Origin of the sequence: Acinetobacter sp. HA (assembly GCF_000264725.1) — a bacterium.
In the GTDB taxonomy this organism is placed as follows: Bacteria; Pseudomonadota; Gammaproteobacteria; order Pseudomonadales; family Moraxellaceae; genus Acinetobacter; species Acinetobacter schindleri.
In genome coordinates this window covers 1-57,671 of the sequence record NZ_AJXD01000097.1, presented here as the reverse complement: position 1 = coordinate 57,671, position 57,671 = coordinate 1, and the positions used below count along the sequence as shown (strand labels likewise).

Annotated in this window: 46 protein-coding genes, 4 pseudogenes and 1 riboswitch (1 of these 51 running past the window's edge); of the genes and pseudogenes, 28 read left to right on the top strand and 22 right to left on the bottom strand. The window is 43.2% G+C overall.

Annotated elements, in window-relative coordinates:
• The 11 genes and pseudogenes from pcaF to HADU_RS13830 form a co-directional block, all read right to left on the bottom strand.
• Nucleotides 1-149: the 5' end (the start) of a 3-oxoadipyl-CoA thiolase gene (pcaF, locus tag HADU_RS13875; RefSeq protein ID WP_008307350.1), read on the bottom strand. It extends 1,057 nt beyond the left edge of the window; only the first 149 of its 1,206 coding nucleotides appear in the window; the start codon lies at nucleotides 147-149; its stop codon lies beyond the left edge, outside the window.
• Between the two features lie 136 nt (nucleotides 150-285).
• Nucleotides 286-942 carry a 3-oxoacid CoA-transferase subunit B gene (locus HADU_RS13870; protein ID WP_008307348.1) on the bottom strand — a complete coding sequence of 219 codons (657 nt, stop codon included), beginning with the start codon at nucleotides 940-942 and terminating at the stop codon, nucleotides 286-288.
• 19 nt (nucleotides 943-961) lie between these two features.
• Entirely contained in the window at nucleotides 962-1,633 is a 672-nt protein-coding gene (locus tag HADU_RS13865) for a 3-oxoacid CoA-transferase subunit A (RefSeq protein ID WP_004894960.1), read from the bottom strand.
• Between the two features lie 37 nt (nucleotides 1,634-1,670).
• A complete protein-coding gene (gene benE, locus HADU_RS13860) occupies nucleotides 1,671-2,891 on the bottom strand; it encodes a benzoate/H(+) symporter BenE (protein WP_008307346.1) in 1,221 nt (406 codons plus the stop codon).
• A 52-nt stretch (nucleotides 2,892-2,943) separates the two neighbouring features.
• Nucleotides 2,944-3,729, bottom strand: coding sequence for a benzoate diol dehydrogenase BenD (gene benD / locus HADU_RS13855; RefSeq protein WP_008307344.1), 786 nt, complete (start codon nucleotides 3,727-3,729; stop codon nucleotides 2,944-2,946).
• Between the two features lie 17 nt (nucleotides 3,730-3,746).
• Complete coding sequence (gene benC / locus HADU_RS13850; protein WP_008307342.1) at nucleotides 3,747-4,763, bottom strand: benzoate 1,2-dioxygenase electron transfer component BenC; 1,017 nt, start codon at nucleotides 4,761-4,763, stop codon at nucleotides 3,747-3,749.
• Nucleotides 4,764-4,856: 93 nt separating this feature from the next.
• Complete coding sequence (benB, locus tag HADU_RS15695; RefSeq protein WP_004809446.1) at nucleotides 4,857-5,348, bottom strand: benzoate 1,2-dioxygenase small subunit; 492 nt, start codon at nucleotides 5,346-5,348, stop codon at nucleotides 4,857-4,859.
• A 12-nt stretch (nucleotides 5,349-5,360) separates the two neighbouring features.
• Nucleotides 5,361-6,734: pseudogene (gene benA, locus HADU_RS13845) on the bottom strand (benzoate 1,2-dioxygenase large subunit); the annotation flags it as partial.
• Nucleotides 6,735-6,809: 75 nt separating this feature from the next.
• A complete protein-coding gene (gene catA, locus HADU_RS13840; protein ID WP_004894948.1) occupies nucleotides 6,810-7,730 on the bottom strand; it encodes a catechol 1,2-dioxygenase in 921 nt (306 codons plus the stop codon).
• Between the two features lie 162 nt (nucleotides 7,731-7,892).
• Nucleotides 7,893-8,183 (bottom strand): muconolactone Delta-isomerase, encoded by a 291-nt coding sequence (gene catC / locus HADU_RS13835; protein ID WP_004809440.1) that lies wholly within the window; start codon nucleotides 8,181-8,183, stop codon nucleotides 7,893-7,895.
• A 23-nt stretch (nucleotides 8,184-8,206) separates the two neighbouring features.
• The gene (locus HADU_RS13830) at nucleotides 8,207-9,316 is read right to left on the bottom strand and encodes a muconate/chloromuconate family cycloisomerase (RefSeq protein WP_005222227.1); all 1,110 of its coding nucleotides are present in this window, start codon (nucleotides 9,314-9,316) and stop codon (nucleotides 8,207-8,209) included.
• A gap of 114 nt (nucleotides 9,317-9,430) precedes the next feature.
• On the opposite strand from HADU_RS13830, the gene HADU_RS13825 reads away from it, so the two are divergent.
• The 3 genes from HADU_RS13825 (at nucleotide 9,431) to HADU_RS13815 (ending at nucleotide 13,577) form a co-directional block, all read left to right on the top strand.
• Nucleotides 9,431-10,345 carry a LysR family transcriptional regulator gene (locus HADU_RS13825; RefSeq protein WP_005222226.1) on the top strand — a complete coding sequence of 305 codons (915 nt, stop codon included), beginning with the start codon at nucleotides 9,431-9,433 and terminating at the stop codon, nucleotides 10,343-10,345.
• A 415-nt stretch (nucleotides 10,346-10,760) separates the two neighbouring features.
• A complete protein-coding gene (locus HADU_RS13820; RefSeq protein ID WP_005222225.1) occupies nucleotides 10,761-12,131 on the top strand; it encodes an MFS transporter in 1,371 nt (456 codons plus the stop codon).
• Nucleotides 12,132-12,242: 111 nt separating this feature from the next.
• Nucleotides 12,243-13,577 (top strand): DcaP family trimeric outer membrane transporter, encoded by a 1,335-nt coding sequence (locus HADU_RS13815; protein WP_171056680.1) that lies wholly within the window; start codon nucleotides 12,243-12,245, stop codon nucleotides 13,575-13,577.
• Nucleotides 13,578-13,615: 38 nt separating this feature from the next.
• On the opposite strand, the gene HADU_RS13810 is transcribed toward HADU_RS13815, so the two are convergent.
• Nucleotides 13,616-15,028, bottom strand: coding sequence for a PLP-dependent aminotransferase family protein (locus tag HADU_RS13810; RefSeq protein WP_008307331.1), 1,413 nt, complete (start codon nucleotides 15,026-15,028; stop codon nucleotides 13,616-13,618).
• A gap of 185 nt (nucleotides 15,029-15,213) precedes the next feature.
• Here HADU_RS13810 and HADU_RS15690 point away from each other — a divergent pair, with 185 nt between their 5' ends.
• Complete coding sequence (locus HADU_RS15690; RefSeq protein ID WP_004809426.1) at nucleotides 15,214-15,381, top strand: hypothetical protein; 168 nt, start codon at nucleotides 15,214-15,216, stop codon at nucleotides 15,379-15,381.
• 258 nt (nucleotides 15,382-15,639) lie between these two features.
• Nucleotides 15,640-17,295, top strand: a complete 1,656-nt coding sequence (locus HADU_RS13805; RefSeq protein WP_004809425.1) for a long-chain-fatty-acid--CoA ligase — start codon at nucleotides 15,640-15,642, stop codon at nucleotides 17,293-17,295.
• Nucleotides 17,296-17,342: 47 nt separating this feature from the next.
• Here the strand turns inward: HADU_RS13805 and HADU_RS15580 are convergent, their stop codons facing one another.
• Complete coding sequence (locus HADU_RS15580; RefSeq protein ID WP_004809424.1) at nucleotides 17,343-17,507, bottom strand: hypothetical protein; 165 nt, start codon at nucleotides 17,505-17,507, stop codon at nucleotides 17,343-17,345.
• 105 nt (nucleotides 17,508-17,612) lie between these two features.
• Here HADU_RS15580 and HADU_RS13800 point away from each other — a divergent pair, with 105 nt between their 5' ends.
• From HADU_RS13800 to HADU_RS13790, 3 genes are all read left to right on the top strand, one after another.
• A complete protein-coding gene (locus HADU_RS13800) occupies nucleotides 17,613-18,635 on the top strand; it encodes a flavin reductase family protein (protein WP_008307328.1) in 1,023 nt (340 codons plus the stop codon).
• A gap of 27 nt (nucleotides 18,636-18,662) precedes the next feature.
• A complete protein-coding gene (locus tag HADU_RS13795) occupies nucleotides 18,663-19,826 on the top strand; it encodes a fatty acid desaturase family protein (protein WP_004809422.1) in 1,164 nt (387 codons plus the stop codon).
• Between the two features lie 390 nt (nucleotides 19,827-20,216).
• The gene (locus tag HADU_RS13790; RefSeq protein WP_034434013.1) at nucleotides 20,217-20,567 is read left to right on the top strand and encodes a hypothetical protein; all 351 of its coding nucleotides are present in this window, start codon (nucleotides 20,217-20,219) and stop codon (nucleotides 20,565-20,567) included.
• Between the two features lie 81 nt (nucleotides 20,568-20,648).
• Here the strand turns inward: HADU_RS13790 and HADU_RS13785 are convergent, their stop codons facing one another.
• The gene (locus HADU_RS13785; RefSeq protein ID WP_004809418.1) at nucleotides 20,649-21,359 is read right to left on the bottom strand and encodes an HAD family hydrolase; all 711 of its coding nucleotides are present in this window, start codon (nucleotides 21,357-21,359) and stop codon (nucleotides 20,649-20,651) included.
• A 281-nt stretch (nucleotides 21,360-21,640) separates the two neighbouring features.
• On the opposite strand from HADU_RS13785, the gene HADU_RS13780 reads away from it, so the two are divergent.
• The 4 genes and pseudogenes from HADU_RS13780 (at nucleotide 21,641) to uca (ending at nucleotide 27,905) form a co-directional block, all read left to right on the top strand.
• Complete coding sequence (locus tag HADU_RS13780) at nucleotides 21,641-22,534, top strand: LysR family transcriptional regulator (protein WP_004809417.1); 894 nt, start codon at nucleotides 21,641-21,643, stop codon at nucleotides 22,532-22,534.
• Nucleotides 22,535-22,737: 203 nt separating this feature from the next.
• Nucleotides 22,738-22,849, top strand: a riboswitch (guanidine-I (ykkC/yxkD leader).
• Nucleotides 22,850-22,877: 28 nt separating this feature from the next.
• Complete coding sequence (locus HADU_RS13775) at nucleotides 22,878-23,615, top strand: urea amidolyase associated protein UAAP1 (RefSeq protein ID WP_005222210.1); 738 nt, start codon at nucleotides 22,878-22,880, stop codon at nucleotides 23,613-23,615.
• A 15-nt stretch (nucleotides 23,616-23,630) separates the two neighbouring features.
• Nucleotides 23,631-24,280 (top strand): annotated as a pseudogene (locus HADU_RS13770) (urea amidolyase associated protein UAAP2).
• A 4-nt stretch (nucleotides 24,281-24,284) separates the two neighbouring features.
• Nucleotides 24,285-27,905 (top strand): urea carboxylase, encoded by a 3,621-nt coding sequence (gene uca, locus HADU_RS13765; RefSeq protein WP_008307322.1) that lies wholly within the window; start codon nucleotides 24,285-24,287, stop codon nucleotides 27,903-27,905.
• Nucleotides 27,906-28,245: 340 nt separating this feature from the next.
• On the opposite strand, the gene HADU_RS13760 is transcribed toward uca, so the two are convergent.
• Complete coding sequence (locus HADU_RS13760) at nucleotides 28,246-29,958, bottom strand: electron transfer flavoprotein-ubiquinone oxidoreductase (RefSeq protein WP_008307320.1); 1,713 nt, start codon at nucleotides 29,956-29,958, stop codon at nucleotides 28,246-28,248.
• A gap of 226 nt (nucleotides 29,959-30,184) precedes the next feature.
• Nucleotides 30,185-31,021 (bottom strand): IclR family transcriptional regulator, encoded by an 837-nt coding sequence (locus HADU_RS13755; RefSeq protein ID WP_005222202.1) that lies wholly within the window; start codon nucleotides 31,019-31,021, stop codon nucleotides 30,185-30,187.
• A 585-nt stretch (nucleotides 31,022-31,606) separates the two neighbouring features.
• On the opposite strand from HADU_RS13755, the gene HADU_RS13750 reads away from it, so the two are divergent.
• From HADU_RS13750 to HADU_RS13730, 5 genes are all read left to right on the top strand, one after another.
• On the top strand, nucleotides 31,607-32,761 hold the full coding sequence (locus HADU_RS13750; protein ID WP_005222194.1) for an acyl-CoA dehydrogenase family protein: 1,155 nt from the start codon (nucleotides 31,607-31,609) through the stop codon (nucleotides 32,759-32,761).
• Between the two features lie 32 nt (nucleotides 32,762-32,793).
• Entirely contained in the window at nucleotides 32,794-33,993 is a 1,200-nt protein-coding gene (locus HADU_RS13745) for an acyl-CoA dehydrogenase (protein WP_005222192.1), read from the top strand.
• A gap of 216 nt (nucleotides 33,994-34,209) precedes the next feature.
• Nucleotides 34,210-35,490 carry an MFS transporter gene (locus HADU_RS13740; RefSeq protein WP_008307316.1) on the top strand — a complete coding sequence of 427 codons (1,281 nt, stop codon included), beginning with the start codon at nucleotides 34,210-34,212 and terminating at the stop codon, nucleotides 35,488-35,490.
• Nucleotides 35,491-35,541: 51 nt separating this feature from the next.
• The gene (locus tag HADU_RS13735) at nucleotides 35,542-36,210 is read left to right on the top strand and encodes a 3-oxoacid CoA-transferase subunit A (protein WP_005222181.1); all 669 of its coding nucleotides are present in this window, start codon (nucleotides 35,542-35,544) and stop codon (nucleotides 36,208-36,210) included.
• Nucleotides 36,210-36,884, top strand: a complete 675-nt coding sequence (locus HADU_RS13730) for a 3-oxoacid CoA-transferase subunit B (RefSeq protein WP_005222180.1) — start codon at nucleotides 36,210-36,212, stop codon at nucleotides 36,882-36,884. Before HADU_RS13735 ends, HADU_RS13730 begins: the two co-directional genes overlap by 1 nt.
• Nucleotides 36,885-37,429: 545 nt before the next feature.
• Here the strand turns inward: HADU_RS13730 and HADU_RS13725 are convergent.
• The 3 genes from HADU_RS13725 to HADU_RS13715 all read right to left on the bottom strand — a co-directional run bounded on the left by HADU_RS13725 (nucleotide 37,430) and on the right by HADU_RS13715 (nucleotide 41,427).
• Complete coding sequence (locus HADU_RS13725) at nucleotides 37,430-38,623, bottom strand: MFS transporter (protein ID WP_008307312.1); 1,194 nt, start codon at nucleotides 38,621-38,623, stop codon at nucleotides 37,430-37,432.
• Nucleotides 38,624-38,640: 17 nt separating this feature from the next.
• Nucleotides 38,641-39,906 carry a DcaP family trimeric outer membrane transporter gene (locus HADU_RS13720; RefSeq protein WP_005222175.1) on the bottom strand — a complete coding sequence of 422 codons (1,266 nt, stop codon included), beginning with the start codon at nucleotides 39,904-39,906 and terminating at the stop codon, nucleotides 38,641-38,643.
• A 222-nt stretch (nucleotides 39,907-40,128) separates the two neighbouring features.
• Nucleotides 40,129-41,427 (bottom strand): MFS transporter, encoded by a 1,299-nt coding sequence (locus HADU_RS13715; protein WP_005222173.1) that lies wholly within the window; start codon nucleotides 41,425-41,427, stop codon nucleotides 40,129-40,131.
• Nucleotides 41,428-41,879: 452 nt separating this feature from the next.
• On the opposite strand from HADU_RS13715, the gene HADU_RS13710 reads away from it, so the two are divergent.
• The 3 genes from HADU_RS13710 to HADU_RS13700 are packed head-to-tail and all read left to right on the top strand — an operon-like array spanning nucleotide 41,880 to nucleotide 45,413.
• Nucleotides 41,880-42,653, top strand: a complete 774-nt coding sequence (locus tag HADU_RS13710; protein WP_005222169.1) for an enoyl-CoA hydratase — start codon at nucleotides 41,880-41,882, stop codon at nucleotides 42,651-42,653.
• A 2-nt stretch (nucleotides 42,654-42,655) separates the two neighbouring features.
• A complete protein-coding gene (locus tag HADU_RS13705; RefSeq protein WP_005222167.1) occupies nucleotides 42,656-44,176 on the top strand; it encodes a 3-hydroxyacyl-CoA dehydrogenase in 1,521 nt (506 codons plus the stop codon).
• A gap of 25 nt (nucleotides 44,177-44,201) precedes the next feature.
• Complete coding sequence (locus HADU_RS13700; protein ID WP_008307308.1) at nucleotides 44,202-45,413, top strand: 3-oxoadipyl-CoA thiolase; 1,212 nt, start codon at nucleotides 44,202-44,204, stop codon at nucleotides 45,411-45,413.
• 119 nt (nucleotides 45,414-45,532) lie between these two features.
• Here HADU_RS13700 and HADU_RS13695 read toward each other — a convergent pair whose 3' ends face one another.
• Nucleotides 45,533-45,970, bottom strand: a complete 438-nt coding sequence (locus tag HADU_RS13695; RefSeq protein WP_005222163.1) for a PaaI family thioesterase — start codon at nucleotides 45,968-45,970, stop codon at nucleotides 45,533-45,535.
• A 110-nt stretch (nucleotides 45,971-46,080) separates the two neighbouring features.
• On the opposite strand from HADU_RS13695, the gene HADU_RS13690 reads away from it, so the two are divergent.
• From HADU_RS13690 to HADU_RS13655, 8 genes and pseudogenes are all read left to right on the top strand, one after another.
• Nucleotides 46,081-46,836, top strand: a complete 756-nt coding sequence (locus tag HADU_RS13690) for a class II aldolase/adducin family protein (RefSeq protein WP_005222162.1) — start codon at nucleotides 46,081-46,083, stop codon at nucleotides 46,834-46,836.
• The gene (locus tag HADU_RS13685) at nucleotides 46,833-47,756 is read left to right on the top strand and encodes a 2-hydroxyacid dehydrogenase (protein ID WP_005222161.1); all 924 of its coding nucleotides are present in this window, start codon (nucleotides 46,833-46,835) and stop codon (nucleotides 47,754-47,756) included. Before HADU_RS13690 ends, HADU_RS13685 begins: the two co-directional genes overlap by 4 nt.
• Nucleotides 47,757-47,792: 36 nt before the next feature.
• Nucleotides 47,793-48,581: pseudogene (locus tag HADU_RS13680) on the top strand (enoyl-CoA hydratase-related protein).
• A gap of 11 nt (nucleotides 48,582-48,592) precedes the next feature.
• A complete protein-coding gene (locus HADU_RS13675; protein ID WP_005222159.1) occupies nucleotides 48,593-49,573 on the top strand; it encodes an NAD(P)H-dependent flavin oxidoreductase in 981 nt (326 codons plus the stop codon).
• Between the two features lie 207 nt (nucleotides 49,574-49,780).
• Nucleotides 49,781-51,583: an acyl-CoA dehydrogenase C-terminal domain-containing protein gene (locus HADU_RS13670; RefSeq protein WP_005222158.1), complete on the top strand. Its 1,803-nt coding sequence runs from the start codon at nucleotides 49,781-49,783 to the stop codon at nucleotides 51,581-51,583.
• A gap of 129 nt (nucleotides 51,584-51,712) precedes the next feature.
• Complete coding sequence (locus tag HADU_RS13665) at nucleotides 51,713-52,552, top strand: alpha/beta fold hydrolase (protein WP_008307304.1); 840 nt, start codon at nucleotides 51,713-51,715, stop codon at nucleotides 52,550-52,552.
• A 12-nt stretch (nucleotides 52,553-52,564) separates the two neighbouring features.
• Nucleotides 52,565-54,061 (top strand): flavin-containing monooxygenase, encoded by a 1,497-nt coding sequence (locus tag HADU_RS13660; protein ID WP_008307302.1) that lies wholly within the window; start codon nucleotides 52,565-52,567, stop codon nucleotides 54,059-54,061.
• Nucleotides 54,062-54,137: 76 nt separating this feature from the next.
• Nucleotides 54,138-55,820: an AMP-binding protein gene (locus tag HADU_RS13655; protein WP_005222155.1), complete on the top strand. Its 1,683-nt coding sequence runs from the start codon at nucleotides 54,138-54,140 to the stop codon at nucleotides 55,818-55,820.
• A 70-nt stretch (nucleotides 55,821-55,890) separates the two neighbouring features.
• On the opposite strand, the pseudogene HADU_RS13650 reads toward HADU_RS13655, so the two are convergent.
• A pseudogene (locus HADU_RS13650) lies at nucleotides 55,891-56,999 on the bottom strand (CaiB/BaiF CoA transferase family protein); the annotation flags it as partial.
• Nucleotides 57,000-57,230: 231 nt separating this feature from the next.
• Nucleotides 57,231-57,671: IS5/IS1182 family transposase (locus tag HADU_RS13645; RefSeq protein WP_008307300.1), on the bottom strand; the 441-nt coding region annotated here is incomplete at its 5' end.

Here is a 57,671-nt window from a genome sequence, read left to right as displayed (position 1 = left end):
TCGACCTGTTCCCAGTTTACCGATGGATTGCGTTCCATCAAGGCTTTGATTGGTACAGCACCTAAATCATCTGCACGGACAGGCGCGAGGCCACCGGCATAACGGCCGAATGGAGTACGGATGGCATCGATAATATATGCGTTTTTCATTGTGTATTTGCTCACATATTTAAAAGAAGAAAACTCCTCCCTTTTTAAAGGGAGGTTGGGAGGGATTTAATGAAGTAATTTTATTCTTCAAAAAATCCTCCCTAAATCCCTCCTTTAATAAAGGAGGGACTTCCCCTTAAGTTGATTGAGTCGCATCAATCAGTTTGGCACCGGTCATAGACTGCAATTCTTCAAATGAAAGACCTTCAACCTTCTCAATCACTTTCATGCCTTCAGACGTGACATCAATCACACAAAGGTCGGTATAGATACGATCGACACATTTCAGGCCTGTAGCTGGATAGGAAAGCTCAGCCACAATTTTTGGCTCGCCTTTTTTGGTCACGTGATCTGTGGTGATAAAGACTTTTTTCGCACCCACAGCCAGATCCATTGCACCGCCGACTGCAGGAATTGCATCAGGAGCACCAGTATGCCAATTCGCCAGATCACCATTTTCAGCGACCTGGAAAGCACCTAGTACGGCGATGTCTAAGTGACCGCCACGCATCATTGCGAAAGAATCGCCGTGATGGAAGAAAGAACCGCCTTCAAGTAAAGTTACGAATTCTTTGCCGGCATTGATCAGCTCAGGATCGCGGTCTTCTTCAGCAGGAGGAGGACCGAAAGCCAGCAGGCCATTTTCAGAATGCAGAAAGACATCTTTATCGCTTGGCAGGTAGCTGGAAATTTTGGTTGGCAGGCCGATACCCAGGTTCACATAAGCACCATCAGGAATATCTTGTGCCACACGTTCAGCGATCTGGTCACGGGTCAGTTTGCTATAGCTCATTATTTATCTCCGATGCCAATTATTGTGCAGGTTTAACTTGAACAACGTGTTGAACAAAAATTCCCGGAGTGATGATGTGCTCTGGATCCAGTGCACCCAGTTCAACCACTTCAGAAACTTGAGCAATGGTCACATCTGCTGCCATTGCCATGATTGGGCCGAAGTTACGTGCAGATTTACGGTACACTAGATTGCCCCAACGGTCGCCCTGATGGGCCTTAATTAAAGCAAAGTCAGCTTTAATTGGATTTTCTAAAACGTAGTCTTTACCTTCATAGTTCATGGTCGGTTTGCCTTCAGCCAGCAAAGTACCAAAACCGGTAGGGGTATAGATTGGACCTAAGCCCATACCAGCCGCCTGAATACGGCAAGCCAGATTACCTTGCGGCACCAGTTCCAGTTCGATCTTGCCTGCACGATAGAGTTCGTCAAATACCCAGGAATCAGACTGACGCGGGAAAGAACAGATAATTTTACGCACAGCGCCCGCTTTAAGCAGTTTCGCCAGACCGTAATCGCCATTACCGGCATTATTGTTGACAATAATCAGGTTTTTAATACCCAATTCGATCAGACCATCAATCAGTTCAGCAGGCTGACCCGCTGTACCGAAACCACCGATCATAATGGTAGAACCGTCCTTGATCTGGGAGAGTGCTTCTTTCAATGATAATGAACTTTTATCTATCATAATCTGGTCCTTACATATCCTAAACTGATGGATGTCTTTAAACTCGTTTTGAATCTGATGCTGTAACCGGAACTGCGTTACGGTTTTTCTGTGACAGCAGAAAATGCGCTACCAGGCCAATGCAAATTCCCCAAAAGACTGAACTCAGTCCCAAGAAATGCATGCCGGAAGCAGTCGCTAAAAAGGTGATCAGCGCTGCATCACGTTGCGACTCTTTGCCCATGGCCACGGAAATGTTGGTGGCAATCGCACCCAGTAATGCCAGTCCTGCCAAAGCGGCAATTAATTCCTTAGGCATCAGGCTAAATAGCATGACAATGCTGCCGGCGAATAAACCGCCTAAAATGTAGAACAGACCATTGGCAATCCCGGCGATATAGCGCTTTTCTTTCAGTTCATGTGCGTCTTTGCCCATGCACAGCGCAGCGGTAATCGAGGCCAGTACAATGGTGATCCCGCCAACGCATGCTACCGCCAGCGAAGCGATACTGGTGGTGGTAATAATGGGTTTAGCTGGCGTGTCGTAGCCACTGAGCTTTAAAATGGCCATCCCCGGTAGAAACTGACCAGACAGGCTGACTAAAATCAGCGGTAAGGCCAGGTTAAGGGTCGAGTTCCAGGTCCATTCCGGCGCAATAAATTGCGGAATCGCCAGACTGAAATCTGCCGTGACCGGGTTAATCTTGCCCAGGAGCATGCTTAAAACCACACCAGCAACCAGCACCCAGACCATGGCATAGCGTGGACTGAAACGCTTGGCCAGTAAAAATACCGCCAGCATGCCAAAGACGATATAGGGCATGGTATCGGTCGCGGTAAACAACCCTAAACCAAACTGCAGTAAAATCCCCGCCATCATCCCGGCAGCCACTTCCTGAGGAATCCAGGACAGCAATTTGTCGAAATAACCGGTGATCCCAATGAAAAAAATCACCACAGCAGAGGTGATATAGGCAGCAACCGCTTCATTGAGCGAAATATCGGGAAACAGCGTGACTAATAAAGCCGTTCCGGGTGCCGACCAGGCGGTGACCACCGGAACTTTGAATTTAATTGAAAGGAAGATACCGGCAACGGCTGCGCCAATAGAAATGCCCCAAATCCATGAAATCATCATGGCATTGGACACTTGAGCCTGTTGGGCTGCCTGGAAGAAGATGATTAAAGGACCGGCATAGGAAATCAGTACAGCTAAAAATCCTGCAACTGTGGCTGATAGGGACCAGTCTTTTCTTAAGGTATCTAACAGGTGACTCATTATTTGCCTCCGTGCAAGTCTGGCAATGCTCCTGTAAAAAAAGATGATCAGGCTAACCCTGATCACCACCGCCGACAGGAACAACTGTACCTGTCACATATGACGCATCGTCAGATGCCAGGAATAAAATGGCATTGACTTGTTCTTGAATGGTGCCGTAACGGCCGAGGAAGGTACGATCAATGGTTTGATCAACCACTTCCTGCATCCATACCTGTTCTTGTTCAGACAATGGGGCCGTGTTACGTGGCACTTTACGTGGTGGCGCTTCAGTTCCACCGGTTGCCACGGCATTAACACGAATACCATCTTTCGCATGTGCAAAAGCCAGCGATTTGGTCAGGGCATTGATGCCGCCTTTAGAGGCTGAGTAAGGAATACGGTTAATACCACAGGTGGCAATAGATGAAACGTTTACAATGGTGCCTTTCTGGTTTTTCAGCATTTCCGGCAATACTGCGCGGCAGCACCACATGGTCGGGAACAATGAACGGTTCACTTCCTTGATAATTTCCTCTTCAGAAAATTCTTCGAAAGGTTTCATCCAGATCGCGCCACCGACGTTGTTGATCAGGACATCGACACGGCCATAGGTTTCTAGCGCTTTTTCAACGACTGATTGAGCACCGGCAAACGTTTCCAGATTGGCTTTGACCGTAATCGCATCACCGCCAGTCGCTTCAATTTCAGCCAGAACTTCTTCTACATAAGGGGAAAGGTCAGCCATGACGACTTGGGCGTCTTCGCTCGCCACTTGCAGCGCGACACCGCGACCGATGCCTTGCGCGGCACCGGTCACGATTACAACTTTATTTTCAAATCTTTGACGGTTAGACATTGAACAAATTCCCTCTATTAGTTGGCAGAGAATTTTTCAAACAGGAAGCTTGCAGGTTTAACGCCTTCAGCATCTAACCAGCCGCGAACCGCTTCTACCATTGGTACTGGACCACATAGGTAGATGTCTACGTCGCCGCTATTCAGCCATTCGTTTTCGATATGACCGGTCACATAGCCTTTACGCTCATGTGCCGATTCCGGGTTAGCAACCACTGTACGGTATTCGAACCATAAGAATTTTTCTTGTAGTTCATTCAGTTTTTCAATCGCTACCAAGTCGAAATCATTGGTCACACCAAATACTAAACGCACTGGATGTTCTGAACCTTTTTCTTCCAGCACTTGCAGCATCGACATGAATGGTGCAATACCTGTACCACCCGCCAGCATCAATACTGGACGGGTCACAGGGCGCAGGTAGAAGCTACCAAATGGACCAGTAAAGGTCATCTTGTCGCCAGCTTGGGCATTGGCACTCAAGAACTCACTCATTTTACCGTTCGGTACGTTACGTACCACAAAGCCGGTTAAACGGTTGCCTGGTTTAGAGCTGAATGAATAAGAACGGGTTTCAGTTGTACCTGGAATACCCACGTTCACATATTGACCAGCAAGGAAGTGAATGTCTGGTTGACCTTCATCTAACTGAATATCAAAGGTAATGGTCGAGTCAGACAGGTTTTCGACACGCGCCAAAGTACCCTGGAATGCGTGAATTTCAGTTTTACATACTTCCGAAGAAGCTTGGATCTGAAATACGGCGTCTGAGGTCGGTTTACATTGGCAAGCAAGAATGTAGCCTTCAGCTGCTTCTTCTGGGGTTAATGCATCTTCAATATAAGTTTCTTCAGGCATGTCAAATGAACCTGATTCACAAAACGCACGACACGTTCCACAAGCACCATCACGGCAGTCCAAAGGAATATTGATCTTTTGACGGTAAGCTGCATCAGACAGGGTCTCGCCTTGGGCAACAGAAATAAAACGTGTAACGCCATCTTCAAATTGAAGTGCAACATTGTGGTTTGACATGGCTGAATATCCTATATAAATCTTTGTAACTGGACCTTTCAGCCAATTTTCCATCTGGCTGAAAGGTTTTACCTGGCTGTAATAAAAACAGTCTTAAAGGTGATAGATGTCGATAACCTGATTGATGTAATCATTTTTCAGTACCACGTATTTGCTTAAAATTTGTGGTTTATCGCCTGAAAAATCGATTTCATAACGTGACATACCGAAGTAGCTGTAGCTGTTTTTGTAACGGAAACTCAAGGTATTCCAGTTAAAACGTACAGTGACCTTGTCGCCATCACGTTCAACAAGTTCAATATTGCTGATGTTATGGCTGGTACGGGTATCCGGCATGGTTGCAGATGAACGTTCAGTCTTGATACGGAACACACGGTCTTCTAAACCTTGACGGTCTGGATAGTAAATCAACGAGATTTCAGACTGTGGATCTGTAGTCAGTTTGTCGTCGTCATCCCAGGCTGGCATCCAGAAAGACGCAGTAGGGGCATAACACGTCAACCAGTCATCCCATTGTTCATCATCTAAAAAGCGGGCTTCCTGATACAGGAACTGCGCAATATTTTCTAAAGTGATGTCGCTCATGCGTTTTTCTCCTTCAGTAGATGCTGCAATTTCTTTTTCAGTCGCGATGCCTTTTTTGATCAGTTCTAGCCAGTACTGGTGCTGAGCCAGGTATAGGCCTTCATCTTCAGTTTTAATACCAGACAGTTTTGGTTTTAAACCAATTTCGTTGGCTGCATCGTCCGGGCCTTGGATCCAGTGCTTAGAACCACGGCACATGTCATTCCATTTCAGCGCGATACCTGCGTAACCTGCCTGACAAGCTCGGAATTCTTCAAGATCGTCTGGTGTCGCCATACCTGAAGCATTAAAGAAATCTTCATACTGACGGATACGACGAGTACGTGCTTCAGGCTCTTCGCCTACAGGCGCGATACAGTAAATCGTCACTTCAGTCTTATCGACAGAAATCGGGCGTAAGACACGGATTTGTGAACCGAACTGATCCATGAAGTAAACGTTTGGATAGATACACAAGTTACGTGAACGTTCGATCATCCACTTCGCCATAGCTTCGCCATATTGCGCAGTGTATTCATCTTTCTTGGCAAAGTTAGGACGGTCTTCCGGGTTAGCCCATTGCGTCCAAAGCAGCATATGACCGTGTTCAAAGCCGTAAGAACCACCGCCTTGCTTGCCCCATGAACCTGCGCTCATAGCACGGATGTTATCGCCAGCTTCTTTTTCTTTACGTTGCTGAGTCGTTGCAGCATAGTTCCAGTGTACTGCAGACACGTGATAACCATCGGCACCGTTTTCAGCAGTCAACTTCCAGTTACCTTCATAGGTATAAGTCGAAGAACCACGTAAAACTTCCAGGCCTTGCTCAGACTGACCCACGATCATGTCAATGATTTTGGTCGCTTCGCCCAGGTATTCTTCCAGAGAAGGAACATCCGGATTCAAGCTGCCGAACAGGAAACCTTTATAGTTTTCAAAACGGGCAACCTTTTTCAGGTCATGTGAACCGTCTTTGTTAAAGCAGTCTGAATAACCCGCTTCAGCCGGATCTTTGACTTTTAATAACTTACCTGAGTTATTAAATGTCCAGCCATGGAATGGGCAAGTATAAGTTGCTTTATTGCCTTTCTTGTTACGGCACAATTGTGCACCGCGATGCGAACAGGCATTGATCATGGCATTCAGTTCACCTTGACGGTTACGTGCAATGATGATCGGCTGACGACCAATATAGGTAGTATAGAAGTCGTTATTGTTTGGAATCTGGCTTTCATGTGCAAGATAAACCCAGTTGCCTTCAAAGATGTATTTCATCTCCAGGTCAAACAGAGCTTGGTCTGTGAATACAGACCGGTGAAGTTTAAATTCACCAGATTCAAAATCGTCAACTAGAAGCTCATCAATACGATCAAGATGACTGGTGTTAATTACAGGAATACGAGGCATGTCCGTTCTCCGACTTTCCAAGGAGGGGAAGTCATCGGGATGAATCTAATGATTACACCCCGAATCCATTTTGCATTAAGCGCTTGCGCGGCGACGATCAACTTCAGTAGAAGGTGCGTCTGCTTTTTCTTTCACAAGTTCAATATCAAATTGAATATGTTTGAAAGGACCTTTCAAACCACGTTTTGCAATTTCAGCTTCATCAGTTACATCAACCGCAGTTGCAACCAGGCCTTCACGAGTAGCGAATGCAAAGTCATCCCACAGGTACTGGTCGCCTTCGATGTTGAACTGAGTTGTCAGCTTGCGGTAACCCGGTGCAGAAACGAAGTAATGCACGTGTGATGGACGGTTACCGTGACGGCCTAATTTGTCCAGTACGAATTGAGTCGTGCCTTCTGGAGGACAGCCATAACCTACTGGCATAGTGGTTAAAGCCACATATTTACCATCCTGGTCGCTGAAAATAGAACGGCGTAGGTTAAAGTCAGACTGTGACTTGTCAAAGAATGAGTAGTTACCCAGACTGTTGGCATGCCAAACTTCAACTTTGGCACCTTCAATGATATTGCCGTCAGTATCTTTAACTGTACCTTCAATGATCAGTGTCGGAATTTTGCCTTCTTCAGAGCCATCATCCATACGGGCAAAGCCGACAGATTCAGGAGCACCCGCCACATATAACGGACCTTCAATCGTACGTGGCGTACCGCCAGTAATACCTGCTTTGGCATCTGCTTCATCAGCACGTAAGTCTAAGTAGTGTTCCAGACCCAAGCCTGCAGCCAGTAGGCCCAATTCATTAGCTTGACCGGCATCGGTAAAGTATTCCAGACCTTTCCACAGTTCTGACTGAGAAATATCAAGATCTTCGATCGCCTGGAAAAGGTCACCTAGCAGGCGCACAACGATTTGCTGGACACGCTCGTCTACAGGACCTGTGGCTGTATCCACGTTCATTTGTTTAACTAATGCATCAATTTGTTGACGGTTCATACTATTGCTCCTTAAGTATGTCTGTTTATTGGTGGCTGTTGTTTCAATCCTTATGGCTGAAACTTGGCTGCCACAGTCCTTTGTTAATTACCCTCTGAATACCCTCATCGGATGTGTTCAGATTTGACCGACCTGGCATGTTCCAGGTCTCGGTCATTGTGATCAGGTGTCATCTTCCCGGATTGAAGAAGGGTGGCGGTTTAGTGCCATGATTTCGATATCCATATATGGATACAGTGGTAAGCCCTGCAAAATGTTGTGCAGCTCTTCGTTACTTTCCACATCAAAAATACTGATGTTTGAATACTGGCCTGTGATGCGCCAGATATGGCGCCATTTACCTTGGCGCTGTAAATCCTGTGAATAGGCTTTTTCAACAGCCTTGATTTCGTTGGCTTTCTCGGCAGGCATATCCAGCGGGATATTTACATCCATACGTACATGAAACAGCATGTCTCACTCCTCAATCTAATTGCTTATTTACGGCGTAAATTGTCGATCTTGTCTTCATCCAGCTGAATGCCCAGACCGGCACCTTGCGGTAGATGCAGCTCAAAATTCTGATATTGCAGTGGTGTTTTCAGAATTTCTTCTGTCAGCAGTAGCGGGCCGAATAGTTCAGTACCATAGGCCAGATTCTCAAAGGTCGAGAACAGGTGAGCGGATGCAATTGTTCCTACTGAACCTTCCAGCATGGTGCCACCATACAGGTCAATCCCTGCAAGGTTAGCTACTGTTGCGACATCACGGCCTTCCAGCAAACCACCTGATTGCGCCACTTTAACTGCAAATACAGAAGCTGCATTAGTACGAGCCAGCTTATAGGCAGTGCTTGGCCCCATCAGTGATTCATCGGCCATAATGGCAATATCAAAGCGACGGGTCAGACGTTGCATGGCATCAATATTGTCAATAGCACAAGGCTGTTCAATCAGGTCAACGCCACCTTCCTGTAGTAGAGTAATGCCCTTAATCGCATCTAGCTCTGACCAGGCACGGTTCACATCGACACGAATAGAAACGTCATTGCCTAAGGCTTTTTTAATTGCCAGAACATGTTCAACATCTGCTTCTACTGGACGTGAACCGATTTTTAGCTTGAAGAAGTTATGGCGTTTTGCAGCCAGCATCTTTTGTGCTTCAGCAATGTCTTTTTCAGTATCCCCAGAAGCCAGTACCCAGAGGACCGGTACGCCATCACGTAAACGACCGCCTAGAAGTTCAGAAAGTGGTAAACCTAAACGCTGCGCCTGAATATCCAGCAGGGCAGTTTGAATGGCACATTTCGCAAAACGGTTGCCATTAATATTTTTTTTGATTGCTTGTAATGTCTGTGCAACATTTAAGCCTGATAATGTTTTTAAAAGCGGTACAAAATAAGTATCAATATTTACTTTGACACTTTCAGGGCTTTCATCACCATAACCTAAGCCACCGATAGTTGTTGCTTCACCCCAACCGATGTAACCATCTTCAGTGGTGATTTTGACCAATACCAGGGTCTGGGTTTGCATCGTCGCCACTGCCATCTTGTGAGGACGAATGGTTGGAATTTCTACCAGCAAGGTTTCAACTGACTTATACATAATACGGGTTCACATTCTTGCTTTAATGCTTTGACTTGATATACCTTAAAAGAATCATAAATGGCTGTCGAAGACCATTTTTGCATTTTATTATATTTAAAAGGTATGCACGTTATGGAGCTCAGACATTTAAGGTATTTTGTAGCAGTAGTTGAAGAGCAAAGTTTTACTAAAGCTGCAGAGAAACTTTTTATTGCCCAGCCCCCATTAAGCCGTCAGATTCAAAATCTTGAGGCAGAACTTGGTATTGCGTTATTTGAGCGTGGCAGTCGACCACTTAAAACCACTCAGGCTGGTTATTTTTTCTACCAGCATGCGGTAAAAATTCTGGCCAATGCTGAAGAAGTGAAGTCCATGACCAGGCGTATTGGTATGGTGGAACGCACGGTTACCATGGGTTTTGTTGGATCTCTGCTTTATGGATTGCTGTCGCGCATTGTCTACTTATATAGGCAGCAACAGCCACACCTGAAAATTGAACTGGTGGAAATGACCACCATGGAACAGGTTAAGGCACTGAAAGAAGGGCGTATAGATGTTGGCTTTGGGCGTTTACGTATTTCTGATCCGGCATTAAAGCGGGTACTGTTGCGTGAAGAACGTCTGGTACTCGGTGTACATTCCAGCCATCCTTTATCTTCCCATAATAAAGGGATATATCTTGCTGATATTGTTGATGAAAAATTATTTCTCTATCCTAACCATACCTCTCCAAGTTTCGCCACCCAGGTACAGGGATTATTTTCAGAATATAATCTGGAACCACAACATGTCCGAATTGTAAGGGAAATCCAGCTGGCGCTGGGACTGGTCGCAGCGGGTGAGGGTGTATGTATTGTACCGGAAAGTGCTCATTCGATTCAGTTAGCTCACCTTAACTATATCCCGATTCTGGACGAGAGCGCAGTCAGCCCGGTTTTTCTGACTATGCGCAATATGGACGAGAGTGAAGATATCATGTCCTTATTTGATTGTATTTACCAAGTGTATGATTTGGAAGCAATTAAATATGATAGAAACAGTTTTTAGACATGAATTTATCCCTGAATATACCGCGCCTTAGACTTAAGTTTAAGGCTTGGGCGGAATTTTCTCCTTACCCTCTAAAAAAAGTATGCAGTGATCTACGACTTTAGTGCAATCGGGAAATTTTGATATAGAAGAAAATTTTAAATCCTCCTTTTATACCTATTTTGTTTGATTGCTGATCAAAGTGCTCTGACATTCAACCTTTTAGGTTCTTTCATACCCTAAACCTATATAAAAACCAGGTATTTCAGCCAGCAAACCCGATTTATGATGAAAACATCGGTCCTGGAAGGTCGATTCTGCCTGTAAACAACTTTGAAGGTATAGATATAGATATATTCGGTTTTGGACATTTATCCAGCCATGCTGCATTGTTGCTCCATTAATTGGAACGTTGCATTTGCAGGAGGCAAAGATGGAAGCAACCAAAGTCAATATCAATACATTAATTGATGAAGCGAAATTTACACCATTTCACTGGGGTGTTCTGATCTGGTGTTTGATCATTATTATTTTTGATGGCTATGACCTGGTGATTTATGGAGTAGCCTTACCATTATTAATGCAGGAATGGTCTTTAACAGCGGTACAAGCAGGGATGTTAGCTAGTACTGCCTTGTTCGGCATGATGTTTGGTGCCATGAGTTTCGGCACGCTGTCCGACAAAATCGGGCGTAAGAAAACGATTATGCTCTGTGTGGCAATTTTTAGCGGATTTACCTTCCTGGGGCCATTCGCCAGCTCACCGGTAGAGTTTGGAATTTTACGTTTTCTGGCTGGTCTTGGCATTGGCGGAGTTATGCCAAACGTTGTAGCGCTAATGACCGAATATGCGCCAAAACGTATCCGTAGCACTTTGGTTGCCCTGATGTTTAGTGGTTATGCGATTGGCGGTATGACGTCTGCACTTTTAGGTGCATGGCTGGTACCACAGTTTGGCTGGCAGATCATGTTCTATATTGCCGGTGTTCCTTTATTGGCTTTACCGTTAATCTGGAAATTCCTGCCTGAATCGTTGATGTATCTAACCGTCAAAAATCAGACTGTAGAAGCACGAAACATCATTAAAAAGATTTCACCTGCTCAAGATATTACAGAAAATTCTCAATTTGTCCTGAATGAAGTGAAAAAGGGTGATGAAGCACCATTAAAAGCATTATTTCAGAAAGGTCGTACATTCAGTACCTTCATGTTCTGGATTGCTTTCTTTATGTGTCTATTGATGGTGTATGCATTGGGAAGCTGGTTACCAAAGCTGATGATTCAGGCGGGTTACTCATTGGGTGCTAGTATGATCTTCCTGTTCGCCTTGAATATTGGCGGCATGATTGGCGCAATTGGCGGGGGTTATCTGGCTGATAAATTCCATATCAAAAAAGTGCTGACCATTATGTTCCTGTGTGGCGCATCTGCCTTAATTCTGCTTGGTTTTAACAGCCCGCAGTTTGTACTTTATACCCTGATTGCAATCGCTGGTGCTGCAACGATCGGTTCACAGATCTTGTTATATACCTTTGTTGCACAATATTACCCATCTACTGTGCGTTCTACCGGAATGGGTTGGGCATCGGGAATTGGTCGTATTGGTGCCATCGTTGGGCCCGTTTTGACAGGTGCATTGCTGACAATGGAACTACCACACCAAATGAACTTCTTTGCCATCGCGATTCCGGGCGTGATTGCAGCGCTGGCCATTTTTCTGGTGAACCTGAAAGCTTCTGTAGATGGTGAAGTCCTTGAAACCTCTGAATCGGGCGAAGCCATACTTGCCAAAGAAGCGAATTAATAAAGAAAATATCAGTTAATAAGTTAAATATTTCAATGGAATAGGTCACCATCATAAATGGTGGTGACCGGTTACTGGAATTAAATTGCATAATAAAAAAGCGAGTTTAGGATGAACATGTCGCAATTCACTAATCAACAATCAATCAACAATTCAACCTTCAAACATAAAGTTTTGATGAGCATGATGGCAATAAGTATAGGCGGTATCAGCCTGTCAGCTATAGCGCAAAGCACAGCTCAATCCAGTCAGGATGAAATCGAGCAGTTACGTCAGGAAGTCAAAGCCTTGCGTGCCATGCTTGAACAGCAACAGTCTCGACAAGTTACATATACAGCACAGGCAACAACACCGGCAGCTATAGCACCAGCAGCCAAACCTGTGATGAAACTTGCTAGTGGTGCTGAATTCAATCTTTACGGGAATGTCCGTGCCGATGCCTCTTATCAGGCTGAAGGCGGTGCAGCTACACGTATGTACAACCAGATTAATGCTGTTCCACTTGAGGGTGTAGGCGAGCGCAGTGATGAGTTCAAATCAACACTTTCTGCAACCCGTCTAGGGATGGACTTTAAAGCCCCTGTAGGTGCTGGGGACAAAGCCCTGAGTGCTAAAGTTGAAGTAGATTTCCTGGGTGGCGCAAGTCTGGATAATTTACGTATCCGTCATGCTTATATGAGTTATGCCAACTGGCTGATTGGTCAGACCTGGTCAAACTTTGCTATACCGGATTATATGCCAGAAACTGTAGATGCTTTAGCTTATGCAGGTGGTGCAGTAAAGCGTACGCCTCAGGTTCGTCATACCAGTACCTTTAGTCCTGCTACCAATCTGGTCCTTGCAGTAGAAGATCCAAAAGATGGAACCATTATTGGTATTAAACAGCGTTTACCGGCTTTGACAGTACGTCTAAATCATAAGTTTGCTGATAATCTTTCCGTCAGTGCCCGTGCCATGGGGAATGAAAAGCGTGTCAATGGAGATGAAAAAATGGCATGGGGTGTAGGACTTGGTGCAAAATATGAAGTCGTACCCAGTATTACTTTAAAAGCCGACTATTATCATGTCAAAGGGGATAGCAGCTTTGTGTCTTATGCTAATCCTGGTGTAGTCAGAGCGACGAACGGGGATCTTTTACAGAGTGAGTTCGACTCGATTACTGTCGGTTTAACCCAGCAGTTTAATGACAAGTTACGTGGTACCTTGGGCTATGGTTATATGAATTTCGAGCAAGATAATGGATATGTTACTGCTACCGCGAATCCAACAGCAATTAACAAGGACCTTTGGCAGGCATGGGCCAATGTATTTTATAACCCTTCCAAGCCACTCAGCTTTGGTTTTGAATATGTATATGGTGAACGTGAAGCATTAGGTGCAGCCACGAATGGTAGCACTAAGGGTGAAGATAACCGGATTAACGCCGTTGCGATCTATAGCTTTTAATACTTCTCAGATTATATTTTGAAAAGCGTGAACCCAGTTTACGCTTTTTTATTGTGTTCAATTTGATCGATGATCTGTTCTACAGCTTGAGCAAGTTCATCTGTCCATTCAAAAGAACAATTTAATCGAATAAAGTTCTGTGCTGCATGTTTAGGCCTGAACAGCAGACTCGGTGCAATGGAAATCTTCTGTTCAAGCAAATCTGTATAGAGCTGCTGCGAATCCATATCTTCAGGCAGCTCTACCCACAAAAAATAGCCCGTTGGATAATAGTGAATCTTACAGTCTTCAGGTAATCTGGCTTTGAGTTCCTGATAAAAACGTTTTTTGTTCTGATTTAAATGACGGCGCAAACTACGCAAATGCTTTTCATAATGATGATGCGCAACAAAATCTACCAATGTATTCTGTAAAAGCGGACTCACACTCAGGGTACTCATCAACTGTAGATGTTGAATGGCATTGGAATATGGGCCTGTAAAGACCCAGCCGACCCGAGCACCCATGCCTAGTGTTTTAGAAAATGAACCACAGTGCAGCACCATATTTTCCTGGTCAAAATATTTCACTGGCACTGGTTTTTCCTTGCCAAAGTTCAGTTCCTGATAAACGTCATCTTCAATCAGATGCACCTGATACTGAGCTAAGCACTGTGCAATATTTTCTTTGATTCCTGCAGAAACTGTATAACCAATCGGGTTCTGTGCGTTCAACATCAGCCAGCAGACTTTGATCGGATATTGTTTCAGGACTTTTTCAAAAGCTTTCAGATCAAAACCACGTTCAAGATCATCAGGAAGAGTAATGACATTTAGTCCCAGTCTTTCAGCAGCCTGCCAGGCCCCATAAAATACGGTTTCCTGCAAAAGAATATAATCACCCGGTTGGGTGAGTGCCTGTAAAGACAAATTTAGAGCATCCAGCGCACCAGATGTAATGACAATGTCATCTGAATGGCATGATATACCTTGTAGTTGATAACGTCCGGCAATGATCTGGCGCAGCTCCAGATTACCCGGTGGCATATTTGGATGATTCAGATAGCTGTTTTTACGTTTGGAATGCTGGGATAATAACTGCATAAATTTGCTATTAAATAGGAGTTCCGGATTGGGGAATGCCGATCCCAACGGGATCATATCTGCTGCTTGGGTATCTTTGAGATAGTTAAATACCACCGAATTGATCTGTATTTTCTCGTGAGCTGCTAATGTTTCTTTAATGGAAGTTATTGCAAGACCAGCACGTTCTGCAATGTAATACCCGGATTTATCTTTGGCATACAGCCAGCCTTGTGCCTCGAGTTCCTGATAGGCATTTAACACTGTCATCAGGCTATAACCGGAAAGTTCGGACTGCTCACGCAATGAAGGGAGTTTGTTATGGGCTTTCCAGATGCCATCTTCAATCATATGGCGAATACTGAGTGCGAGTTTTTCAAATTTATACATACATTAAGAAAAATAAAAAATGGAATTTTATCTGCATATATAGCATATTTAGTCAGGTTAAATATAACAGTTAGGGCAGTTATGATTTATCTGTTATATTTTTTTAGGCAGTATTTGTATCTACTCATTTTTTGCAATCGGGCTGAAAATAAGCATAGTCCCTAAATCCAGCGACAGGTGAGCATATGACTCCAGACGAACAGAAAAAAGCACCGAAATATGCAGACAGCAGTATTTCTGATGAAGCTTTCAAAAAGATGATTATTTGGTTCGCTATTTATGCAGGGTTGTTTTGTCTGGGGGTGGCTTTAGTGGTCAACGCTGATAACCTGTTCTTCTCAGGACTCAAATAATAAAAAATCCCGGTTTAATGGCCGGGATTTTTATTCATATGATTATTCCATTATAAAAAATGATAGTTTTTGATATTTTCATAGACGCCGTAGTTTTTGTCACATTTTGCTACTTGCTTTCATATTTTTCCTTGCTAGATTCAAGCAAGTGATGCGTTTATTTTGCAGTGTCTGCTAATCTGCGCATCATGCTTAAATAAAAATATTTAAAAATCTCGACAATAATATGGACGTATAACAAGGATAAAGGAGCACAACATGCTTGGAAATATGATGTTTCAGCCCTTACTGATCAGCAGCATGATTGAACATGCAGGACGCTATCATGCCGATACTGCGGTAATTTCAAAAAATACTGATCTCAGCATGACTCATACGACCTGGGGCGAAATTCGTAGCAATGCCAAACGTTTCGCCAATGTGCTGAATCAGCTGGGACTGCAACATGGCGACCGTGTCGCGACCATTGCATGGAATAACCATCGTCATCTGGAATCCTGGTATGCCATTTCTGGAAGTGGATTTGTTTGCCACACGATTAATCCACGTTTATTCCCGGAACAGTTGGTATTTATTATTAATGATGCATCAGACCGTGTAATCCTGTTTGATAAAACCTTTGTACCCTTAATTAAAGCCGTCAAACCGATGCTAAGCAAGGTAGAGCACTTTATCTGTCTGGATGCAAAAGATGAGGCTATCCTTGAAGTTCTTCCAGATGTGAAATTCTATGATGAGCTGATTGCCGATCAATCTAATGATTTTGATTGGCCTGTACTTAATGAAAATGCAGCAAGCTCACTGTGTTATACCTCTGGAACTACAGGTCATCCAAAAGGGGTTTTATATAGTCACCGTTCAACGACATTACATAGTTTTGCGATCAGTTTGCCGGATTCACTGAATGTATCCGCACGAGATATCATGCTGCCTGTAGTACCGATGTTCCATGTCAATGCCTGGGGGACACCGTATGCAGCAGCGATGGTCGGCTGTACTTTGATATTGCCAGGCCCAGGGCTGGATGGCGCTAGTCTGGTCAATTTAATTGACAGCTATAAAGTATCAGTTGCTCTAGGTGTACCAACGATCTGGCAAGGCTTGATTGCAGCAGCACAACAGTCGGGTTCCAGGTTAGAAAGCTTAAAACGCAATGTCGTCGGCGGTTCGGCATGTCCGCCTTCAATGCTAAAAGTATTTAAAGAACAGTTTGATTGTGAAACCATCCATGCCTGGGGTATGACGGAAACCAGTCCACTTGGTGCAGCCAATCAGATTAAAGCCAAGCATCTGGATTTGAGTGAAGAAGAGCGTTTACAAATTCGCCTTTCTCAAGGTCGTCCACCATTTGGCGTCGACTTGCGTTTGACTGATGAAGAAAATGGATCGAATGAAATTACTCGCGATGGTGAAACCACAGGCAATCTACAGATTCGTGGTCACTGGATCATCAATAACTATTTTGGCAAGGAAGAATCTTCTTTAACTGCTGATGGTTGGTTTGATACGGGGGATATTGCCACCTTGAATGAAGATGGCTTCATGAAAATCAGCGACCGTGCCAAGGATCTGATCAAATCGGGCGGAGAATGGATCTCCTCGGTGGAACTGGAAAATCTGGCCATGGGTCATCCACAAATAGCCATGGCAGCTGTCATTGCTGCACAGCATCCGAAATGGGATGAGCGTCCAATCCTGATTGCGATTAAAAAACCTGACAGTCAGCTCACCGAGCCAGAACTGCTGGACTATTTTGCTGACAAAGTAGCAAAATGGCAGGTGCCAGACAAAGTAATTTTTGTCGATGCAATTCCACTGAGTGGTACTGGCAAGATGCTGAAAAAAGACTTGCGTGAAAAGTTCGGAACAGTATTGCTGGATCAGCAGACAGAGCTCAGCCCAGCTGTAGAATAATACCTATAAACTCTGCCAAAATAACAAGGCTGACTACAGAAATGTGGTCAGCCTTTTGCATATTTATAGCCATAAAGTTCATAGAAAAATAGTCGATCCAGATAGGCAAACTGGCATGAAATGCCTTTCGGATTTACATGCCGAAAACCAACCTTAATCAAAAGCACATCATTTTGTCCGACAAAAAACAGGAATTCTACTGACAGAAACATGATTTGACCCGAATTGACATGGAACGAATCATAAAAGCCTATATTCTGAATGCATAATAAATAGACAGATGTACATTAATTCTGTTTCTGTATGAGGTAATAAAAATGACAAGTATGCAAAGCTACAAGCCTCACTGGATCCGAGAAGACTTTATTGATTTCATTGCTGAAAAAGTTCATCCAACTTTGGCATTGAAAAAAGTGAAGGCAGAAGTGATCAGCATCCAGCTTATTGGCAATGATTTTTATAAGATCCAGCTACGTCCAAATTTCAACTTTCAGGCTAAAAAATTTCAGCCAGGACAGAATGTAGCTGTGACTTTAAGACTGGATGGTATTTTGCATCAGCGTCATTATTCTGCCGTTACAATGCTAAAAAATGGTGATGTAATTATCGCTGTTAAACAGCAGGGTAAAGTATCCCGTGCCTTGAGCTCCTCACAGCTGGGTGCTGTGGTAGAGCTTTCACAGCCACAGGGCGAATTCACACTGCTGAATTCCCCTAAACCCATTTTAATGCTGGCCTCAGGCAGCGGCATCACTGCAATTTACTCCTTACTGCAAAAAGCCGTAGTGCAGTTTCAGCATCCGATTGATCTGATCTACTTCACCCGTGATGATGCGTTTCATGCTGAAATCAAAACCTTGGCACTGATGCATCCACATCTGAAATATCATCATTTTAATACTGTGGAGCATAAGCAGCATCTCAGCCTACAGTTACTCAACAAGCTGGTGCCTGATTTTGAACAACGTGAAATTTATGCCTGTGGTTCAGCGGCCATGATGAAAACAGCACACCGTATTACTGAAAAGCTTTCCGTGAAATCCAGTTTCCATTCTGAATACTTCCAGATCGTGGTGGATGAAAAAGTTAAAGCACAACCTGTGCAATTCCAGCGATCGCATCAGGAGTTTCAGGCCAGTTCTACCATTCTGGAAAGTGCTGAACAAGCAGGTTTGCGTCCTGCACATGGTTGCCGAATGGGAATTTGTAATACCTGTTCCTGCACCAAAGTCAGTGGCTCAGTAAAAAATATTTTGACTGGTAAAATCGATCACGAGAGCAATACCCCGATCAAATTGTGTATCTCCCAAGCCGTTAGTCCTGTGGTGATTAATCTTTAATCCCTAGAAAAATAAGAAGGTACTCCCATGAATATGCAAATTGATTTTAAGCGGCACAATAAGAGCCAATTTTTAAGCCCTGAACAGATTCAGGAATTTGGTGCCAAGGTGGATGCGATCCGCCGTGAGGTGATGGATGATTTAGGTGAAAAAGATGCTGAATACATCTATAAAATCCGTAATTTTGTCCGCTATAGCGAAATTGCTTCCCGGGGCATGCTGATGGTGGCCGGTTGGTTGCCACCAGTCTGGCTACTCGGTACAGGCTTATTGGGTATTTCCAAAATCGTAGAAAATATGGAACTTGGTCATAACGTGATGCATGGCCAGTTTGACTGGATGAATGATCCAAGTCTGAATGGTTCGACTTATGACTGGGATACCATTGCCACCGGTGATGACTGGAAATATACCCATAACTATATTCATCATACTTATACCAATATTGTCGGCATGGACCACGATGTGGGTTATGGCCTGATTCGTGTGAGTGAATCGCAAAAATGGGAACCCCGTTTTCTATTTAATATTCCACTAACAATTCAGTTGATGGTGTTCTTCGAATGGTACGTGGGTCTACAGCGCCTGCATCTAGAAGATGTAATTGCCTATAAAACCAAAACCTGGAAACAGGTTTGGGATGAAGCAGCGCCACTACGTAAAAAGATGCGCCGTCAGGTACTGAAAGATTATGTATTCTTCCCGATTATTGCCGGTCCAAATGCCATTCCAGTATTTACTGGCAATGCAGTGGCCAATGTGATTCGTAGTCTGTGGGCTTCCGCTGTGATCTTTAACGGTCATTTCACGGAAGATGCTGAAACTTTTGAAATGGACAATACGGAAAATGAATCCCGTGCGGAATGGTATCTGCGTCAGATCCGTGGCTCGAGTAATTTCAGTGGTACCGAATGGCTGCATATTCTAAGTGGTAACTTGAGCCATCAGATTGAGCACCATTTATTCCCGGACATGCCAGCGAACCGTTATTCAGAAGTGGCACCAAAAATCAAAGCATTATGTGCTGAATATGGTATCCACTATAACGAAGCCAGTTTTATGAAGCAGTTTTCGACCGTTTGGGTTCGCGTTGCAAAATGCTCTGTACCAAACGAATGGCATGCACAAATTGCAGAAAAAGTGCAAAGCGCAAAATTTATATTGAATGCTGTAAAAGCCAAGTTCTTTTAATCACTTTTCTTTAACAGCATCATATTGATGTTTCTTAACCAGTTTGGTACTCCTCAATAACTTTGGATGGGTTATTGAGGATTTTTTTTATCTGAGCTTCTTATACATATCAACTTGGTTGTAGATTGTCTTGGATCTAGTAATATTAGTTCCAATAAGCTTAAAAAATACTAATACCTTATCAAATTGAAGTATTTTAAAATATTTAATTAATTAGAATAATTAAGTAATACATCATATTTTATGGATAAAATGTGAAGAATTCTTTTCAAAAAAACACTCATGCAAAACAGACTTGGTACGGCTGAAACGCTTTGCCTACAACAACTTGCTAAACTTTAGGAAAGTTATTTTTATAATGGCGGCGTCGTAACATTCAAGGTTTTAGTTTTGAAATATCTTAAATATTTTTCAGGAATCTCCTTATTATTGCTGTTAACTGCTTGTAACACCACTGAAGCGCCAGCTCCAGATTATCAAGGCAACTGGAAGAACACTCTAGAAAATCCAAAACTTGAAAATATCCTGGTAATTGCTAAAAATGGTGAAAATTATCTGATTACCAATACCATCAAAGATAAGGAAACCGGTAAAACAGAGAAAAAGAATCCAATGCCCGCGGCTGTGAATGAAAATGGCATGCTTCAGTTGAATGCAGGGGCAGGAATGGTCGATTTTGTAATTGATGAAAAAACTGGCAACCTTGTAGGGTCAGGTTCAGTCTACAAAAAAGCCAAATAATGCTCTAATCTAATCCATTTAGAAATAATAACATAAATGTCATGAAACGGAATTATTCATGACATTTATTTATATAGATATTTAAGCAATATGCCTTAATAATTCGGTAAAATCCTGCACAAAATAATTTGCTCTGGCTTTAATCAGCTCGATTTCATGAGCAGAATACTGATCATAAATTGCCACTACCTCTATTCCTGCATTATTCGCAGCTTCTACACCAATTAAAGAATCTTCAATAATCAGGCAATCTTTGGCTTCAATTTTAAAATGCTCAAGAACATTCAGATAAATTTCTGGATGTGGCTTGATGTTCTGGACATTTTCGCGGGTGAGGATTAAGGCAAAATCATCATCAAAGCTGATTTTAGCGTTAATATTTTGATTATTGTCCTGATAACGCTGCACATTGAATAAACTGGTGGTTGTGGTTAAGGCCAGTGGAATCTCTTGTTTTTTCAGGGCCTGGATTATAAGTTCCGCCTGAGGTTTTAATTCGACCACATGATCCAGAAAATGTCGTGAAATACTGTAACGGCGGTTTTTGACGTCTTCTTTGTTTAGTTCAAAACCGTATAGTTCTTTTAAATAACCACAATATTCCAGATAAGGATCAGGCAAATGTCGAAAGGCTGTCAACTGTAGATCCCGCTGCTGCTGGATCAATTTTAAATTGGCTTTTATACCGGAAAGTTCATGAATCAGGGCAGCATCGACCTGATTCCAAATGCCTACAGAATCAATCAACGTACCATCCAGATCAAAACAGACTAGTTTTTTGTTCTGAAACATGACACTTTTCCCTTAATTTCCACAGTCTATTCTGTGCGGCTGAGTATATAACATGCGACTTAAGTGTTTCAGCTGAAATAAAAGATAAGGGTTATCCATTTTACATGAAGTGGTATTTGACAGAGTTACAGATCGGGTAAACAGTATTTTTATTGCAAAACACATCCTGAATGATCATACAGATAGTCACAAAGTGTTATATTTGGACATTGGCACTAGATCAAATTGCGCGGATGATAGATCCGCCAAAATGATTAAAAAATTGAAGGAAATGTGTTTCTGTGTTTGAACTTGACTGTAAATTGCTCAGCATCTTTTATTATGTCTACAAATTTAAGAACGTCTCCCATGCAGCCGATTATCTGGATATGAGCCAACCGACGGTGAGTAATCTGCTCAATAAAATCCGTCAGCATTATAATGATCCTTTATTTTTGCGTATTGGCAATGAAATGCTGCCGACGGATCTGTCAAAGCAGCTATTTCCTTTGGTCAGTGAGGCGCTAAGTAAAGTCGAAACCATCAATAATTTTACTATTGATTTCGATCAGGCCACGTCCCAGCAACGCTTTACCTTGGCAATGACCGATGTATCGCATCTGGTCCTGTTGCCAAAAATTTCACAATATCTAAAACAGCACGCTTCGCATATTCGTCTGAATGTGCGTCCAATTACTTCAGAAACCAGCTATCAAATGGCCAATGGAGAAATTGATCTGGCTTTAGGTTTTTTGCCGAATCTGGAAAATGGTTTCTATCAGCAGAAATTGTTTGAACAGTATTATGTGGTGATTGCAGCCAAAGACCATCCACGGCTGGTTGGCGACAGCCTGACTATTGAAGAGTATTTGCGTGAAACGCATATTGATATTGATGCCGGGATGGGACATTACCATATTGAAAATGAACTGCTAAATCTGGAACTCAAGCGAGACATTCTGATGCGCTTGCCAAGCTATTTAGGCGTAGGACTGGTGGTGCAGGAAACCGATGCAATTGCGACTGTGCCTTATTATTTGAGTGAAGTATTACTATCGCGTGGCAATCTCAAGATTTTTAATGCGCCGATTGCATTCCCGACCTATTCTGTGAAGCAGTATTGGCACATGTCCTGTCATCATAAAACCAGTCATCAATGGTTACGCAATATATTGCATGAGATTTTAAGTAAATAATCCTGCAGCTATAGACCCGGACTTAGTCCTCATCTATAGATTTTAAAATCTCGGCCTATGCTGGGATTTTTGTGTTTTGGTGCATCTTGATGCCTATAACAGATTCTTGCACCTGAATTGATCAGTTAAAACCCCAAAAAGTATTACTAAATGGAAAAACAGTATTACTAAATTGGCACAGCCTTTGCATCTATCAAACTCATCATAAAGTGATCTAGGGTTCCGATACATGAACATTCATGTATGTCTGAGACCGAGAGTTCACGGCGAAAGGAAACACTGATCGCTACACGGAGGGATAAAAGCCCGGGAGGTAAACCGTCAAAGATTAGGGTAGATGCATATGAGCACAATAACTTATCACGAAGATCAAGTCCTTTGGACTGAACGTTTACCGGGTGGACACCACTGGTCTGCACGCATTCAGCGCGGCGCAGTCTTACAACTTAAATCCTTAGGCAACAATGCCAATGTCGCACTGTACTGCGTGAATAGCGGAGATAAACTTGAACGCTATAACATGCCAGACAGCTTAAAAGGGCAACACACGGCATTTTTAAGTACTGGGCATATTTTAACTTCTGATTTGGGTCGTGCCATGGTCTCGATTGTCAAAGATGATCACGGTTGGAATGATGTTTTTTGTGCACCAAGTACTGCACAGCAAATTGAAAATCAATTTGGTCAAAAGACCTTTCAAGATGCCCGTAACGAGATGTACCGCAACGGCAAAGACAGCTTATTACTTGAGATGACCAAATTTGGATTATCGGCAACCGACCTCAGCAGCACTTTAAATCTGTTTTCTAAAGTTCAACCTGATGATAATGGCAATCTCAGCTATGTGGCATCAGACAATACCGATCAAGTGATTGAACTACGTTTTGAAATGGATTGTTTGGTGTTTTTATCATCCGCACCACATGCATTAGACAATAGCACCGTGTATGCACCTGCTGATATCGAATTAAATCTGTTTAAAGCACTTCCTTTAGGCGACAGCGATGTATGTCGTGATTCATGTCCGCAAAATCAGCGTGCATTCCAAAATAACAATCGTTACTACGCATTAAGCGCTTAATTGGGGGAATACAACATGACTACACTTGTGAATTTAGAAAAATCAGTGTTAAGCGAAGTCTGTCCTGCTGGTGAAGCATGGATGTGCGAAGTCAAAAAGGACAGTATTTCCGTATTGTTGACTTAGAGGGAAACCAAGCGGTCGATACGCTTTTTATCTCGGCTTCAAACCCTGAAGAGCGTTATAGCGCAACCGATACTTTAGCCATTAATCAGCAAATTTATTTAGAAAAAGGCACAACTTTATACACAAACTTTGGTAATAAAATCGCCACTATTCATGATGACAACTGCGGTCGCCACGACACGTTGGGCGGTGCATGTTCATGTGAAAGCAACACAGTGCGTTATAGCTTAGATAAATATCCAATGCACAGTTGCCGTAACAATTTCATGATTGCGCTGTCACAACATCCGATTGCCAAAAAGCATGGTTTAAACGTGCGCCATATCGGTCCAAATATTAATTTTTTTATGAATGTACCTGTAACTTCAGATGGTCACCTGAAATTTGATGATGGGATTTCTGCACCGGGCAAATATGTGGAAATTAAAGCTGAGATGGATTTGATTGTGTTGATCTCAAACTGCCCACAACTGAATAACCCATGTAATGCCTATAACCCAACAAAAATTCAACTGATTGTCCGTGAAGGCGAGGTATAAGACTATGACTTTAAAATATGGGTTTAATAAAGTTCTCATCGCCAACCGTGGTGCAATTGCTTGTCGTGTCATCCGTACCCTTAAAAAATTAGGCATCCAATCGGTTGCGGTGTATTCGGAAGCAGATCGTGATTCCTTGCATGTGACTTTAGCTGATGAAGCGGTCTTTATTGGTGATGCACCTGCAAGCCAAAGCTATCTGAATGTCGATAAAATCTTAGAAGTGGCCAAACATACCGGTGCGCAAGCGATTCATCCGGGCTATGGATTCCTGTCTGAAAATGCCGAATTCTGTAATCTCTGTGAAGCACAAGGCATTGTGTTCTTGGGTCCAAATGCCGAGCAAATGAAAGCATTTGGTCTGAAACACACTGCACGTGAATTGGCGATTCAAGCCAATGTACCGTTATTGCCAGGTAGCCAATTATTGGCTGATGAAGCTGAAGCCCTGCTTGAGGCTGAGCGTATTGGCTATCCTGTGATGCTGAAAAGTACCGCAGGTGGTGGTGGTATTGGCATGCGTTTGGTGTGGAATGCGGAGGAGCTGAAAGAAGCTTATGCAACCGTGTCTTATTTAGCGCAAGCCAACTTTAAAGATGCAGGCCTTTACTTAGAAAAATTCGTACAAAATGCTCGTCATATCGAAGTGCAAATCTTTGGTGATGGCAACGGTTTAGTTCTAGCACTGGGCGCGCGTGATTGTTCGGTGCAACGTCGTAACCAAAAAGTCATTGAGGAAACGCCTGCACCACATTTAAACGATACGCAACGTGCCTATATTCAAAATGTCGCGATTCAATTGATGCAATCGGTGAATTACCGCTCGGCAGGTACCGTTGAATTTGTCATGGATACCGACACGCAAGAATTCTATTTCCTGGAGGTGAATACCCGTCTGCAAGTAGAACACGGCGTGACTGAGCAAGTCTTTGGTGTGGACTTGGTTGAATGGATGGTGACTTTAGGCAGTGGCGATTGGGTGGCACCTACATTAAAACTTGAGTCTCAAGGTCATTCGATTCAAGTGCGTCTCTATGCAGAAGATCCAATCAAAAACTTCCAGCCAAGTGCAGGGCTTTTAACGCATGTAGAATTCGATGCCAATGCACGTAATGAAACATGGGTAGAAACAGGTTCAAATGTCTCATCCTTCTATGATCCGATGATTGCCAAAATTATTGTGACTGCGGATGATCGTGAGTCTGCGATTCAAGCCATGACCGATACACTGGCTAAAACCCAAGTGGCTGGTATTGAAACCAACCTTGAATATCTGCAAAACATTATCGACTGTGATGTGTTTAAAGCCGGTACGCAAACCACACGCTTCTTAAATACTTTTGAATGGAAAACCCAAAAAATTGAAGTCCTGCAAGCCGGTATACAAACCGCCGTGCAAGATGTGACAGGACGTTTGGGTTATTGGGATGTCGGTGTACCACCATCAGGTGCGATTGATCCGCTGTCTTTAAATGTCGCGAACCAACTATTAGGCAATGTACCGAATACCGCAGGTTTGGAATGTACGCTACAAGGCCCAAGCTTAAAATTCCATTGCGATAGCCAAATTGTATTGGCAGGTGGCGATATGCCATCGACTTTGGATGGCGTTCAAGTTCCGATGTGGCAAACCGTGAATGTACGTAAAGGTCAGGTGCTGAAATGTGGCAAGATCGCCACAGGTTGCCGTACTTATATCGGGATTAAAGGCGGTCTGAATGTGCCTGAATATTTAGGCTCACAAGCGACCTTTACTCTAGGTCAGTTTGGTGGTCATGCAGGGCGTAATTTGCTGATTGGCGATATGCTTCCAATCACGGCATTTACATCTGATGAAGTGAAAGCATTAAGCAAAGATCAAATCCCTGCCTTCTCAAATACTTGGGAAATTGCGGTGATGTATGGTCCACATGGTGCACCGGATTTCTTTACTAAAAATGATATTGATACCTTCTTTGCCAACGAGTTTGAAATTCACTTCAACTCCAGCCGTACCGGAATTCGTTTGATTGGTCCAAAACCAGAATGGGCTCGTCAGGACGGTGGCGAAGCGGGTCTGCATCCATCGAATATTCATGACAATGCCTATGCCATTGGGGCGATCGATTTCACTGGTGATATGCCAATTATTCTTGGGCCTGATGGTCCCAGCCTAGGTGGTTTCGTGTGCCCTGCGGTGGTGATCAATTCTGAGCTTTGGAAACTCGGTCAGCTCAAAGCCGGCGATAAAGTCAAATTTGTACCTCTCAGCTATCATCAAGCGAAATTGCTGAATGAAAAATATCATGCACAATTAACTGCTGAAGATACGCAAGCGGTGACTTTTGATGAAGCATTTTATCCTGAAATCAGCACACTGAAATCTGCCATTTTAGATACCCTAAAAGGTCAAAATGGCACGCCTGATGTGGTGTATCGTCCTGCCGGTAACAACTATATGTTGGTGGAATATGGCGAGTTAGTTTTAGATTTAAACCTACGTTTCCGTATTCATGCTTTGATGCAGTGGGTACAACAGCAAAATATTCAGGGCATTATCGACCTGACACCAGGTGTTCGTTCGCTACAAATCCATTTTGATTCGATCAAACTTGATCAAATTGATTTACTGCGTTTATTGCAAGTAGCAGAAGCGGAACTGCCTGATGTGACGCAAATGCAAGTTCCATCACGTACCGTGTATTTGCCACTAGCTTGGGAAGATTCACAAACCCAACTCGCTACCGAACGCTATATGCAAACCGTGCGTCCCGATGCACCATGGTGTCCGGACAATATTGAATTTATCCGTCGTATTAATGGCCTAAAAGATAAACAAGCCGTAAAAGATGTGGTGTATAACGCGAGTTATTTGGTCATGGGCTTGGGCGATGTGTATTTGGGGGCACCTGTAGCAACGCCACTTGATCCTCGTCAGCGTTTAGTCACCACTAAATATAACCCTGCACGCACATGGACACCTGAAAATGCTGTCGGCATTGGCGGTGCATATATGTGTGTCTATGGTATGGAAGGTCCGGGCGGTTATCAGTTTGTCGGTCGTACCTCGCAAATGTGGTCACGCTACCGTAAAAACCCTGATTTTGAACAGGGTATGCCGTGGTTATTACGCTTCTTTGATCAAATTAAGTTTTATGAAGTCTCCGAAGCTGAACTGATGCACATGCGTGAGGACTTTAAAGCAGGTCGTTTAAAACTGCGTATTGAAGAGGGTGTACTTAACCTGAAAGAATACAACGACTTCTTAACGGAAAACCAAGAGTCGATTGCTGCCTTTAAAGCAGTGCAACAAGCCAACTTTGATGCAGAGCGCCGTCGTTGGCATGAAGCAGGACTTGCAGAATATGTGTCTGAAAGCCTGGATGCGGTAGATGATGGCGAAGGTGTAGAAGTGCCTGAGGGGGGGTGTGCGGTGGAATCGCATATGCCAGGTTCAATTTGGAAAATTGAATGTCAGTCAGGGGATATTGTGGAAGAAGGGGCAACGCTTGCGGTGATTGAAGCAATGAAGATTGAGATTCCGATTATCGCACCTGAGCGTATGCGAGTGGATGCGATTACCATTGAAAAAGGGCAAACGGTAAAAACAGGACAGGTGTTATTTACGTTGGCGCCAGTAGCTTAAAGAATCCTCCCTAACCCTCCTTTTTCAAAGGAGGGAATTTCCTCTCTTTATTCTTGCGCTATATATAGCTCAGGGTTAGGGAAGATTAAGATCATCCATGGTTTTTTATACTTTGAATATTGGTATTCAGGTTAAATATGTGATCAATTAAAAATAATAACTTTAAATAAATATTCATTTTTAATCCCAGCTCCCTAGGGAGCTGGGATTACCTAAAAAAATAAATGAAGAGTTATTACTAACGTCTACATGTTTGGGTATGCGAGCCAATGCCTCACACAACTATCCAGATTACATATTGGGATAGGAGAAAGGCACGGCTTCGCAAGAATTATCCAAATTACATATTTGGATAATTCGGACCACCAGCACCTTCCGGTGTTACCCAGGTGATGTTCTGAGAAGGATCCTTAATATCACAGGTCTTGCAGTGTACACAGTTGGCTGCATTGATCTGGAAGCGTTTAGAACCATCATCATTTTCCATGATTTCATATACACCCGCCGGGCAGTAGCGCTGAGCTGGCTCATCCCATTTTGGCAGGTTCACGTTCACTGGAATTGAAGCATCAGTTAGTTTCAAATGCGCTGGCTGGTTTTCTTCATGAACAGTGTTGGATACAAACACTGAAGACAGGCGGTCAAAAGTCAGCTTGCCATCCGGTTTTGGATAGTTCGGCTTGAAGTTCACCGCATCAACAGTTTTCAATGTCTTAAAGTCTGGCACCAGGTCATGCAGGGTGAATGGCACTTTAAACACGTTCTGGTCGATAAAGTTGAATGCACCACCCATCCATTGACCGAACTTATGCATTGCAGGGCCAAAGTTACGCGCGCTATACAGCTCTTCTTTCAACCAGCTGTTGTTGAACTTGTCTGTATAAGCAGTCAACTCTTTTACGAAGAAATCTTCGCCTTCAGTTACACGTGCAACTGCCAGGTCACCGCCTTTCTCTACACCGGCCTTGATTGCTTCAAATACCGCTTCACCACAGAGCATGCCTGACTTCATCGCAGTATGTGAGCCTTTGATCTTGGCAAAGTTCAGGAAGCCGGCATCATCACCGATTAAAGAACCACCTGGGAAAGTGAATTTCGGCAGAGAGTTAAAACCGCCTTTGGTTACGGCACGCGCACCATAAGAAATACGTTTACCGCCTTCCAGATACTGTTTGATCAGAGGATGGGTTTTCCAGCGCTGCATTTCCATGAACGGATACATATGCGGGTTTTCATAAGAAAGATCCACGATCATGCCCAGGGTCACCTGGTTATTTTCAGCATGGTAGAGCCACCAGCCACCTGAAGAACCGGTTTCATTGAGTGGCCAGCCAGCACCATGCATGACCAGACCCGGTTTGTGCTTGGCAGGATCAATTTCCCATAGTTCTTTAATGCCGATCCCGTAGTGTTGTGGATCTGCATCTTTATCCAGGTTGAATTTCTGGATCAGGCGTTTACCTAAGTGGCCACGGCAGCCTTCAGCAAAAATCGTGTATTTCGCGTGCAGCTCGTAACCTGGAGTGAAGTTATGCGTTGGTTCGCCATCTTTACCAATGCCCATGTCACCCGTCTGGATACCTTTGACTGAACCATCTTCATGGTAAAGGATTTCAGAGGCAGCAAAGCCTGGGAAGATCGACACTTCCAGTTCTTCCGCTTTTTGGCCTAACCAGCGCACCACATTGCCCAGTGAGATGACATAGTTGCCATCGTTATGCATGGTTTTTGGCACCATCCAGTGCGGAGCTTCTTGTGATTTTTCATCAGAGAGCAGGAAGAAGGTTTTGTCTTCAGTCACTGGAACGTTTAAAGGTGCACCTTCTTCTTTCCAGTTAGGGAACAGCTCGTTCATGGCACGCGGTTCAAGTACAGCACCAGACAGAATATGAGCACCGACTTCGGAGCCTTTTTCCACGACACAAACGGACAGATCATTCAGGTTGTTTTCAATTGCAAGCTGACGGATTTTGATCGCAGCAGAAAGACCCGCAGGGCCTGCGCCTACGATAACTATGTCAAACTCCATCGATTCTCTTGTAATATTTTCCATAATATAAAATCCAATTTCGCTATGCGATATTTATAGCATTATATAAATCGGTTATGAAGCTTATTTTTGATCTTTTTATTTGAAATAGGACTTTATCTATTTTTTAAATCTTATCTATTTCATAGCATTAAAAAGGTTTGCTGCAAATTCTAGTTAAAGTAGGAAGATGTGTAGATTGAGTATTCAATAATAAGAGCGACTTAATGTCGCTCTAATAATCATTTTTTTATATGTTATTGAGATTCAGCGCAATATTATTCACCATGTGAATCAGACGCGGTCCAATTTCATTTTCCAGTTTTTCCTGATTGAGCAGATAACTTGGTGCACCGCAGTTAAATGTTAAAATTCCATGTTTGGGATGAATCAGTGGAACTGCCACGGAATTCACATCTTTTGCCCAGTCTCCCAAAGACAGACAGTAGCCATAATCCTGATAATCACGGATTGCACGTTCCAGATTACGCTTGATGGTTGGCCATTGATCTTCATTTCTTTTCTTGATCGCATCAAATAAATATTCACGTTCTTTAACTTCCATTGCAGCCAGGCAGGCACGACCCATGGCACTACTATGCAGTGGCAAGGTTGAACCAACTGGACGGCGCATAGTCAGCGTTGATTCTGTATGTACCACTTCCAGATAAATCATGCTTAAGCGGTCACGTGTTGCCATGGCTACAGGCGCTTGTGAATAACGTGACATTTCCTCCATGAAAGGATAGGCTTGGGTACGTGCAGAAATATTGCTTAAAGCAGCATATCCTAAGGCTAAAACACCAACGTCTAACAGATATTTAGTGGTATTCGGAAGCTGTTTTAAATATCCTAACGAAACCAATGTGCTGGTGATCCGGGCTACGGTTGGTTTTGGTAAATTGGTCAGTTGTGCAATTTCCTGGTTGCCCAGTAATTGATTGGTTGCTGAAAAACATCTCAGGATTTCCAATCCACGCGCAATAGATGCGATAAATTGAGGATTGTTTTCTCTATGAATATGAGAAATCGGATCTAAACGGATCTCATCAAAATTAGGAATTTCGCCAGTTTTATTTTTTGTCATGATCAGAGCAATTAAAGGTAAATTAATAAATATGATAGCAATTAAATTTCACGATACAAAATAAAACACTTCTATTAAAGATAAAAATAAATAAAAAATATCAGCTTTATCTGTATTTAGTTCAATTAGTGCTATTCAGCTAAAAAACGATACAACATTCTTCATCATTCTAAGTAAATAAGATTCTTAAGTATCTCTAGAAAATTTAAATTACTCTCTGAAAGAAAACAACACCTCAAATTTTCGAAATAAATATAAATACAGGCCTGTATTTATATTTATTTTATTTATTGAAGGAGAATTTTCTGAAATAGCTTTCTGCCTTATAAAGATCAGAATAATCTTTCCTAAGTGCAGTTTTAACTCTTATTTGATACAAAAACAACAAATAAATTTCGTATTGTGAAATAAAACATTAAATCCATTCTCATCTTAAAACTTGAAAAAGTTTATTTTTTAGAAAGAAACAAAATTTTTTGACGATTTTTCTTGCTCATTTTGTTTTTTTATGGTTATTTATTTCGCTATGCGAAACTAAAAATTACGGTAAAGGAATTTACCGATATTAAATAAATGGAGATCCATATGATCCGTGACCCGGAAATGCTTGAACAGCTACTATCTACAATTCGTAATTTCGTAAAAAATGAACTAGTTCCTCTAGAACATGAAGTTGAAGAAAAAAATGCGATTCCTGAACATATTGTGGATCAGATGAAAGAATTAGGCTTGTTTGGCCTGACGATTCCAGAAGAATATGGTGGTTTAGGTATTACCATGGAAGAAGAAATTCTGGTCGCGATGGAACTAGGTCGTACATCTGCTGCGTTTCGTTCTTTGATTGGAACCAATAATGGAATTGGCTCAAGTGGTATCGTCATTGACGGTACAGAAGAACAAAAACAGAAATATTTACCGCGTTATGCGACTGGTGAAATCATAGGTTCTTTCTGCTTAACTGAGCCAGATTCAGGTTCGGATGCAGCATCTTTAAAAACCAATGCAGTCAAAGACGGCGATTACTATATTTTAAATGGCACCAAGCGTTTTATTACCAATGCACCTCGTGCAACAACATTCACCGTCATGGCACGTACCAATCCGGAGATTAAAGGTGCGAGTGGCATTTCAGCATTTTTGGTAGAAGCCGGCACACCGGGTTTAAGCTTGGGTAAAATTGACAAAAAAATGGGCCAACATGGTTCTTATACCTGTGATGTGATTTTTGATAACTGTAAAGTGCATAAAGATCAGCTTATTGGTGGCGTAGAAGGAATTGGTTTTAAAACCGCGATGCGTGTGCTTGATAAAGGCCGTTTGCACATTGCCGGTTATAGCGTGGGCATGGCAGAACGTATGCTGGAAGATGCTTTAAATTATGCCGTTGAGCGTAAACAGTTTGGTCAACCAATTACAAATTTCCAGTTAATTCAAGGCATGCTGGCAGATTCCAAAGCTGAAATTTATGCAGCCAAATGTATGGTGCTAGATGCGGCTCGACTTCGTGATGCTGGCAAAAATGTGACGACTGAATCTTCATGCGCAAAAATGTTTGCCACTGAAATGTGTGGTCGTGTCGCGGATCGCTGTCTGCAAATTCATGGTGGAGCTGGCTATATTAGCGAATATTCCATTGAACGTTTTTACCGTGATGTGCGCTTGTTCCGTCTGTATGAAGGTACAACTCAAATCCAGCAAATCATTATTGCACGTGAAATGATTAAACAAGCTACAGCTTGATCGGCAGATTTTAGAAGATTGGAACTATTAAAATGAGTACAAAAATTAGATTTAATTGGCAAGACCCGTTTTTAATCGAACAGCAACTAACGTCAGAAGAGCGTATGATCCGCGATGCAGCGGCAGCGTACTGTCAAGACAAACTGATGCCGCGTGTACTGGAACAATTCCGTCATGAACAGACTGATCAGACCATTTTCCGTGAGATGGGTGAGCTCGGCTTGCTAGGACCGACGATTCCTGAACAGTATGGTGGTGCCGGGTTGAACTATGTCAGCTATGGCCTGATTGCACGTGAAGTTGAACGTGTCGATTCAGGTTACCGTTCTATGGCCAGCGTACAAAGCTCGCTGGTGATGGTGCCAATCAATGAATTTGGCTCTGAAGAACAGAAACAGAAGTATTTACCAAAACTGGCAACTGGTGAATATATTGGCTGTTTCGGCCTGACTGAACCGGATCACGGTTCAGATCCGGGCAGCATGATTACTCGTGCCAAGAAAGTTGATGGCGGTTACCGCTTAACTGGCGCAAAAATGTGGATTACCAATAGTCCAATTGCCGATGTATTTGTTGTTTGGGCGAAAGAAGTCTCTGCTGAAGGTAATGTCGGTGATATTCGTGGCTTTATCCTGGAAAAAGGCTGGGAAGGTTTATCTGCACCAGCGATTCACGGCAAAGTGGGTCTGCGTGCTTCGATCACCGGCGAAATCGTGATGGATAATGTATTTGTTCCAGAAGAAAATGCCTTTCCGGAAATTCGTGGCTTACGTGGACCATTTACCTGTCTGAACAGTGCACGTTATGGCATTGCCTGGGGTGCGATGGGCGCAGCTGAATTCTGCTGGCATACTGCGCATCAATACACCATGGACCGTAAACAGTTTGGTCGCCCATTGGCAGCCAACCAGCTAATTCAGAAAAAACTGGCGGATATGCAAACTGAAATCGCGCTTGGCTTACAGGTTGCTTTACGTTTTGGCCGTATGAAAGATGAAGGGATTGCTTCGGTAGAAGGAACTTCACTGATCAAACGAAATAACTGTGGTAAAGCCCTGGATATTGCCCGTCTGGCCCGTGACATGATGGGTGGAAATGGCATTAGTGATGAATTCGGCGTAGCCCGTCATCTGGTCAACTTAGAAGTGGTGAATACCTATGAAGGTACCCATGATGTACACGCTCTGATTCTCGGTCGTGCCCAAACTGGAATTGCAGCATTCTGCAATTAAATAAAGATAAGCCTCTAGCCAGCATTGCTGGCTAGTCTGGTTTTTTCAGTTTTTATTTAATAAGCGACTGACTTAGCTCTCTAGAACATATTTGAATGTACTACATAGCTACAATTAAATTAAAAAATGATCGAATATTTTATATTTCATTTAAATAATTAAGTGAAATATGGATTCTTAAGAGGCACAGGAGTGCTGAAAAGTAGAAAGGGTATTATGGATACAATCAGTTCACAACAACACCCGGTGGAAGGTGGAAACGAACCCAAGCAGAAAGTCTGGATTCTGGCCTTTATCTTTTCGTTTTTGGCATTACTGGTCGATGGAGCGGATATTGCCTTATTGGCTTATAGCCTGACCAGTTTGAAACAGGAATTTTCATTAAGCAATATGCAGGCCGGTGCCTTAGGCAGCTGGACACTTGCAGGTATGGCAATAGGTGGTTTTTTTGGAGGTTGGGCTTGTGACCGTTTTGGCCGGGTTCGTGTGATTGTCATTGCCATTGCCTTATTTTCATCATTAACTTTCTGGCTAGGATTTACTGAAAGTTACGATCAATTTAAATGGCTGCGTTTTACTTCTGCGATTGGATTAGGGGCCTTATATATTGCCTGTAATACACTCATGGCAGAGTATGTACCTACCAAATATCGCTCCACAGTATTGGCAACCCTGATGACTGGCTGGACCTTAGGTTCGGTGGTGGCCACTGTTCTAGCGGGCTGGTTATTGCCTGAATATGGCTGGCGCTATCTTTATTACATTGCCATTATTCCTATTGTTCTTGCAGTCGCAATGTACTTTTTAGTGCCTGAACCAAAAGCCTGGTTAGATGCGCGTCAAGCACGTCTGGATGCAAAAGCCAGTGGTATTGTCCAGGAAAAGCCAAAAAACACATTTAAAATGATTTTTGTAGATGCACTTAGCCGTCGCATGTTTATCCTGTGGTCATTCAGTACCGCATTTTTACAGTTTGGATATTACGGTGTTAGTAACTGGTTACCGGCTTATTTAGAGTCAGATCTGGGGATCAAGTTTAAAGAAATGACCCTGTATATGATTGGAACCTTCCTGATCATGATGTGTACCAAAGTCATTGCCGGCTTTATTGCTGACCGGATTGGCCGTCGTGCAGTGTTTGCTTTTGGTACCATGGGTACTGCGATTTTCATTCCAGTGATTGTCTTTGGTAATACACCAGATAACATTCTTTGGTTGATGCTGTTCTTCGGCTTCCTGTATGGCATCCCATACGGTATTAATGCCACTTATATGACAGAAAGTTTCTCGACCAAAATCCGCGGAACAGCCGTGGGCGGTGCCTATAACGTTGGTCGTTTAGGTGCTGTTTTCGCTCCCTTGACCATTGGCTACTTTGCTCAAGGTGGCTCCATTGGTACCGGTTTATTGATTATGGGGATTGCCTATTTTCTTTGTGGTCTGATTCCCGCGTTTTTTATTAAAGACCGTTTATTTGACCCACAAAAAGCCGATTAATTGATAGATCCAACATTTTATAAAGACAGGAAGATGCTAGGAAGCAATTGCATGAATAAAATCACACAGGACATTGAAACTATACTCAAGCAGATTCCAGACGGCGCACATATTATGACCAGCGGCTTCGGTCTGGCAGGACAGCCAATCGAGCTTATTGAAGCGCTGATTGATATTGGTCCGAAAGACTTAACCATCATTAATAATAATGCTGCTTCTGGTGACAGAGGCCTAACCAATCTGTTGTTATCTGGGCTGGTCAAGAAAATGATCTGTTCATTCCCGCGTGCCAATAATTCTAAAGTATTTGAAGAGCTATATAAAGCTGGAAAAGTAGAGCTAGAACTGGTTCCACAAGGGAATTTAGCTTGCCGAATTCAGGCAGCGGGTGCAGGTCTGGGCGCTATTTTTACGCCTACAGGTTTTGGAACCAAAATTGCTGAAGGAAAAGAGACCCGTCATATTAATGGCAAGGACTATGTGCTGGAATATCCAATTTATGCGGATTATGCCTTGATTTATGGCAATCAGGCGGACCAATGGGGCAACTTGACCTACCGTAAAGCAGCGCGAAACTTTGGTCCTTTAATGGCAAAAGCAGCTAAAACCACCATTGCCCAAGTACACGAAATTGTTGAACTCGGCGATCTAGATCCTGAGATTATCGTGACACCGGGTATTTTTGTGCAGCATGTGGTGAAGGTAGGAGATATTAAATAATGGCTATTCAAAAACGTACACGTGAGCAGATTGTAGAAAAAGTTGCACAGGATATTCCCAGCAGTTCTTATGTGAATCTTGGTATTGGTTTGCCGACACGCGTTGCCGGTTATTTAAAGCCTGAGCAAGATATTGTCTTGCATTCCGAAAATGGCGTTCTGGGTTTTACCGCTTTAACTGATCCTGAACAGGCTGATGATGATCTGATTAATGCTGGTAAAGAACTGGTCAGCATGCTCGATGGCGGCAGTTTTATGAACTCTGCGGATTCTTTCGATATTATGCGTGGTGGCCATTTGGATTTCTGTATTATGGGTGCATTTCAGGTCGCAGTGAATGGTGATCTGGCTAACTGGCACACCGGGTCACTAGATGCAGTACCTGCGGTTGGCGGAGCGATGGATCTGGCAGTGGGCGCACGTTGTGTCTATGTCTGTATGGAACATGTCACTAAAAATGGTGAGCCTAGAATTGTAGAAGAACTGACTTATCCAATTACTGGTAAAAACTGTGTAGACCGAATTTATACTGACTTATGTATCATTGAGCTAAAAGATAATCAGGCTTGGGTAGTGGAAATGGTCGATGGCCTAAGTTTTGAAGAGCTACAGCAAAACACCGGTTGTAAGTTACTTGATGGTCGCGCTACAGAGAGCTTAAAAGTATCAGTTTAATAATCTAAAGAAATGAAACCATCTTTACAAATCGCAGCTTAGGCTGCGATTTTTTTATAAGATATTCTTTTATGCTAACAGTCAAAGAACTTAAAAAATAAGTAGTTTGTTACTCAACTGAGTTATTTAAAACTCTTAATTAAAAGAAAGCTTAAAAGATATCTTAAAAGGATTTATACAAATATTAAGATTTTAAATCAGGTTAAATTTTTAAATATCAAAAGATTAAATAAAATAATCGAAAAGGATTCTGGTAGAAGAGAGTTCTTCTTATGCTGGATAATCCTGTCCTTTATTTCCCAGCGTATAGTTCTAAATAGAAACACAGGGCTAATATGTCAAATACTTTAAATATCTTTCATAAACCAAAAAATGATCGTCATCTTCATATTTAATGAATTTTGAATGTTCCTTCTCCCTCTGGGAGAAGGTTAGGATGAGGGAATTTCTTCTTAATGATTAAAAAATGATTTATGAAAGAAGCCTTTGTGAACTTAAACTAATATTCTATGAGTTCACAGTATTAAATTTTAGATTATGTATGATTAGGACTGGATATTGACCAGACTGCGTTCACGGCTTAAGTCATAGCGGTTAATACCAAATATGAGCAGGGCAAAGATAAACCCCAATGCGACACAAGCTGACCAACCATACATTTTCCATAAATGTAGTGACAAAAACGCGCCCAGACCGGCCCCTGAAAAATAACAGGTCATATAGATGGCATTAATTCGCGAACGGGCCTGTATTGAAATTCGATAGACCAGATTCTGGTTCAAGACATGCAAACAGGAAATGCCAAAATAGGCTAGAATTAAGCCCAGGATATAAATCCATAAATAGTTCTGGGCAAAGAACAAGGGAATCCACGCCAAAATCAGTCCGCATGTGGCCAGGTGCGCAATCCATTTTTCCCGATGCCTACCAATCATTTTACCAGTCCATTGAGAAGACCAGATTCCGACTACACCGACAATGCCCATGAGTCCAATCTGAAAATCATTAAAATGATAGGGTGCTTCTGCCAGTATAAAGGTCATGGTCGTAAAAATAATACTCAGCATGCCGAAGCCCAGACCGCCAATCATACTACGTCGGATCAACATAGGTTCTGTCTTGGCAAAGGTAAATAATGAGCCATAAATTTGTAAAATGCTCATCTGCAATTGGGTTTTAGCTTTTGGTAGCTGGAACCACATTGCGAGGCTGAGTAAAAGAATAGAACAGCCACTAAATAAGTACACCGCATGCCAGGACCATAAAGTTGAAATCAGTCCGGCCACGGTACGGGCAAACAGAATACCGACCAGGACACCGCTCATCAGCAGGCCAACGACTTCGGCACTTTTATCACGTTGCGACAGGCTGGCGGCAAAAGGAATCAGAATCTGGGTGGTAATCGAACAAAAAGAGGCGAGCAAGGTAAAGCCATACAACATATGCAGGTTGGTGCTGGCGGAAAGCCCAATAAGCGCCAATCCGGTACAGAACATCAAACTACAGATATACAGCCGTTTTTCGAATAAATCGCCTAGCGGTACAAAGAAAAACAACCCAGTGGCATAACCAATCTGGGTTAAAACGACAGTCCAGCCAGACTGAGCTACACTGATCTGCAGATCCTCTGCAATAGAATAGATCAAGGGCTGGTTAAAATAGTTACAACCTGCGCAGAGTGCGCAGGTCATGGCCATCATGAACATGAAACGGCGTGAAATTTGCCCTTGGGCTGACATCCTTGTCTCCTGAGGCCTTAAAAGCTATAGTTGGCAGAGAGGTTGATACGCGAAATATCTGCTTCCTTGTTGTCAAAGGTTTCACGCTTGCCATGATGATATTCTGCACCCAGATTAATCTTTGGAACTGGAGAATAAATCAGGTTAGCGACATAGTCAGTTAAACGTTTATTGGCTTCAGGATTTGCTCGTGCATAATCACTTGAATCGTCAAAATCAACAATACTGGCATTAATACTACTACGTAGTTTTGGTGTGAATTTATGTGTGAAGCCTATATTTAAGCTATTGAACTCATTGAGCAAAAGTTCATTGTTGGCTGTATCAACTGAATAATCTCCACCCCAAGCAGCCCCATCGGATGTTGAGCCTTGAGTTAAAAAGGCTGCAATGCGCTGGTCACCGACCATATGGAAATAGTTGCCCTGGATCGAGTTTTGATCATCAAAGCGATAACGTCCACCAAGACCTACACCCCAACCGACTTTTTCAATATCACCTGTATCTGTCTGAGCTTGTTTTTGATTTACAAAACCTTGAGCTAATAGATGTACTGGGCCAGACTGATGCACATATTTAGTGGTTAAAGCAGGCAAGGCAGAAGAACGATCGCCACTGGCTATATATTCAAGACCCACATTCCAGGTATTTTCCGGATCAAGCTTAAACGCATAGCTGACTTGAGGCGTACGTAATATTGAACCACCTAGGAACAGACTATAATCTACAGCTTCGGTACTGATTTCAGGCGTAGACATCAATGACCATGCCTGACCAAAAGTCCAGTTATAATATTTTAAATGCGCATGACGAATACGCAGACCACCATCACCCTTACCATTGTTGGTCCAGAAGTCGGCTTCTAAACGAGCGGAAACGTTCGGATTACCGCCTAGATCCTTAGCTAGAAAACCAATTCGACTGGCCGCCAAAGTGAAATCTGAACGGGTTGAATCAGGTTCAGTAAAAGGCACTTTATTGATCTGGTTAATGGTTCGGCCACGAGCTTCTGGCGTACTCTTGAAATCGATCGCACCATCCAGACGGATCATTCCATACACATCAACATTGTCCAGTACGCTACTTAAACTTTTGGAGTCCGCTGTTTTAGACTGTTCTTGCTGGTTCTTTAACGCAAGTTGTGCTGCTTTTTGTTGTTCAAGTTCAGCCTGAATTTGCTTTAATTGCGATTCTAGAAACTGCATCCGATCTTCAGACGCTTCTGCCGAAAATGCCTGTACTGAAGCAAGACCACATAATGTCGCTAAAACTAATTTTTTCATTTCTTAATCCCTAAAGAAATTTTCTGATATCTAAGAAGGAAAGCTCTTTCCTTGTTGTCGATCTAATTTTTAAATGCAGAGATGCTAACTTTGGAAGAATAAGTATGAGACCAGTTCAACAGGAACCATCCAGTTCAGGTTAAATCCCATAGGTTCGATATCTAAAGTCATAAAAATTTGGATTGAGGAGGGCTGTTAATTACAGCCCTTACACAGGTTAAGTTATTCTGCTTTTTGCGGATCGTATAAACGGTCTTTAATGAACAGCGCAGGAATCAAACCACACAGGAAGTAAGCTGCACCCATGACCATCAAGCCTGTGCCGATCGAACCATGCATCGCCAGATAACCAATAGTAATTGGGGCGAAGATTGCACCGATACGACCAATGTTGAATGCACCACCGACTGCTGTTCCACGCACGGCGGTCGGGAAGCTTTCAGTTAAGTAGGTTGCATTAATGGCATATGGAATACCGTATAGGAAACCGAAGATCAGCATCAGTACACCAATATTGTCTGCGGTATGCATATAAACCACGACAGGAATAAACAGAGCCGTTCCCATGGTGCCGAAAGCAAAGACGATACGGCGGCCAATTTTGTCAGCAACATAGCCTGCGATAATTTTTGCAAAAATCATGGTGATGAATGTGCCCACCATATACAACGCCATTTCTTTAAACTTGATGCCTAATTCAGCTTCCAGATAGCTTGGTAACCAGTTACTTACACCGAAATAGCCAAATAACAGGAAACCAGAGCTGAAAGACCACAAGATAAACATTTTGCCATGGGTCTTGTCCTTAAGAATAGTGATATATGGATTGCCTTTTTTCGCGTTATTATCCACGATCTGGCCGGTTCTTTTCATTTCACGTACACGCTTCCATGATTCCGGCTCTGGCACCATAAAATGCATCAGAATACCCAAGGCTAATGGCGCAATCGTGATCCAGTACAGCATACGCCAGCCGAATTCAGGAATGATCCAGCCTGAAAGCATGGTGATGACCAAAGAACCCAAGGTAAAACCGGTCATTAATGTTGCTAATACCGTAGTACGATATTTGGTCGGTACGTATTCCGACATGAGGGTATTACAGGCAATATATAAACAGCCTAAACCCAAGCAGGACAGGGTACGTAAAATTGCGAACTCAGTATAAGACTGGGCAAAGCCTGAATAGGCAGACAAGATCGAGAAGGCAATGGTTGCTAATACGATGACTCGCACGCGACCAAACTTGTCACAGGCCCATCCACCGACAAAGCCACCAATTCCCATACCTAGAAGGGAATAACTTCCTAAAGCACCGGCCTGTACAGAAGTCAGTCCCCATTCAGCTTTCAGACTGGTCAGACTGAAAGCCAAAATGCCAATATCTGCACCGTCACAGAGTAAAATTAGAAAAGCAAAGACAAAGGCTGTCATCCACAGGCGTTTTGGTGCCTGTTTAATGGTGTCCTCGGAGGAGACAGGTGTTTTATTGTCTCCAGTTACGATGGTATCGCTTGTCATTCTTATATCCTCTATAAATTAAAAGTAGCATTTCCTCTGCTACCGCTAAATCCATTTTCCTTCCTCTCGGAAAAGTGTTTTTCCTGATTAAAGTGTCTGCTCCTGTTTTGGTTTAGCCACGTCAACAATCAGGTTAAATCTGATTTTTCAGCCCTATACTGGGTTAAAAATCACTGAACGACGAAGTATCTTTATTACGTAAATTAATTTTTAGTTTCGTTATAAGGCTAATAATTACTTAAATGAATAGCCAAAATTTACTTTAAATAATTAATTCCGCATTGCGAAATCAATTAATCATAAAATAACCAACTGAACAAGAGTTTTTACTCTATTTTTAGTAAAAAATAACTTTTTTGAATTTTTGAGTTAAAAATTCTTGATTTATAGACTTAGAAACCGTAGTTTTATATAAAATAAAATTTCGCTATACAAAATAAATGGAGATTTTAATGGAACAGGTGGTTCAAGTAGAGCAAATCTCAGCACATGTGGCGATGGTCAAGATCCATCGACCAGAAGCAAAAAATGCTTTGAATACAGAAGTGCGCCAGAAACTGGCTGCAGCTTTTCTACAACTCAATGATGACGAAAATATTCGGGCCATTATTCTTACGGGCGGTGAAACAGATTTTGCAGCAGGGGCCGATCTAAAGGAATTAGCTACCGCTGAAACCATCCAGATGATGCAACGTCGTACTGAACGTTACTGGCAAGCGATTGCGCAGTGTTCAAAACCGGTGATTGCAGCTGTAAATGGATATGCACTGGGGGGTGGATGTGAACTGGCGATGCATGCAGACATTATCATTGCTGGAAAAAGTGCCCAGTTCGGTCAACCTGAAGTGAAAGTTGGCGTGATGCCGGGTGCAGGTGGGACTCAACGTTTATTCCGTGCAGTAGGCAAATTCCATGCCATGCGTATCATCATGACCGGTTGTCTGGTACCTGCACCGGAAGCTTATCAAATTGGTCTGGTGTCCCAGGTGACTGAAGACAGTGAAACCCTTGCTACAGCAATCAAGATGGCAGAAGGGTTGGCAAAAATGCCGCCAATTGCCTTGGAGCAAATAAAGGAAGTGGCTTTATTGGCCGAAGATGTGCCGCTCAATGCCGGACTTACTCTGGAACGTAAGTCTTTCCAGATGCTGTTTTCTTCAGAAGATCAAAAAGAAGGTATGCAGGCCTTTATCGAAAAACGTAAACCGAATTATCAGGGACGATAGGCATGAGTATTCAAATTCAGAAAATCGGAATTATTGGCGTAGGCACGATGGGTGCAGGTATTGCCCAGATTGCGATTCAGTCTGGTCATGACGTGATACTGTTTGATGCCAAAGAAGGGGCAGCTGAAGAGGCACATGACAAACTGGCCAAAACATTAAATACCTTGGCAGATAAAGGTAAATTCAGCCACGAAAAAGCAGCTGAAGATATTGCCCATTTATCAATCGCACAGCAATTAGAAGATTTGAAAGATTGTGATCTGATTGTTGAGGCGATTATTGAGAATCTGGAAATCAAACAAAAGCTGATGCAGCAACTAGAAGACATTGTTAAACCGGAAGCCATTTTGGCATCGAATACCTCTTCATTATCGATCAGTGCCATTGCTGCCAATTGTAGTCAGCCGGAACGTGTTGCCGGTTATCACTTCTTTAATCCGGTACCACTCATGAAAGTGGTTGAAGTAATTGAAGGCTTTAATACCCGTGCTGACATTATTGAAGCATTAACCCAGCTTTCTACAAAAATGGGCCATCGTCCGGTCAAAGCTAAAGATACCCCAGGATTTATCATTAACCATGCTGGCCGTGCTTTTGGTAGTGAAGCCTATGCCATTTTGAATGAAAATGTCACGCCATTTTATGATATTGACCGGATTTACCGTGACGGTATTGGTTTTAAAATGGGACCATTCGAGCTGGGTGATCTGACCGGTATGGATGTGTCGCACCCAGTCAGTGAATCGATTTATCAACAGTATTATCAGGAAGCTCGTTACCGTCCAAGTGTGATTACCCGCCAGCGTTTTATCGCTAAACAGTTAGGTCGTAAAACCGGTAAAGGTTTCTATGATTATACCTCGGGAACTAAAGAGGGTGATGTTGCTCCCACATTGGTTGAAAAACTGGCGCAATATCCAGCAGTTTGGCTAGGCACCGAATATGAGCAAGACCATCAGGCGCTTGAGCAGTATCTGCAACAGTTCAATATTCAGATCGAGCAAACTGAAACACCTTCGGCAGATGCCTTAATCTTAATTGCCACTTATGGTGAAGATGCAACTTCAGCCGCTGTTCGTTATCAGGTGGCACCTCAGCAAGTGGTGTGTATCGACCTACTGTATGGGCTGAATAAACACCGCACCTTAATGCCAACTTTTGTGACCAAGCCTGAACTGACCCAAGCGGCTCAATCGATTTTCAATCTGGATGGTGTGACTGCGAGTGTAATTCAGGAAAGCGTTGGCTTTGTGGCTCAACGTGCTTTGGCAATGATTGTGAATCTCGGCTGTGATATTGCCCAGCAAGGCGTCGCGACAGTTGAAGACATCAATGTTGCGGTAAAACTAGGCCTCGGTTATCCGCATGGTCCAATTGAATGGGGGGATGTGCTGGGTGCTGAAAAAATCCTGAAAATTCTGGATAGCATGACTGCGATTACCCGTGACCAGCGTTACCGTCCAAGTCCTTGGTTGCGTCGCCGCGTTCAGCTTGGTCTGCCTCTTGTTCATACAACACATTAATTAAAAAGTTAAAGGAATAACACTCATGTTAAATGCATATATTTATGATGGTTTACGTTCACCAATCGGTCGCCATGCCGGAAGTCTGGCAAGCGTACGTCCAGATGATCTGGCAGCTACAGTCATTAAAAACCTGCTGGAAAAAACCGGTATCCCGGCAGAAGACGTAGAAGATGTAATCTTTGGTAGTACCAACCAGGCCGGTGAAGACAGCCGTAATGTGGCACGTTTTGCAGCATTGTTAGCGGGTATGCCGGTAACAGTTCCGGGGCAGACGGTAAACCGCTTATGTGCATCAGGTCTCGGTGCTGTGATTGATTCGGCACGTGCCATCACTGCAGGCGAAGGCGAGTTGTACATTGCCGGTGGCGTAGAAAGTATGACCCGCGCGCCTTTTGTGATGGGCAAAGCAGAAAGTGCTTATTCACGTGATGCCAAAATTTATGACACCACGATTGGTACACGTTTCCCGAACCGTAAATTCACGGATCAGTTTGGCGCGCACAGCATGCCTGAAACAGGTGATAATGTGGCTGAAGAATTCGGTATTAGCCGTGAACAGGCAGATACTTTTGCTGCTGCATCACAAGCGAAATATCAAGCTGCAAAAGAAGCAGGTTTCTTTGACGGTGAAATTACCCCGATTGAAGTTTCACAAGGACGTAAATTACCGCCTAAATTAGTGACTGAAGATGAACATCCACGTCCATCTTCAACATTTGAAGCATTATCCAAGTTAAAACCGCTTTTCGAAGGTGGTGTGGTGACTGCGGGTAATGCATCAGGTATCAATGACGGCGCTGCAGCACTGATTATTGGCAGTGAAAAAGTTCAGGAACAGTATGGCTTAAAACCTCTCGCTCGTATCCTGTCTTCTGCAGCCGCTGGCATTGAGCCACGCATCATGGGAGCAGGCCCAATTGAAGCGATTAAAAAGGCAGTACAGCGTGCGGGTTTGACGCTAGACGATATGGATATCATCGAGATTAATGAAGCCTTTGCCAGTCAGGTATTATCTTGCCTGAAAGGTCTGGATGTCGCTTTGGATGATCCGCGTGTCAATCCAAATGGTGGTGCGATTGCCATTGGCCATCCACTGGGCTGTTCGGGTGCGCGTTTAGCTTTAACCGTTGCACGTCAGTTACAGCGTACCGGTAAAAAATATGCCGTGATCAGTCTGTGTATCGGTCTGGGTCAAGGCCTGGCGATGGTGATTGAAAATCCTGAAGCTGCATAACAGCTTAAGTAATCGCCTTAATGCCATGTATCTATGATATGCATGGCATTTTTTATTGGAATTTTTTCAAAATAAAAAAATCCCTGCACATACAGGGATTGATTACATCAGTGTAATGATTACTTACGACCAGTGACTAATAATGTTGCCGACCCAAAGGCATAAACTTTACCTTCTTTATCGATAATTCTGCCTTCTGAGGTCAGTACATTACGTCCGATCCGGATAACTTCACCAATAGCTATATAGGTTTCGCCGCTTTTCATTGCCTTCAGCATTTTTACATTCAGGTCAATGGTCGAGAAACTGACACCTGCATCTACTGTCGTATGCACGGCAGCGCCAGTGGCACTATCTAGAACCGTTGCACAAAAGCCGCCATGAATTCCACCCTGTAAATTGTAATGGCGCTGATCAGGACGCACCTCATATTCCACATAGTTTTCGCGCACCAAGGTCAGACGCATGGGAATAATTTCACTCATGGCTGAACTGGGAATTTCCCCATTCTTAATTGCGGTGAGATATTCAAGTCCGTTTAATTGTGATGTGGGCATATCCACTCCTTGTAACGATTTATTTCGCTTTATGAAATAATATTCTGTTTTTCTAAAATTATGATATAACAGATAGTGATCGAAATGCTATATTTTTCCAGGATGGAACGATGACAATAAAAAATCTCGTCACAGATGCCGAGTGGCAGGCACGTTGTGAACTCGCAGCGCTTTATCGCATTATCGCGCATTACCGGATGACGGATCTAATTGATACCCACATCAGTTTAAGAGTTCCTAATCAGCCTGACTGTTTTCTGATTAATCAGTATGGTGTTGCTTTTGAAAAAATGCGTGCTTCAACGCTGGTCAAGATTAATCATGAAGGGCAGGTCGTAGAAAGCTATGAACAGGACAAGCCGGTGAATATGGCTGGCTTCGTCATCCACTCCGCAATTCACGAAGCACATGCTCATCTGAACTGCGTCATTCATACACATACCGCAGATGGGATAGCCGTTTCTGCCCAGAAACATGGACTTTTGCCAATTTCCCAGCATGCGCTGAAATTTTATCAGCAGGTGGCCTATCACGAATATGAAGGCGTGGCACTCTCAACAGATGAGCAGGAGCGCCTGATTCAGGACCTAGGCGGCCATCGCGCCATGATTTTACGCAATCACGGACTTTTAACGGCTGGCGAAACGATCGCTCGGGCCTTTCATGAAATCTATTTTCTGGAGCGTGCCTGTCAGGCACAGGTGAAGGCCTTAAGTGGCGGTGCTGAATTGCATTATCCAGCAGAAGAAGTCCGAATTAAAACTGCTAAACAGTTCGCCAGTCCGTTGGTAGAACCGATTTTACAGCGTGCCTGGCAGGCTGCGTTATCCCTGATTGAGCATCAATATACGGAGTATGCATCATGATTGTGATATCAAGTACTGTGCCGAACATTGAAGCCATTCTGGTCAAGTCTTTTCAGAAATATGCCCCTGAGAGCAGTTTTTGTACAGTGGACAGCCCGGAAGCAGAGCAGGCGACCACGGCCGCATGCTGGTTTCCAGATCTGGAGAAATTGCAGCAGCTCCCAAAACTTGGCCTGATTCATTCGATTGCGGCAGGAGTCGAGCATTTAAACTTGAATGAGATAAGACCTGATCAAGCCGTGTGCCGGGTACTCGATCCGCATCATCAAAAAGGCATGTTTGATTACCTGCTTTGGGGTGTGCTGTATTTTCAGCGTTATTTTGACCGCATGATTCAGCAACAAAAGCAGCAGCTATGGAAGCAGTATCGTCAGAGTTATAGCCAGCATATCCAGATCGGGATTATGGGTCTTGGGCATATGGGGTCTTATGTAGCGGAACGTCTTGCCGACATGGGCTATCAGGTCTCGGGCTGGGCCAATTCCCCGAAAGAGATTGATCAGGTTAAAAGCTATGTCGGTTCAGAACAGTTGTCCGATTTCCTGGCTCAAAGCCAGATCCTGATTAACCTGTTGCCACTTACAGAAAAAAATACCGGCATTCTATCTGCTGAATTATTCCAGCAACTCCCTGAACAGGCAGCTCTCATTCAGGTCGGGCGAGGCCAGCATTTAATCGAACAGGATTTATTGGCAGCGCTGGATTCAGGCCATCTGCGTGGTGCAATTGTCGATGTGTTTGAACAGGAGCCATTAGCTGCTGAACATCCATTCTGGCAGCATGAAAAGATCGTTGTTACACCACATGTCGCCTCACATGCGCCCATGTCTGTGGTGGTGGAACAGATTCTGGAAAACGACTGCCGTTTTAATCAGGGCCTGGATTTGTGCCATCAGGTAGATGTTAATAAGGGCTATTAATTGTAGGGATACAGGCAAAAAATAAGGAAATTGATGATGTGGGAAATGATTCAAACCCAGATTCAGCAAGGCGTCGCGACTTTAAGTTTTAACCGGCCAGATTCATTGAACAGTTTCAACCGACAAATGCATGAGGAAGTGCAGCAGGTGCTGAAAAGCTGGAATACGAATCCGGATATTCGGGTGATTGTGATTCGTGGTAATGGTCGGGCATTTTCAGCGGGACAGGATTTAAAAGAACGTGCCGGGCAGCTCGGTAGTGTGCCGTTGCCTCCCGAAGGCTCTCTAGCCAAATATTATAATCCTTTGATCAACCTGATTCGTAAAAGCCCCAAACCGGTGATTGCGGCAGTAAATGGTGTGGCTGCCGGTGCAGGGGCCAATATCGCACTAGCTTGTGATCTGGTCATTGCCAAAGAAAGTGCCAAATTTATTTAAGCCTTTTCTAAAATTGGCTTAATTCCTGATGCCGGCGGCACCTGGATGTTGCCGCGTTTGATCGGCTATGCACGTGCCATGGCACTGACTTTACTTGGTAAGCCTGTGCATGCCAAAGAAGCGGCTGAAATGGGTATGATCTGGAAAATGATCCCTGATGCAGAATTTGATGCTTATATCGATGAGCTTGCACAGCGACTGGCACGACAGCCGACCTATGCACTGGCCTTAACCAAACAGGCTTTGCAACGCAGTGCTGAAAATAATATGGACCAGCAACTGGAACTGGAACAAAACCTGCAATATCTGGCGCTGAGCAGTCAGGACTATAAAGAAGGTGTCCAGGCTTTTGTCGAAAAACGCCCTGCACAATTTACCGGATGCTAAGGAGAGCATTTATGAAAATTCAGACCCGTATTACCGAGCTTTTAGGCATTCGCTATCCGATTATTCAGGGCGGTATGATGTGGGTCGGTACCTCAGAAATGGCCAGTGCAGTTTCTAATGCTGGTGGCTTGGGAACATTAACGGCATTGACTCAACCGACGCCTGAAGCCTTGGTCAAGGAAATTGCACGCTGCCGAGAAATGACGGATCAGCCTTTTGCTGTCAATCTGACTTTATTGCCCGCTGTGAATCCGCCGCCATATGCCGAATATCGTCAGGCCATTATTGAAAGTGGAATCAAAATTGTAGAAACGGCAGGCAACAAGCCGCATGAACATATTGAGGCGTTTAAGCAACATGGCATTATTGTCATTCATAAATGTACTTCCGTTCGTCATGCGCTCTCAGCACAAAGAATAGGCGCGGATGTTATTTCGATTGATGGTTTTGAATGTGCGGGCCATCCGGGTGAAGACGATATTCCTGGCTTGATTTTAATTCCTGCGGCAGCGGATCAGCTTACTGTGCCGATTGTGGCCAGTGGCGGTTTTGCTGATGGCCGTGGTCTGGTCGCAGCTTTGGCTTTAGGTGCTGAAGGCATCAATATGGGTACACGCTTTTGTGCCACTCAAGAAGCGCCGATCCATCCAAACATCAAACAGTTTTATGTCGATAATGATGAAAGGGCGACACATCTGCTATATCGACAGTTCAGGAATACTGCCCGTGTTGCCAAAAATGCGGTATCTGATCTAGTCGTTAAAATGGGTGAAGATCCAAATCTGGAATTTGAACAGATTCGCCCTTATGTCAGTGGCTTAAAAGGCAAGCTGGCTTTGGAAAATGGCGATGTAGATGCAGGCGTACTGACAGCAGGTCAAGTCATGGGATTGATCCATGATATCCCGACCTGTCAAACGCTGATTGACAATATCATGCAAGAAGCAGAACAGATTGTTCAGCAACGTTTGGCTCAGTTTTTCCCGCGCTAGATCGATTTATTTTGATCATTTAATAAAAAGCCATTCATTACCGAATGGCTTTTTTATACCAAAGTTTTAATTTTTTAAATGTGATTTTTTATGTCATGACTAGATTTTATCCATGCACTTATATTATATTCGACCTAAAACATAATTTCGTATTATGAAATTAATTGTCATAAATATACAAATTAGAACTCATACAAGGGAATTACGATGAGAAATTATATTGCGCCATTAAAAGACATGAAGTTTGTCCTGAAAGATCTGCTCAATGTTGAACAGAAATACGAAGGCTATGCAAAGTTCGCAGACAAAGTTTCTATGGATATTATGGAACAATATCTGGAAGTCGCTGCTGATTTTTGCCAAAACGAACTTCTACCAATTAATGCGACAGGCGACCAGCAGGGCTGCCGTCTGCAAGATGGCGTCGTGACTACACCGGATGGTTTTAAAGCGGCTTATGACAAATATGTAGAACTTGGTTTTACCTCATTAACTGGTGATGAAAAATATGGTGGCCAAGGCTTCCCGACCTTATACCGTATTGCCATTTCAGAAATTATTACGGCGACTAACTGGTCTTGGGGTATGTACCCAGGCCTGTCTCATGGTGCGATGCGTACTTTAGAGCATCATGGTAGCGATGAACAGAAACAGAAATTCCTGGTACCTTTAATTGCAGGTCGCTGGACCGGAACCATGTGTTTAACTGAATCACATGCCGGTTCTGATCTGGGCCTGATCCGTACTAAAGCGGTGCCAAATGAAGATGGCAGCTACAGCATCAGCGGTGAGAAAATCTTTATTTCAGCAGGTGAGCATGACCTGGCTGAAAATATCGTACACATTGTATTGGCGCGTTTACCGGATGCGCCTGCAGGTACTAAAGGTATTTCGCTGTTTATCGTGCCTAAATACAATCTGGATGAAGCTGGAAATGTGGCTTCACGCAATGGTGTGGTGTGTAGCGCGATTGAACACAAGATGGGTATTCATGGCAATGCGACCTGTGTACTGAATTTTGATAATGCCAAAGGTTTCCTGATCGGGCCTGAAAACCGCGGCTTGAACTGCATGTTTACTTTTATGAACTCTGCGCGTATTGGTACAGCGATTCAAGGTTTGGCAGCAGCAGAATCTTCTTATCAAGGCGCGTTGGCTTATGCCAAAGACCGTCTGGCGATGCGTTCACTTGAAGGTGCGAAAGAGCCAAACCTGCCTGCGGATCCAATTATCGTGCATCCGGCAGTGCGTAATATGCTACTGACTCAAAAGGTATTTGCAGAAGGTTCACGTGCCTTGGCTTATTATCTGGCAACGTATGCTGATATCGCTGAAGCAACGGATAATCCTGAAGAGAAGAAAGCTGCAGAAGACCGTCTGGCATTATTGACCCCAATTGCTAAAGCCTTAATGACCGAAACAGGTGTAGAAGCTGCCAAACACGGTATGCAGGTCTTTGGTGGACACGGCTATATTGCTGAACATGGCATGGAACAGATTGCCCGTGATGCACGTATTGCCAGTCTGTATGAAGGTACTACTGAAATTCAATCAATCGACTTGCTGGCGCGTAAAGTACTGGGTTCAAAACTGGATCTGCTGACCGCATTAACCGATGAAATTCAGGGCTTTGTAAAAGAACACCAGCAACATGCCCAGTTAAGCCAGCAAGTTGCACAAGTCAGCCAGCTAACTGAACAATGGCTGGAACTCACCAAAACCATTCAGACTCAAGCACAACAGTCTGCCAATGAAATTGGGGCAGCATCAGTTGACTACCTATATTTCTCTGGTTATGTGGTGTCGGCTTATTTGTGGCTGAAAATGGCAATTACTGCACAACAGAAAATTGAAGAAGGCCATACCGATCCGTTCTATGCAGCCAAGATCAAAACTGCACAATTCTTCTTTGCTCGGATTTTACCAAGAACCGCGACACATACTGCCAATATTCTAGTTGGTGGTGAAAGCCTGTTTTTACTTGAACCTGAAGAGTTCAAATTCGATTAAAGTTTTTGACCCACGATACTCGTGTCGTGGGTCTTTTTTTAATAATTTTTGCATCCTAATCCCATTCAAATATTGAAAGTTATTCTTTGGTATTGAATAAACCATAAAACAACAAGATCAGGAGTCTATATGGATTTAGACATGATTACTCGACAGTTTCCTTATACTGATCGGGAGCTTACTTTTCATGAAGTCGGACAGCGCTCTGCATTTCCCACTATTATTCTGATTCATGGCACCGGTGGAAATACCGACAAGCATTTCAGCTATATTTTTCCGATGCTGGGTATTCATCAGCGGGTTTTATCCATTGATTTACATACCCCCGATAAAGCTGATCTGGCGGTGACCGATTTTAGCCAGCAGGTTGAAGCACTGATTCAGCATGCAGTTGCAGAAGATGAAATCATTACAGTGGTAGGCTATTCACTCGGTGCCGTGATTGCTGCACAAGTAGCAGCCAGTTTAAAACAGCGTGTGGCACGTTTGATTCTGTTGGCTGGTTGGACCAAAACCAGCTCGGTACAGCAACTACGGACGACTATCTGGCAACAGTTATTTAATGAACAATCTGCGGCCTTGCCTCATTTTGTGAATTATTGCCTGTATAGCGATGATTATCTGTCTGCACGAAGTGAACAGCAGGTGTTGGATCTGGCACGCTTTGTTAAGCCATCCCAAGATGCAGCCAAACAGCGCGAACTGAATTATCACATTGATATTACATCAGCTTTGTCTGACATCTGTGCAGAAACTCTAGTCGTTGCCTGTCGTGAAGACCGCATGGTGCCTGTAGCCCAAGCAAAACTGCTGTTTGCTTCAATTTCGAACAGTCGCTATATCGAAATTTCTTCAGGACATGCGCTCTATGTCGAAGCGCCAGCCGAAGTGGTGCAACTGGTAAACCAGTTTAGCCAGCATCCAGAACAATATCCGGTGAATCAAAAAATCCAGCCTTATATGCCTTAAAGGAGATAAATAATGCAAGCTAAAGGACAGCGCAGCAAGATTCTAATTGTAGGCAGCGGTTTTGGTGGTTTGGGAATGGCAATCCGCCTTAAACAGCAGGGCATCCACGATTTTAAAATCATTGAACGTGCAGCAGAAGTGGGCGGTACTTGGCGTGACAATACCTATCCCGGAGTCGCCTGTGATGTACCTTCCCATTTATATTCTTTCTCGTTTATTAAAAATCCCAACTGGTCGCGTGTCTTTCCACAAGGGGTAGAAATTCAGCGCTATTTAATTCAATGCTGTGATCAGGAAAATATCCGGCCCCATATTAATTTTCATACCCAACTGGAAAAGGCCAGCTGGAATGCACGAGAACGCATCTGGGAAATTCACACCTCTATAGGTCTGTATCAGGCTGAGATTTTAATTACCGCAACCGGGCATCTGGCAGATGAGCATCTCCCACAAATTCCGAGGCTGAAAGAATTTGAAGGCCAAGTGATGCATTCAGCACGCTGGAACCACGAGCTGAATCTGGAAAATCAACATGTCATTGTGGTGGGTTCTGGTGCTTCAGCCATCCAGCTTGTGCCGGAAATTGCAAAAACTGCCAAAAGCCTGACTGTCTTGCAACGTAGTGCGCCCTATATTTTGCCCCGACCAGACCGACCTTATTCTGAGTCAGAAAAACAGCTTTTTCGCAAAGATCCGGACAGTATGACAGCCTTAAGACATTCCTTGTTTTGGGGCAATGAATACAATTTTGCCCAGCGCCGTAATCTGAAAAGCCAGATTGAGCGGGTCAAGAAAAACTGCCTGCAATTCTTAAAACATCAGATTTCAGATCCTGAATTACAGCAGAAACTCACACCGAATTATGAACCTGGTTGTAAGCGTTTATTGCTGTCTAATGATTATTATCCAACCTTTTTAAAAGCGCATGTCACGCTTGAAGATTCAGCCTTGGCAGAAGTTACGAAAGACAGTGTATTAAGCCAGGCTGAAAATAAATTTTCTGCAGATATCATCGTATTCGCGACAGGATTTGAAGCAGCACGCCCACCTTATGCGGCAAAGGTGGTCGGTAAGCATGGCCTAAGTCTGGAACAACAATGGTCTAGCGGCATGCAGGGTTATCAGTCAACGACCGTACATAATTTTCCAAACCTGTTCATCCTGAATGGGCCAAATACAGGCAGTGGACATAATTCAGCACTTTATTTTCTGGAAACCCAGTTTGATCTGATTCTAGATGCCTTGCAGTTTTTTGAGCAGGAACAGATCCAGGTTTTCGAAGCGGATCAGAGCGCTGAAAATAGCTATATGCAGGAGCTACAGCAGCTTTCGCAAGGTAGTGTCTGGTTATCGGAAAGCTGTAAAAGCTGGTATCTGGACCCGGTCAGTCGTAAGCTGACTTTGGTCTGGCCGGATTATGCTCATTCATTTAGGGATAAAAATCAGCATTTTATTCGTAGCGGTTATCACTACAAGTATGTTGAATCAAAACAGCAGAAAGTGGTTTAAAAATATTTAATTAAAATCAAAATCTTATGGTTTAAATAATACAAAATAATTGTAAATCCAGGACAGGAGTATAGTCATGAGCAGTCAACCATGGATGGAAGAATATAAAAAGTGGAATATCAATCCGGAGTTTAGCCGGCCAGATCCTGAGAAAACCCTGAGCACGACCATTGCTGAGAATCTGGTGAAATTTCAGGATAAAACCGCATTTATCTATCTGGATCGTAAATTCAGTTATCACGATATCGATGTCTATAGCCAGAAATTCGCCACCTATTTACAGAGTCTTGGGCTGACTGCTGGCAGCCGTATTGCAGTGATGTTGCCAAATATTATTCAGTATCCAATTGCGACATTTGCCATTATTCGTGCCGGTTATGTGCTGGTCAATGTCAATCCGATGTACACCCAGCGTGAACTGTATCATCAGTTACAGGATTCAGGTGCAGAAGCCTTGATTATCCTGGGACAGACTTTGGAGCAATTAACAGCACTAGATGAATGTCCTGAACTCAAATATGTCATTTCAACGCATTCGCTAGATTTTATTCAAGAGCAACCAAGTGCTATTTATAGTCAGGCAGCACAATATCCGGATAAACAGTTTTTTGACTTTAAACAGGTGATTGATCAAGTCGAACAGATTGATTTTAAAACACCTGTACAACATCAGGAAGATACGGTTATTCTGCAATACACGGGAGGTACCACAGGTGTTTCTAAAGGTGCTGAACTGAGTCATCGCAATATTTTATTTAATATTGCCCAGAACAGTACCGTATTTATCAGCCATTTTGGTGACCGCTATGCTATTGAAAATGAATATGTTTTCTGTGCCTTGCCGCTGTATCACATTTATGGATTTACCATCTGCCTGTTCAGTTATGGTTTAAGCCGTGGTTTCGCCAATGTCCTGATTCCAAATCCGAGAGATCTGGATGCTTTGGCGGATCAATACCAGAAACATCCACCCACTGTTTTCCCCGGGGTGAATACCATGTTTAATGCCTTGGCGCATCATTCACCTTTCCGTGAACTGGATCATTCACGCCTGAAAACCACAACCGGCGGAGGGGCATCTATTTTGAAAAATACGGCAGAGTTATGGCATGAGGTCACAGGCTGCCAGATTTATGAAGGTTATGGGCTTTCCGAAACTTCACCGACTGCAACTTTTAACCCGCCTTTAAGCCGGCGATTTAGTGGCACGATTGGCTTGCCATTGGCAGGGACTGAAATTCTGATTCTGAATGATGAAGGAGAACCTGTAGAGCTTAATCAGGCTGGAGAAATCGCCATACGTGGTCCACAGGTGATGAAAGGATACTGGCAGCAACCGGAAGCAACAGCACAGGTATTTACCAAAGATGGTTACTTCCTGACAGGTGATATCGGTTGTATGGACGAACAAGGCTATATCACCATTCTGGACCGCAAAAAAGACATGATTCTGGTCTCCGGATTTAATGTTTATCCCAATGAGCTGGAAGGCGTACTGTCCAAACATCCTAAAATACTGGAATGTGCAGTGATTGGTATTGATGATGAAAAATCTGGACAGGTACCCAAGGCATTTATTGTGAAACAGGATGAAACTCTGACCCAAGATGAAGTCATGACTTATCTGAAACAGCAACTGACCAGTTATAAATTGCCGAAATACATTGAGTTTGTGTCCGAACTACCAAAGTCTGCAGTAGGAAAAATTCTGCGTCGCGAGCTGCCTCGTACTGTTCAGCCGAGTGCAAAAGCCTGCTAAGGAATGATCTAATCCATTATTTTTAAAATAAAAAAGGAATCTAAAGATTCCTTTTTTACTGCTTGCAGGCTTATCGCTGCTGGATGACTTTTTTTCTTTTCAGTTCTTCCATTTTAGCAGAACTTAAATATTGACTCAAAATGGCATCGGTATCTTCACCCAGACAAGGGGGGCCTTTTTATATTCTACTGGTGTCTTGGAGAGTTTAATTGGTGAACCGATTGAAGTGTAATCTTCACGTAAGGTATGCGGCATTTTAATCACCATATCACGTGCCAATACCTGTTCTTCTTGCAAAGTCTGTTTCAGGTCATTAATCATTCCTACCGGTACTTTAACCGCATGAATCAGATCCACCCAGGTTTTTGCCGGTCTAGTATAGAAATGAGCCTGTAGAACTATGGTCAATTCTTCACGATGTGTAACACGTCCAGAATTTTTTAAGAAGCGAGGATCTTCTGCCACCTTAGCCAGACCAACGGCCTGACACAAAGCTTGGAATTGCAGATCGTTACCACAGGCGATAATAAATTCACCTTCCTGGGCTTTAAACACCTGATAGGGCACAATATTGGCATGTGCATTTCCGAAGCGACCGGGGACTTTGCCTGAGGTGAGATAATTCATGGCCAGAACAGAGAGGGAAGCAACCTGGGTATCTAACAGCGCCATATCAATATACTGACCTTCACCGGTTTTCTCACGGGACAACAAAGCCGCCTGAATGGCAATTGCGGCATATAAGCCGGTGGTCAGATCGGCAAAGGCCAGACCTGCTTTTTGCGGACCACCCCCTGGAAGGTCATCACGTTCACCCGTAACACTCATCATACCGCCCATACCCTGAACAATGAAGTCATAGCCTGGTTCTTGCGCACGCGGGCCATTCTGGCCAAAGCCGGTAATAGAACAATATACCAGTCGCGGATTTAGCTGACTCAGACTTTCATAATCCAGCCCGTATCGTTTCAACGAACCGGCTTTATAGTTTTCAATGACTACATCACTCTGTTCAGCAAGTTTTTTGATAATACGTTGACCTTCAGGTGTAGATAAATCGATTGCAACCGAGTGTTTGCCACGGTTAGCAGACAGGTAATAAGCCGATTCATGGGTATCTTGCTGCTGATTGTTTTTAAGCCAGGGGGGTCCCCAGATACGGGTATCATCATAGGCATCAGTAGGGTTGGAATCATAGCAATCTATGTAATCTGAAAAAGTATTATTAAGTGTGAATTCAGAAAGTGGATTTTTACTTTTGACTGTTATTCCATTTCGAGGATATTTATATTATGTATATACGCCTAATAGTAGCTCTACCTAATTCCCCAGCACATTTAATTTCATATTTAACCCATAGTCTATTTGCTATCTCAGATTCAATAAGATTAATTAGACCTCTTTCATAAATCATTTTTTACTCAGTTCCAAGTTGTAGATTCCAGCGATTAAATTGAATCTCAAACCAAGCCTTTTACCTCTATTTCGATAACGCTCAGCAAGGATTTTGAAGGTTTTCAGGCTGCCAAATACATGCTCAATTCCGATTTTTCTTTTATTGATTTCTTGATTATAGATTTTCAATTCAGGATCTAATTTACAGTGTCTTTTGGCTTTTAATGGTAACAGGCTATTCGGATACAACACATAAATCCCCTGATAGCCTTTATCTGCAAGGATAAAAGCCTTAAAAGGAATCTGGTTTAAATTGCGTTTGAACAACTCGAAATCATGCACTGCACCGCGACTGGTACATAAACTCAGAATTTGCTGAGTTTTGTAGTGAATCATGGCCTGTACTTTAAAGGTATGGGTCTTTTTCTTGCCGCTATAGCTTTTCTTCTGTTTTTT

Excerpts from the sequence above, each read along its gene's own strand:
- HADU_RS13870 (WP_008307348.1), bottom strand. The coding sequence starts at position 942 with ATGAGCTATAGCAAACTGACCCGTGACCAGATCGCTGAACGTGTGGCA.
- HADU_RS13865 (WP_004894960.1), bottom strand. The coding sequence starts at position 1,633 with ATGATAGATAAAAGTTCATTATCATTGAAAGAAGCACTCTCCCAGATC.
- benE (WP_008307346.1), bottom strand. The coding sequence starts at position 2,891 with ATGAGTCACCTGTTAGATACCTTAAGAAAAGACTGGTCCCTATCAGCC.
- benD (WP_008307344.1), bottom strand. The coding sequence starts at position 3,729 with ATGTCTAACCGTCAAAGATTTGAAAATAAAGTTGTAATCGTGACCGGT.
- benC (WP_008307342.1), bottom strand. The coding sequence starts at position 4,763 with ATGTCAAACCACAATGTTGCACTTCAATTTGAAGATGGCGTTACACGT.
- benB (WP_004809446.1), bottom strand. The coding sequence starts at position 5,348 with ATGAGCGACATCACTTTAGAAAATATTGCGCAGTTCCTGTATCAGGAA.
- catA (WP_004894948.1), bottom strand. The coding sequence starts at position 7,730 with ATGAACCGTCAACAAATTGATGCATTAGTTAAACAAATGAACGTGGAT.
- catC (WP_004809440.1), bottom strand. The coding sequence starts at position 8,183 with ATGCTGTTTCATGTACGTATGGATGTAAATATCCCGCTGGATATGCCT.
- HADU_RS13830 (WP_005222227.1), bottom strand. The coding sequence starts at position 9,316 with ATGTATAAGTCAGTTGAAACCTTGCTGGTAGAAATTCCAACCATTCGT.
- HADU_RS13825 (WP_005222226.1), top strand. The coding sequence starts at position 9,431 with ATGGAGCTCAGACATTTAAGGTATTTTGTAGCAGTAGTTGAAGAGCAA.
- HADU_RS13820 (WP_005222225.1), top strand. The coding sequence starts at position 10,761 with ATGGAAGCAACCAAAGTCAATATCAATACATTAATTGATGAAGCGAAA.
- HADU_RS13815 (WP_171056680.1), top strand. The coding sequence starts at position 12,243 with ATGAACATGTCGCAATTCACTAATCAACAATCAATCAACAATTCAACC.
- HADU_RS13810 (WP_008307331.1), bottom strand. The coding sequence starts at position 15,028 with ATGTATAAATTTGAAAAACTCGCACTCAGTATTCGCCATATGATTGAA.
- HADU_RS15690 (WP_004809426.1), top strand. The coding sequence starts at position 15,214 with ATGACTCCAGACGAACAGAAAAAAGCACCGAAATATGCAGACAGCAGT.
- HADU_RS13805 (WP_004809425.1), top strand. The coding sequence starts at position 15,640 with ATGCTTGGAAATATGATGTTTCAGCCCTTACTGATCAGCAGCATGATT.
- HADU_RS15580 (WP_004809424.1), bottom strand. The coding sequence starts at position 17,507 with ATGTTTCTGTCAGTAGAATTCCTGTTTTTTGTCGGACAAAATGATGTG.
- HADU_RS13800 (WP_008307328.1), top strand. The coding sequence starts at position 17,613 with ATGACAAGTATGCAAAGCTACAAGCCTCACTGGATCCGAGAAGACTTT.
- HADU_RS13795 (WP_004809422.1), top strand. The coding sequence starts at position 18,663 with ATGAATATGCAAATTGATTTTAAGCGGCACAATAAGAGCCAATTTTTA.
- HADU_RS13785 (WP_004809418.1), bottom strand. The coding sequence starts at position 21,359 with ATGTTTCAGAACAAAAAACTAGTCTGTTTTGATCTGGATGGTACGTTG.
- HADU_RS13775 (WP_005222210.1), top strand. The coding sequence starts at position 22,878 with ATGAGCACAATAACTTATCACGAAGATCAAGTCCTTTGGACTGAACGT.
- uca (WP_008307322.1), top strand. The coding sequence starts at position 24,285 with ATGACTTTAAAATATGGGTTTAATAAAGTTCTCATCGCCAACCGTGGT.
- HADU_RS13760 (WP_008307320.1), bottom strand. The coding sequence starts at position 29,958 with ATGGAAAATATTACAAGAGAATCGATGGAGTTTGACATAGTTATCGTA.
- HADU_RS13755 (WP_005222202.1), bottom strand. The coding sequence starts at position 31,021 with ATGACAAAAAATAAAACTGGCGAAATTCCTAATTTTGATGAGATCCGT.
- HADU_RS13750 (WP_005222194.1), top strand. The coding sequence starts at position 31,607 with ATGATCCGTGACCCGGAAATGCTTGAACAGCTACTATCTACAATTCGT.
- HADU_RS13745 (WP_005222192.1), top strand. The coding sequence starts at position 32,794 with ATGAGTACAAAAATTAGATTTAATTGGCAAGACCCGTTTTTAATCGAA.
- HADU_RS13740 (WP_008307316.1), top strand. The coding sequence starts at position 34,210 with ATGGATACAATCAGTTCACAACAACACCCGGTGGAAGGTGGAAACGAA.
- HADU_RS13735 (WP_005222181.1), top strand. The coding sequence starts at position 35,542 with ATGAATAAAATCACACAGGACATTGAAACTATACTCAAGCAGATTCCA.
- HADU_RS13730 (WP_005222180.1), top strand. The coding sequence starts at position 36,210 with ATGGCTATTCAAAAACGTACACGTGAGCAGATTGTAGAAAAAGTTGCA.
- HADU_RS13725 (WP_008307312.1), bottom strand. The coding sequence starts at position 38,623 with ATGTCAGCCCAAGGGCAAATTTCACGCCGTTTCATGTTCATGATGGCC.
- HADU_RS13720 (WP_005222175.1), bottom strand. The coding sequence starts at position 39,906 with ATGAAAAAATTAGTTTTAGCGACATTATGTGGTCTTGCTTCAGTACAG.
- HADU_RS13715 (WP_005222173.1), bottom strand. The coding sequence starts at position 41,427 with ATGACAAGCGATACCATCGTAACTGGAGACAATAAAACACCTGTCTCC.
- HADU_RS13710 (WP_005222169.1), top strand. The coding sequence starts at position 41,880 with ATGGAACAGGTGGTTCAAGTAGAGCAAATCTCAGCACATGTGGCGATG.
- HADU_RS13705 (WP_005222167.1), top strand. The coding sequence starts at position 42,656 with ATGAGTATTCAAATTCAGAAAATCGGAATTATTGGCGTAGGCACGATG.
- HADU_RS13700 (WP_008307308.1), top strand. The coding sequence starts at position 44,202 with ATGTTAAATGCATATATTTATGATGGTTTACGTTCACCAATCGGTCGC.
- HADU_RS13695 (WP_005222163.1), bottom strand. The coding sequence starts at position 45,970 with ATGCCCACATCACAATTAAACGGACTTGAATATCTCACCGCAATTAAG.
- HADU_RS13690 (WP_005222162.1), top strand. The coding sequence starts at position 46,081 with ATGACAATAAAAAATCTCGTCACAGATGCCGAGTGGCAGGCACGTTGT.
- HADU_RS13685 (WP_005222161.1), top strand. The coding sequence starts at position 46,833 with ATGATTGTGATATCAAGTACTGTGCCGAACATTGAAGCCATTCTGGTC.
- HADU_RS13675 (WP_005222159.1), top strand. The coding sequence starts at position 48,593 with ATGAAAATTCAGACCCGTATTACCGAGCTTTTAGGCATTCGCTATCCG.
- HADU_RS13670 (WP_005222158.1), top strand. The coding sequence starts at position 49,781 with ATGAGAAATTATATTGCGCCATTAAAAGACATGAAGTTTGTCCTGAAA.
- HADU_RS13665 (WP_008307304.1), top strand. The coding sequence starts at position 51,713 with ATGGATTTAGACATGATTACTCGACAGTTTCCTTATACTGATCGGGAG.
- HADU_RS13660 (WP_008307302.1), top strand. The coding sequence starts at position 52,565 with ATGCAAGCTAAAGGACAGCGCAGCAAGATTCTAATTGTAGGCAGCGGT.
- HADU_RS13655 (WP_005222155.1), top strand. The coding sequence starts at position 54,138 with ATGAGCAGTCAACCATGGATGGAAGAATATAAAAAGTGGAATATCAAT.